Consider the following 54,732-nt stretch of genomic DNA (forward strand, 5'->3'; position numbering starts at 1 on the left):
GCGGGGCGCTGGCAACCGACAGCCCAGCCCTTGCCAGCCTCGTTTCAACTGGCGATTGCCGTGACGTTGGGGCGCTTGCAGCTACCCCTGACCCAGGTTCGCAGCCTGCGTGCCGGGGATGTGGTGATGCTGGAACAGGCCTTTTTCGATGTGCACGGCAATGGTCGGCTGGGGCTTGGAAGGCATCGCGTGCATGGGCGCATTGATGATGAATCGGGGCCTATGTGCCTGACACTTATATCTATCGAGGACACGTCTGTGGACGAGGATCTTTCAGCACAACATTACTCAGGGTATGACGAGCATGATCCTGATGAACCCGTGGTAGATGTTTTTGGCCATGAGCCTTTCGATGAGTTGAGCATGGCCTTGAATGTGCGCTGCGGGACTCTGAACCTGACCCTTGGGGAGCTGCGCAACCTGGCCCCCGGCGCGGTGCTGAGCATCGCGGGCTACGCCCCGGGCATGGCAGGGCTTTACTACGGCGACCGACCGATTGGCCAGGGCCAGTTGGTGGAGGTGGATGGGCGCCTGGGTTTGCAGTTGTCCCGTGTGATTTTCGCACGATGATGCTGCAGGGGATTGACCCCCTTATCCTGGCGCTGTTTCTCGGCGCATTGTCGTTGATGCCCATGTTGTTGGTGGTGTGCACGTCCTTTCTGAAAATCGTGATTGTGCTGATGATTACCCGTAACGCGATTGGCGTGCAGCAAGTACCGCCGAGTATGGCGTTGAACGGTATCGCGCTGGCGGCGACTCTGTTCATCATGGCGCCGGTGGGCTACGCCATTGCCGAGAACGTCAAGCAGTCCCCTGTAGACCTGAGCAATGTGCAGCGTCTGCAGGAAACGGGGCTTGTGGCCATCGAGCCGCTGCGCCTGTTCATGACCCGCAACACCGACCCCGACATCCTGACCCACCTGGTGGAAAACACCGCACGCATGTGGCCGCCGGAGATGGCGCAAAACGCCCACCGTGACGACTTCATATTGCTGATCCCGGCCTATGTGATCTCGCAATTGCAGGCGGGGTTTGAAATCGGCTTTTTGATCTATATCCCCTTCATCGTCATCGACCTGATTGTCTCCAACCTGCTGCTGGCTTTGGGCATGCAGATGGTCTCGCCGATGACTATTTCCCTACCCCTGAAATTGCTCCTGTTCGTATTGGTTTCCGGGTGGTCGCGGTTGCTCGACAGCCTGTTCCTTTCTTATCTGTGAGGGGCCTATGGAACCGATCGTACTGTTCAAGCAAGGCATGCTGCTGGTGGTGGTGCTCTCGGCACCACCGCTGATCGTCGCGGTGATCGTTGGGGTGATGACATCCCTGGTGCAGGCCCTGATGCAGATACAGGACCAGACGCTGCCCTTTGGGATCAAGCTGGTGGCCGTCGGCATCACCCTGATATTGACGGGGCGCTGGATTGGCGTGGAGTTGATTCAACTGATCAATATGACCTTTGACATGATTGCCCGCTCGGCACTGAACTGAGGAACAACCTTTGCTCCTTTACCTTGAGTTTTTGCCCAGCCTGTTGATCAGTATGGCGCGCATCTACCCGTGCATGTTCCTGGTGCCGGCGTTTTGTTTCCAGCATGTGCGGGGGATGACCCGGCACACGATTGTGATGGTGGTGGCCTTGTTCCCCGCGCCCGGCATTCACGCCGCGTTGATGGGCAAGGATTACTCTGCGCTGCTGCTTGCCGGGCTGGTTCTCAAGGAATCGGTCCTGGGCCTGTTGCTGGGCGTTTTGCTGTTCATGCCGTTCTGGATGGTCGAGTCGGTCGGTGCGTTGCTTGACAACCAGCGCGGCGCCCTGGCCGGCGGGCAGCTCAACCCCTCGCTGGGACCGGATGCGACACCGGTCGGGCATCTGTTCAAGCAGTTGGCGATTTTTCTGTTGATCACGACCCTCGGGCTGGGGGCGTTGACACAGGTGATCTGGGACAGCTATCTGATCTGGCCACCCACGGCCTGGGTGCCACTGCTCGCCGTCAACGGCTTCAGTGTGTTCCTGGGGCTGCTCGGCGATACCTTCGTGCACATGATGCTCTACGCGGCGCCGTTTATCGCGGTGCTGTTGCTGCTGGAGTTCGGCTTTGCCTTGCTGGGGCTCTACAGCCCGCAGCTGCAGGTATCGACCCTGGCCATGCCGGCCAAGAGCCTGGCAGGCTTGGCCTTTTTAATCCTGTACTTTCCCCTGTTATCGGATCTGATCGCCGGGCGCATGGGCTTGCTGTTAGACCTCAAGCACTCGCTGGGCCACATGTTTGGGGGCGGGCCATGAGCGATTCCGGCGAGAAAAAACACGCGGCAACCCCCAAGAAGCTCAAGGACCAACGCAAGAAAGGCCAGGTTGCACAAAGCCAGGATGTGCCCAAGTTGCTGGTGCTCACCGCGATCAGCGAGATTGCCTTGCTCACCGCCGAAACCAGCATGCAGCGCTTCCAGCAGTTGATGGCGTTGCCGTTTTCGCGCATGGGCCAACCGTTTGTTCGCGCCCTGGAAGAAGTGTTGATGGATGGCCTGGTGGTTTTTTTCTCGTTTGGCCTGTTGATGTGCGCGGTGGCGATCGCGACGAAACTGATCAGCAGTTGGATGCAGTTCGGCTTCCTGTTTGCCCCGGAAAGCCTGAAACCGGATTTCAATCGCCTCAATCCACTGAACCAGCTCAAGCAGATGTTTTCCGCCCAGTCGGTGATCAACCTGTTGATGGGGCTGGGCAAGGCATTGCTGCTCTCGGTGATCCTGTATGTGGTCATCACCCCCTCTTTGCAGGTGTTGATCAACCTGGCCACCAGCGATCTGCAGAGCTATATCGTGGCGCTGATTACCTTGTTCCGCCACTTGCTGCATGCCTGCCTGGGGCTGTTGCTGGTGCTCGCGCTGATCGACCTGGCCATGCAGAAATACTTCTTTGCCAAGCGCATGCGCATGACCCAGGTGGAGGTGGTCAAGGAGTACAAGGACATGGAGGGCGACCCCCACGTCAAGGGCCAGCGCCGCTCCCTGGCCTACCAACTCGCCCAGGAAGAACCCAAGGTCAAGCTGCCCAAGCTGGAAGAGTCCGACATGCTGGTGGTCAACCCTACGCACTTTGCCGTGGCGCTGTACTACCGGCCGGGTAAAACCCCGCTGCCGATGTTGGTGGATAAAGGTACGGACACCCGGGCCCGCCAGTTGATTGAGCGGGCCAAGGCCGCCGATGTGCCGGTGATCCAGTGCGTATGGTTGGCGCGCATGCTGTATGAGCGCAAGCTCGGTGCGCCCATTCCCCGGGAGACCTTGCAGGCGGTTGCGATCATCTATCGTACCTTGCGCACCCTGGATGATGAGGCCAAGCGCCAGACCCTGGAGTTACCGGAGCTTGCGCGCCGCTAGGGCGCGCGGTGTACATCCAGGGTTTCGAGCCGGGCCAGGGAAAGCAGGCGGCTGAGGATGTCATCGGGTGAGCGGCCATTGGGCGCCAAGGCATGCCAGATCACCAGGCTGCCGTTGGCATCGAGGAACACAAAGCACCCGTCGAACACCGTCGCGTGTTCAAAGCGCCGCTCCAGCACCCGCTCCAACTGGCCGGCCTGCAATGCCTCAGGCGCAATCTGCAGGGCCAGGCCGGGTTGCGGCCCGGCATTCAAACGGTACAGGCCAATGCCCGGGTGCAGCGAGTGGTAAGCGGCACGGCCGCTCACCAGGTCTTCCAGAAACCCCTGGCCACGCGAACCTGCGCTGTGTAACCCCATGGCCGTCATCGCTCCAGGGAAATCGTCTGGTAATCCGCGCGCTCCCCCGATGGGCCGGGTTCGACACGCATCTGCGGCGGCCACCACACCACCATTTTCCCGGCGCTCGATTGTGGCCGGGAGCACGAGTCACCCCGGCAGGTCGGTGTACACCCCACCATCAGCAGGGCCAGGCTGATAAGGGTGATGCAGGCGAGTCGCTGTTTCATGGCGCAGTCTTCCGGGTTGGAGTGAGCAGGGAGGGGCGGGAGACACCGATATGTTCATCCTTGAGCACCGGGCGCATGGCGATAAATACCTCCGCCTCTTCACCCGGCTTGAGCCAGGCCCGAGGCCAGACGCTGACGGCCAGGGTCTGGGAGTTGCTGCATTCGTTCTCATCGATACGCACATTGCGCTTGAACTGGTTGCGCATCACCACCACCGCCACGTTGAACTGCGGGCCGGCGTACCACTGGCTGCGTTCGGTATTGAGCGCCAGCAGGTCACGGGTGCTGCACAAGGTGTTCAGGCCCAGGGGCATGGGCTCGGCCTTGAACGCATTGGGCACTTGCCCGGTGACCAGGTGCGCAAGGGCGCTGGTGATATCGCTGCGCTTGATTACCGGCTGATGCTCGGCATAGCGCCTGGCCAAGGGCTTGAGGGCGGCCTGCAGTTCCACCTGGTCGTCCTGGGGCAAATAGCGCGACGGGTCGGCCTGGTCGCCGATCACGCGCGGGGTTAGGATAAACAGGCGTTCGCGGCGGTTGTTCTGGCGCTCGGTGGAAGAGAACAGCGTCTTGCCCAGTAGCGGGATATCGCCCAGCACTGGCACCTTGTTGCGTCTGTCGGCGCTTTCGCTGACATGGAAGCCGCCGACCACCAGCGAGCGTTTTTCCGCCATCACCGCCTGGGTGCTGACCTTGCCGCGGCGTACATCGGGGCCGATGCGTTCGGGGTTGCTCTCGTCGAAGTTGCCGTCTTCAATATCTACCGCCAGATGGACCTGATGGCTGCCGCGCGAAGTGATGACCCGTGGCACCACCTGGAAACTGGTGCCCACGGTGATGGGCAAGATGGTTGCGTTTTCGACGCCAGCGGTCAGGTACTGGGTGCGGTTGAAGTCAATCACCGCCGGCTGGTTTTCCAGGGTCAGCACCGAAGGGTTGGACACCATGGTCGCCAGGCCCTTGGCCTCCAGGGCACGGATATCGGCGTAGAAGCGGTCGCGGTTTTCAATCGACATCTGTGCGGAGGTGCCCGGCGCCATGTTCACCCCGCCACGAAAGCGGCTGTTCTGGAAACCCCAGTTGACCCCGAACTCACGCAGTTTCGTGCGCTCGATATCGAGAATGATCGCGTCGATCTCCACCAGCTTGCGTGCCACATCGAGCTGGGCGATCAGCTCGCGGTACATGGCCTGGCGCTCCGGCAGGTCATAGATCAATACGGCGTTGTTACGCACATCCGCTTCGACGCGGATCCGGCCTCTTGCAACCGGTGCCCTGGAGGTGAGCGGTATGCCTGGATTCATCTGCCCGAGGGGAGCCGCCGGGCCGAGCATCTGGTCCAGCATCGGGTTGCCCAGGCGGGGGAGGATGGGGGTGACAGGGGAGGGTTGCGATGACGAGGCGGGACGCGAGGTCATCGACGAAAGCACTGAGGTGTCCCGAGGCTCCAGCAACCCTCGCAGCATGCTGGCTACTCCGGGGATGGTCAATTTTTCGCCACGATAATCAATCGGGCGGTCTGCCGCGTTGGCGAACTTCAGGGGGAACGTCAGCACACTCTGTTTTTCATCGGGAGATTTACGCTGGCTGCTGAACTGTTTGATCTGGTCGATATAACGTTTGGGGCCCGACACCAGCACCACACCCTCGTCGGGTAATTCTCCCCAGCCGAAACGGCTATCGAGCAGGCCAATGTCGGTCAAGGCCTGCTTTAAGTCAGCCACGGTTTCGGAGGAGACCTCCAGGCGCGCGGACTCCTGTTGGTCCAGGGTGCTGATGTACAGCGTGTTGTTGTACATGTACCACTGGAAACGATGCTCTACCCCCAGTCGGTCGAGCAACGACTGCGGGGTATTAGCGCGGATCTTGCCATTGACGTTGCCCTCCAGCAGGCCGTCGATCTGCAACTGCGTGCCAAAGGTCTGGGCGAAGTCCTCCAGTACCTCTTGCACCGGCTTATGTTCGGCTTCATAGGCATACGCAGTGTTCTTCCATTCGGTGGGGATCGCGGCGAGCGTATTTTGTAGAGGCATAAGCAACCAGGGCAGTACCAGCAGGCAGCGCCAATTGGTTTTTTTGCGGGCATCAGCAGGCGAGACGGCGCGCAAGCGAATGCGCTTGTGGTGCTTGTTGTTCATGGGGCGTTCTCTGATTAGTGCGGCAGCAACCGTAGCGAGGTGGGAGTGAGTTTCTGAGGCGGCCTGGCCTGGCGCGCGACAATGGCGCGCCAGGTATCGCGTTGGTTCAGTAGGGACTCGATACCCTCCAGCAACTGTTTTTCAGCGCACCCGGTGTGCAGGCATTGAACCAGCCAGAGCATGCCAGTGCCTGGTGCCTGGCTGAGCGCACCCTGGAAGTGATTCAGGCTCACGCCTCCTAGCCGCATCCAGCCGGTCAGGAGTGATTTTTCAGGTCGGTTGTGGGTAAGTTGCACACTCAGTAGCAGCGTGTGCGCATGGCGTCGCAGGTTGATCTCATCGTCGCCTTCAAACACGATGAGTTGTTCTTGACGGCTACTGAACCAGTGAGAAATGAGATCGTTCAATTTATTGGAAGCTGTCAAAAGTTGTCTTGACCATCATATGGTTTGCACGACCCTGCTCATGAAAAGCCAAGTCGGTGAAAAATAGATGTTCTAATAATTTATAAAATTGTTCAGCGTCGCCCTCAAGTTCTATTGCGTCTTTAATACTTGCATCTAGGTCTCTTTGTACCTTGCTGCCTGTGTGTAAAAGTTGACGTGATAGGTCGCTAAAAAATTTCATAAGTTTTCCTCTTGTGTACGCTTGTTGTGGTGTTAATTCGCTATCTGGTTCCTTTATGTAATGAGTTGTGTGTAACAGTATGTTGCTTTCAGAGGCTGGCTCTTGTGGTTGAAATGGCTTCGCACATTGAATTCCAGCTGATGTGATAGTCGCCCTCGTCTGTTTTAAGTACGAGCGTTTGAGGCTTGACCGTTTCATCAGGCTGAAGATTCCAGGCCGTGGTGCTATGACTGGCAAGGCAGTGTTTTGCATCTTCAATTTCATGTGGGTTGCAGAATAGAGTCGCGTTGATCGCGGGGGGCAGGTTTGCCAGCAGTTGCTTGATCATGGCGGCCAGGCGTTTGGGGTCTGGCGTATCGTCAAGCAATAGGCGAATGGCTTGGGTGGTGATTGAGGTGGCGTGTTCTTCAAGGTTGTCATACATCTGCTGACGGTCATTATTCCAGCGGCTTAGCTGGGCATCGGCGCGCAGCCAGAACTCAAGAGTGAGCTTTTGCAAGTGTGCCTTGGATTGCTCTTTCGCCAGCTTCAGCATTTCATTTGCCTGGGCTCGAGCACGGCTCAGCACCTGGTGGGCCTGGGCATAATCGGTAAGGGTTTCGCGTGGGATCAGGGGGTGGGGTTGTCTTTGGGAGTCTGCGAGCAGGTTGATTTTGCGTCGAGCCAGCATTGTTATGCTCCTTGTTCGTGCGATCCGGGGGGGGGCGTGGGGCGTTGCGGTGGCGCGCCAGACAATGGCTTGCCACAGGGTGTTGAGTCGACTGTTGCCGTGTTCGAGGGAGAGGGTGTTTTTTTCCATTTCAAGTACCCGCTCACAGGGAAAGCGCAGTCGAAGACGCTGCCATGTATCGGGTTTCACCCAGCTACGCAGTAGTTGCAACGGATCATCTTTGTGTAAAAGCATGTCAGGAGGCAGCGCCTTGGAAAGCCCAATACACCACTGGTGATGACTTTTGCTTATCGGGGCTGCGTCTTCGGGGCGGCAGGTCGTGTGAAGCAGTGCGAGCATCAAGTTGAGTTGTTCGGTTGAGGCCAGTGCCAGCCGTACTTCCGTGGGCTGGGGCGCAGGGGGCAGGCACGGGGCAATGGCCGCAATGGTCTTTGGTAACCGGCTTGCTATACGCTCCAGCGCATCAATGGCAGGGAACCTTTCTGCGGATCTCCAGGATTGATGTGAGGGTTTCCAGGGGAACGCCCACCATTGTGCCCAAGCTAGATGATCACTGATCGGACGAGGGGCTCTACGTGTCATGAGCAGGCGCGACCGGTTCCTTAGGGGCTAGCGTTTGTTGCCGTTGTCGGCGCAGGCGCAAGAACAGCAGGGTGCCCACCGTCAGTATCAGGCCCAGTAACGAGAATGAAACGCTCAAGTGCCAAAACCTTAGATCCTCCCCAGGCACCAGAAACGGCCCAAAATAGACCAGGCGTTGTTGCTCTTGATACGCTGCGGCCGGTACAAATATCACGGTGAGTTTTTGCGGGTTTTCTTCCGCAGTGGTCATGCCAGGAATACTGCTCGCGACCAGTCGACGCACGCGTGTACGGATGTTGTCGGGATCGAGGCGCGGATCGTGCTTGATAAATACTGAGGCCGATGCGGGCTGGATGGGCTCTCCCGGCGCGATGCGCTCGGGCAATACAACGTGTACGCGCGCGACAATCACACCATCTATTTTAGACAGGGTGGCCTCAAGCTCCTGGGATAAGGCATAGATGTAGCGGGCACGTTCTTCTAATGGCGTTGAGATAACACCTTCTTTACGAAACGTCTCGCCTAGAGTGGTCCGGGCTGTTCGAGGCAGGCCGGCAGCGTCTAGCGTGCGTACGGCACGGCCAATATCGTTTGCATCGACAATAACGACAACGCCATCTTTTGCGGGCACTTTTTGCGCTCGAATACGTTTGTCTGCCAGCTCCGCAATAACTTCATTGGCCTCTTGCTCGGATAGTTGGCGATGGAGTTCGACGCGGTCGCTACAACCGTTCAGCATTAATACAAGCGATAGAAGTAATGCTATGGGCAAGAAGTGATTCATTATGGGCTACTGCAAATTACAGATTTTGTCGATGCATTGAGTAGTCTTGCCAAGGCTTTTTACCATAATTTGTGATAGGAATAATGAGCTGGAAAGCTGGTTCGGGAATTTGGCCAATTCATCTTTGTCGGCATTCCTGCTTATCGATCTCAAACTTCTGGAAATACGATCTGTTGCTTTGATAAGTTGGTTTGATGCTTCGATCAACACGCTTGGGCCGCTTGCCGTGGCCGTTACGTGTATCGGGGATTTTGAGTGTTCAAGGGTCGAGGTGAAAAAATCAATATCTGCTTTGGAGGTTGAAGAATCATGGGTTACGTTAGAAACGCTGAAACCTCTATGCATTGATGAAAAACTCTCCATTTCCTCTATTTGCATATAGAACCTATTTTTTAAGTTTGTGGGATTAGGAATAGTGGTGGGGGTGCTGTTTCACTCAGCGTAAGTAAACCTCTCCGATTGATAAATCGGAGAGGTAAGTTTTATTACTGACGAGCTTGAATGGACGATTTTTTGTACGTGTCTCGCTTGGAGTCGTTCAGATCTTTTGCACTTTGAAGGTGGTCTTCTTTTGCCTGGAGCTGTTCCGCTCTCATCGCGTCATCGAGTGCAGCTTTGCTCGCGTTAAAGCTGTTTGCATCTACGCCACTTACGCCACTGACCATAAGTAAATCTCCAGTTTTTGATTTTTAAAAATTGTGCAGCTGGCCAGAAAGCAAGGGTTTGACGCGTTAGCTGTTTCGTACCCCAACATTCTCTGGCTATAAAGTGTGTGGTTGCCGCTCTTGAAGTGGTTCCCTTTGTGTCTGTATAACGCATATCAAAATATTTCCATGTGTCGTACCCGGTTTAGGGTGTCAGGCCAGTGATATGGCCAGTTGCTTCATTCGGTAATAAAGCGTGCGCTTGGCAACACCTAAATCCAGGGCGGCGAAATCTACGTTACAGTCATGGCGGCGTAGTGACTCTTCAATCAGAAGTTTCTCAATTTGCTGCAGTCGTTCCTTAAGTCCCATTCCTGTCTCCGGGCACTCAACTAACGGCTCAGCGAGTGGTGGCAAATCCAACACAAAACGTTTGGCTGTCGAGCGCAGCTCACGGATATTGCCCAGCCACGGATGGCACAGCAGTTGTTGCAGCAACACATTGGGAGCTAGCGGCACCGGACGGTTAAAACTCTCTGCCTCCTGGCGGACCAGGTGCAAGAACAGCGGGATGATACGTTCGCGTTGATTTCGCAGGGCCGGGAGGCTGATATTGACAATATTCAAGCGGAAATACAGATCCCGCCTGAACGCACCTTGCTCCACTCTTTCACGCAGTGAATGCTGGGCAGAGGCGATAATGCGTATATCTAGCGGTATGAAGCGGGTAGAACCCAGGCGCTCAACGCCTCGTGACTCCAGCACACGGAGCAATTTGGCTTGCAGCGTGAGTGGCATGCTGTCTATTTCGTCCAAGTATAAAGTGCCCAGGTGGGCAGCTTCGATAAAGCCTGCTCGTGACTGTGTGGCTCCGGTATAGGCCCCACTGTTGACGCCGAACAGTTGGCTCTCTGCTAGCGTTTCCGGGATCGCGGCACAGTTGATGGGGACGAATTTTCCTTTTCGATTGGATAAGTGATGAACACGTTGCGCCAAGGTATCCTTTCCGGTGCCCGTCTCGCCTAGTAATAAAATGTCGACATTTTTTGTTGCCGTGTTATGAATAGTATTCTCGATAACCGGGCACTCAATAAGCCCTATGTCTGTTTCAAAGGCGCTCGACATATTGTTGTGGCTCCATTGTTACGCCGTTTCATTATTGTGAATCCAAGGTGTCGTTATCAGTAAGTAGATAGTAAATAGTAAGAGTTGTCATCGTGTATGGAAGTAAGAAATGGTGACTGTAAAGCGTGAAAAATATAAGTGTAGGCGGTCAAGTGGCAAGAGTGTATTTGATCGGGCAGATAGTCTTGTTGTTGATGGGAATAATCCTAAAGATAATGTTGTTTTTATTTTCTGGTTTTTTCTGGGGGGAACGGGTGGCCAATAGTGTTTGATGTTGTGCAACAGTTATATGAGTTTTTGTTTCATTGGGCTGCCTGTGCTTCGTCAATAATCATCGCCCACAAAAAAGCCGATGCAGAGCATCGGCTTTTTGTTCTACCGCTTGGGCCGTACAGCCAGCTTACACGTTGAAGCGGAAGTGCATCACATCGCCATCCTTGACGATATATTCCTTGCCTTCCAGGCGCCATTTACCGGCTTCCTTGGCCCCGGCTTCACCCTTGAACTGGATAAAGTCGTTGTAGGCGATGACTTCGGCACGGATAAAGCCTTTTTCAAAGTCGGTGTGGATCACGCCCGCGGCTTGTGGCGCGGTGGCGCCAACCTTGACGGTCCAGGCACGCACTTCTTCGACACCGGCGGTGAAGTAGGTCTGCAGGTGCAGCATTTCGTAGCCCGCACGGATCACGCGGTTCAGGCCAGGCTCTTCCAGGCCCAGGGCCTCGAGGAACATGTCTTTCTCTTCGCCGTCTTCGAGTTCGGCAATTTCCGCTTCGATCTTGTTGCACACCGGTACAACCATCGCGCCTTCTTCTTCGGCAATGGCCAGGACCACGTCGAGCAGCGGGTTGTTTTCAAAACCGTCTTCCGCCACGTTGGCGATGTACATCACAGGCTTGGTGGTCAGCAGGTGGAAGCCCTTGATCACGGCCTTTTCGTCGACGCTCATGTTCTTCATCAGGCTGCGTGCAGGCTTGCCCAGGGTGAAGTGGGCGATCAACTGCTCCAGCAGGGCCTTCTGCACCACTGCGTCCTTGTCGCCGCCTTTGGCGTTACGCGTAACCTTTTGCAGCTGCTTCTCGCAGCTGTCGAGGTCGGCGAAGATCAGTTCCAGGTCGATGATCTCGATATCGCGTTTCGGGTCGACGCTGTTGGAGACGTGAATCACGTTCTCGTCTTCAAAGCAGCGGACCACGTGGGCGATGGCATCGGTCTCGCGGATGTTGGCCAGGAACTTGTTGCCCAGGCCTTCACCTTTCGACGCGCCAGCCACCAGGCCTGCGATATCGACGAATTCCATGGTGGTCGGCAGGATGCGCTTGGGGTTGACGATGGCCGCCAGGGCCTCCAGGCGGGGATCGGGCATCGGCACGATACCGGTGTTGGGTTCGATGGTGCAGAAGGGGAAGTTCTCCGCCGCAATACCGGACTTGGTCAGGGCGTTGAACAGGGTGGACTTGCCGACGTTAGGTAGGCCGACGATGCCGCAATTGAATCCCATGGTGTTTCCCCTCGGATAAGAGTCAGGCCTTCTGGCTGTGCAGGTTTTTCATCGCACGGTTCCATTCACCGGCGAAGATATCCGGCAGCACGCCGAGGGCAAAATCGATGCTGGCATCGAGTTTTTCCTGTTCGGCGCGTGGCGCACGACCCAGGACGAAATTTGAAACCATACTGGCAACGCCTGGGTGGCCAATGCCGAGCCGCAGACGGTAGAACGTATTCTGATTGCCCAACTGCGCAATGATGTCGCGCAGGCCATTATGACCGCCGTGGCCGCCGCCTTGCTTGAGCTTGGCAACGCCGGGTGGCAGGTCCAGTTCGTCATGGGCCACCAGGATTTCCTCGGGTTTGATCCGAAAGAAGCCCGCAAGCGCCGCGACAGCCTGGCCGCTGCGGTTCATGTAGGTGGTGGGAATCAGCAGACGAACATCCTGACCCTGATGCGAGAAGCGTCCGGTCAGGCCAAAATATTTGCGATCGGCCACCAGGTTGATGCCTTGGGCGTGGGCGATCCGCTCAACAAAAAGGGCCCCTGCGTTATGCCGGGTCTGTTCGTATTCGGCGCCTGGATTTCCCAGGCCAACGATCAGTTTAATGGCAGTCACGACAGGGGCCCTTCCTTTGGAGTTGTGGATAACATCGCCGCAACCTCATTGCGGCGAAAGTGGACGACAGGAGCTCACTTATCCAGAGATAAACTTCGCGTTATCGCCCGCTTTCTCGCTACGTTTCGGTCCGCGATGTTTCCTCAAGCTCCGGCATTACAGAGTGAATTACTCTGCAGCGCCTTCTTCAGCTTCTGGTGCAACGCGCGGAGCGTGAACGTTTGCAACAGCTTTGTCATCACCGTGAGCCAGTGCGACGAACTCAACGCCTTTAGGGGCCTTGAGGTCGGACAGGTGGATGATGGCACCGATTTCAGCGGTCGACAGGTCGACTTCGATGAACTCAGGCAGGTCCTTTGGCAGGCAGGTCACTTCGATTTCGTTCACAACGTGAGAAATCTCGCCGCCTTTCTTGATCGGTGCTTCTTCACCGATGAAGTGGACAGGCACGATAGCGGTCAGCTTCTGGCCAGCAACAACGCGAACGAAGTCAGCGTGCATGATGAATTGCTTGGACGGGTGACGCTGCATGGCTTTAACGATTACGTTCTGCTTGGCGCCATCGACGTTCAGCTCGATAACGTGGCTGTAGGCCGCTTCGTTTTCAAACAGCTTGGCGATTTCCTTGGCCAGGATGGTCACGGATTCAGCAGGCTTGTTACCGCCGTAGACAACAGCAGGAATGTTGGCGGCGTGACGCAGGCGGCGGCTCGCACCTTTCCCCAGGTCAGTACGCGCTTGAGCGTTCAGAGTAAAGTTAGTCATGTTGTATCTCCAAAATAGCCATCATCGAGTGGCGTTTGCGACCAGCGCCAGGCTCGACATGGGCAAAAAAGCCCCGCCCCAACAGAATGTCGGGGCGGGGCGCTTTTCGTCAGGTTGATGCCGCCAAGGGTTGACCCTTAGCGGAACATCGCGCTGATCGATTCTTCATTGCTGATACGGCGAACCGCCTCAGCAACAACCGGTGCGATATCCAGTTGACGGATACGCGCACAGGCTTGAGCCGCTGCGGACAACGGGATGGTGTTGGTCACCACCAGTTCGTCCAGCACAGAGTTCTCGATGTTCTCGATCGCTCGGCCCGACAGCACAGGGTGTGTGCAGTAGGCGAAGACTTTAGCCGCACCGTGCTCTTTCAAGGCTTTTGCCGCGTGGCACAGGGTGCCGGCGGTATCGACCATGTCATCGACCAGAATACAGGTACGCCCTTCGACATCACCGATGATATGCATCACTTCAGAGTGATTGGCTTTCTCACGGCGTTTGTCGATGATCCCGAGATCCACGCCCAGGGATTTGGCAACAGCCCGTGCACGCACGACGCCGCCAATGTCCGGGGACACGATCATCAGGTTTTCAAAGCGCTGGTCTTCGATGTCATCCACCAGGACGGGGGAGCCGTAGATGTTATCTACCGGAATATCGAAGAACCCCTGGATTTGGTCAGCGTGCAGGTCAACCGTGAGAACACGGTCGATACCTACCACGGTCAGCATGTCAGCGACGACTTTCGCGCTGATCGCCACACGTGCAGAACGCGGACGGCGATCCTGACGGGCATAACCAAAGTAAGGGATTACAGCTGTGATTCGAGTCGCTGAGGAGCGGCGGAAGGCATCAGCCATCACGACGAGTTCCATCAGGTTGTCGTTGGTCGGAGCGCAAGTCGGCTGAATAATGAAAACATCTTTACCGCGGACATTTTCATTGATCTCGGCTGTAATTTCGCCGTCGGAGAACTTACCGACAGAGATGTCACCGAGAGGGATATGCAGCTGACGTACAACACGCCGAGCCAGATCGGGGTTAGCGTTCCCCGTAAAGACCATCATCTTGGACACGCGCAGTACCTAGAGGCTGAGGGTAACCTGGATGAGTATAGAAAATGGCAGGGGCGGCTGGATTCGAACCAACGCATGGCAGGATCAAAACCTGCTGCCTTACCGCTTGGCGACGCCCCTGTATCTGTTGCAACGAGTACCCAGTACTCGGTTCCTTTAGAGCAGACTTTGCAGCTTGCGATGCAACATCGAAACGTTGCTTCCCTTTGCTACAAACCCTGTAAGGGTCTCTGTAAGAAGGGCCGAGACTTTATCAGCTTCAGCTTTGTTTGGGAAGCCCCCAAACACACAACTTCCAGTTCCGGTGAGTTTTGCTTCGGTAAATTTACCTAACAAATTCAATGCGTTACATACATCTGGATAACGCCTTGCTACCACCGGTAAGCAGTCATTTCGACTGTTTCCCTTGGGAACGGGGCGCACTTTAATGGGAGAAGAGTTACGTGTCAACAACGGATCTGAAAAAATTTCTGCTGTACTTACAGATACTTGCGGGACAAGCACGACATACCACGGCTCTTCGGGGTCTACAGGGGTGAGTTTTTCCCCGACACCCTCAGCAAATGCGGCGTGTCCACGCACAAAAACCGGGACGTCGGCGCCCAGGGTCAGGCCCAGTGCGGCCAGGCGATCTTCATCCCAGCCCAGCTGCCACAAGTGATTGAGACCGAGCAGGGTGGTGGCGGCATTCGAGCTGCCACCACCGATACCGCCGCCCATGGGCAGGATTTTATCGATCCAGATATCGATGCCCAGGGTACAGCCGGATTGCTGCTGAAGTTTTTTGGCGGCCTTCACGATCAGGTTGCTGTCGTGGGGCACATCGGCAAATTCGGTGTGCAGCTGGATCACGCCATCGTCGCGCACGGCGAAGGTCATCTCGTCGCCGTAGTCGAGAAATTGAAACAGCGTCTGCAACTCGTGGTAGCCGTCTGCACGACGGCCGAGGATGTGCAGCATCAGATTGAGCTTGGCCGGGGAGGGCAGGGTCAGACGTTCGCGCATGTCATTGCCCCAGCTTGCGTGGTTGCCAGTCCTTGATCACCAGCGTGACATCAAGGTTGGAGCCGTGCAGCTTGATGCGCTCGGGCAGCCAGTAGCCGCTTTGTTCCACGTAGCTCAAGTATTCAACCTGCCAGCCATCCTGTTCCAGGGTGGCCAGGCGACTGTCGCCATTGAGGCTCAGGCGGCTCTTGCTGTCAGGCGCGGGCAGGCCGCGAACCCACCAGACCAGATGGGAGACTGGCAACTTCCAGCCGACCTGCTCTTCGAGCAAGGCCTCCGGCGAGGGCGCTTCATAGCGGCCCTGGTTGGCCACTTCGAGGCTCACTTGCCCCGGTCGGCCGGTCAGGCGTGCGGCGCCACGGCCCAGGGGCCCAGAGAGGCGGATATCGTAATAGTCCTGGCGTTGCAGCCAGAACAAGGTGCCGCTGCCCGAATCCTTCGGTGCGCGAACCCCGATCTTGCCCTCGATCTGCCAGCCATCAATGCTGCTGAGCTGATCCTTGTGCTGGCGCCACTGTGCCGGGTTGCCCTGGCCTTCGACGGATTCACGGGCACCGAAGCCCGCACAACCGGCGAGCAGGGCGATAAAACTGAAAACGATGGCGTGTCGCAAAAACATAGAATTAAAGAGTCTCGGATCCGGTCAGGCGCTTGATGGTGCTGCGCAGGATAGGGCTGTCGGGTTGTTCCTTGAGGAACTTGGCCCAGATTTGTCGGGCTTCGCGCTGGTTGCCTTTGGCCCAGAGCACTTCGCCCAGGTGCGCGGCCACTTCCTGGTCGGGGAACCGCTCCAGGGCCTGGCGCAGCAGGCGTTCGGCTTCATCGAGGTTGCCCAGGCGGTAATTCACCCAGCCCAGGCTGTCGAGCACCGCCGGGTCTTCCGGGTTGAGCTGGTGCGCCTGTTCGATCAGAGCCTTGGCCTCGGCATAGCGCGTCGTCCGGTCTGACAAGGTGTAGCCCAGGGCGTTCAGTGCCATGGCATTGTCCGGGTCGCGCTTGATGATCAGGCGCAGGTCCTTTTCCATCTGGGCCAGGTCATTGCGTTTTTCGGCCTGCATGGCGCGGGTGTACAGCAGGTTCAGGTCGTCGGGGTATTGCAGCAGGGCCTGGGCGAGGATTTTCCAGGCGCGCTCCCCCTGATTGTTGGCCGACAGGGTCTCGGCCTGGATCAGATACAGCTGGATGGCATAGTCCGGCTCGGCATCGCGGGCAGCGGCCAGGCGCTTTTCGGCTTCGTCGGTGCGGCCGTTGTTCATCAGGATATCGGCCTGGCGCAGTTGTGCCGGCAGATAGTCGTTGCCGGGGCCGACCTGGGCGTATTCGATCAGCGCGCCTTGCGGGTCATCCCGTTCCTCGGCGATGCGTCCCAGGTTCAGGTGGGCCGAATCGACATGGCTTTCCCGCGCGATCAGGTCTTCCAGGTAGCCCTTGGCCTCTTCCCAGGCCTTGGCTTCCAGGCAGACCAGCGCCAGGGAGTAACGCAATTCGTCATCGTCCGGGTATTGCTGGACCAGGCTGGCGAACTCTACCTTGGCGTCTTCCATGCGGTCCTGTTCCACCAGCATGCGGGCGTAGGTCAGGCGCAGGCGCTTGTCGTCCGGGTACTTCTTGATGCTTTTTTGCAGCAGTGGCAAGGCTTCCTTGCCCCGGTTGAGGCTTTGCAGCAGGCGCGCGCGCAGCAGCAGCGGGGCGACTTCACCCTCTTCCGGCGGGTTTTGCTCCAGCAGCTTGAGGGCGGCTTGCGGTTCGTCATCCTGTTGCAGCAGCAACGCCTTGCCAAATACCAACTGGCTATTGCTCGGGTGCTTTTGCAGCAGGCGGTCGAAGCTTTTCATCAGGCCATCGCGGGTGTCCTGGTCGGTGTCGGCGGCCGACAGGGCGAGGAAGTCGAAATGGGTGTCGCCCTTGCCCTGCAAGACTTTTTCCATGTAGACCATGGAGTCGTCGTAGCGCCCGGCACGGGCCAGCTGGATTGCCGCGGCGCGCTGGGCTTCCAGGTCTTGCGGGGCATTTTTGGCCCAGATCAGCGCGGTATCCAGGGCGGCCTGGTCGGCGCCCAGGTATTCGGCGATGCGAAACGCCCGCTCGGAAATCCCCGGGTCCTGGGTGTTGATGGCCTGGGTCACGTAGTTATCCAGGGCAATGTCGAAACGATTGCGCTGGCCGGCCAGCTCCGCGCTCAGCAGGCTGAACACCGTTTCTTCGCTGAACGAGGCATAAACCTTGGGTTTTTCAGGGGCGGGGGTGCTGTCTTCCACCGGCGCAGGGCTCTGCGGCGATACGGGGGCCATGGACTGGCAGCCGCCGAGGAAGGCAAGGGCAAGGAGCAACGCGGAAGATCTATTCATATAGGAAGAGGACGACTAACCTGCGGTCGGATCATCATGACACAAGCCCTCGGCCAAACATAACCGAGTCTCAATTGGTGCCTTTATAGACACAAGGCATTAGGACAATAGACGACGGTGGTTGTTCTGAATCAGTCGAAGTAGGACAATTGTCGGCTTCTCGACATCATCAGCGATATTGAATGGCCTTCCTTGCTCTGGGTATCAACCACAAGACTGCTTCTGTAGACGTCCGCGAGCGCGTGGCGTTTACCCCGGAGCAATTGGTTGAGGCTTTGCAGCAGCTGTGCCGGCTCACCGACAGCCGCGAAGCTGCGATCCTTTCCACCTGCAATCGCAGCGAGCTCTATATAGAGCAGGAACATCTTTCGTCGGATGGGGTACTGCGCTGGCTGGCTGAATACCATCATTTGAGCCTGGATGACCTGCGCGCCAGCGCTTATGTGCACGAAGAGGATGCGGCAGTTCGTCACATGATGCGTGTGGCATCCGGGCTCGACTCCCTGGTTTTGGGTGAGCCGCAGATCCTCGGCCAGATGAAATCGGCCTACGCCGTGGCCCGCGAAGCCGGGACCGTGGGGCCGTTGCTGGGGCGTCTGTTCCAGGCCACTTTCAATTCGGCCAAGCAGGTGCGTACCGATACGGCGATTGGCGAAAACCCGGTGTCCGTGGCGTTTGCCGCCGTCAGCCTGGCCAAGCAGATCTTCAGCGACCTGCAACGCAGCCAGGCCCTGCTGATCGGCGCGGGCGAGACCATTACCCTGGTCGCCCGGCACCTGCATGACCTGGGTGTCAAGCGCATCGTGGTGGCCAACCGGACCCTGGAGCGCGCGAGCATCCTGGCTGAAGAGTTCGGTGCCCACGCGGTGTTGCTGGCCGACATCCCGGCCGAGCTGGTGCGCAGCGATATCGTGATCAGCTCCACCGCCAGCCAGTTGCCGATCCTTGGCAAGGGCGCGGTGGAAAGCGCCCTGAAGCTGCGCAAGCACAAACCGATTTTCATGGTGGATATCGCCGTTCCCCGGGATATCGAGCCCGAAGTCGGCGAGTTGGACGACGTTTACCTGTATAGCGTCGACGACCTGCACGAAGTGGTCGCCGAAAACCTCAAGAGCCGCCAGGGCGCTGCCCAGGCCGCCGAAGAAATGGTCGCCATCGGCGCCGATGACTTTATGGTGCGCCTGCGCGAGCTGGCCGCCGTGGATGTGCTCAAGGCCTATCGCCAACAGGGCGAGCGCCTGCGCGATGAAGAATTGATCAAGGCCCAGCGCCTGCTGGCCAATGGCGGCAACGCTGAAGACATCTTGATGCAATTGGCCCGTGGCCTCACCAACAAGCTGTTGCATGCTCCCAGCGTACAGCTTAAAAAACTGACAGCCGAAGGCCGCCTCGATGCGCTGGCCATGGCCCAGGAACTCTTTGCCCTCGGTGAGGGCGCGTCAGACAGCTCTTCGGATAAAAAACCGCAATGAAAGCGTCACTGCTCAATAAACTGGACGTGCTCCAGGACCGTTTCGAAGAACTGACCGCCTTGCTCGGCGACGGCGAGGTTATTTCCGATCAGACCAAGTTCCGCGCCTATTCCAAGGAATACGCCGAAGTTGAGCCGATCGTGACCACCTATTCGCAACTGCTCAAGGTGCAGGCCGACCTCGAAGGCGCCCAGGCGCTGCTCAAGGACAGCGACCCGGACATGCGGGAAATGGCCGTGGAAGAAGTCCGCGAAGCCAAAGACAAGCTCATCGAGCTCGAAGGCGACCTGCAACGCATGCTGCTGCCCAAAGACCCTAACGATGGGCGCAACGTCTTCCTGGAAATCCGCGCCGGCACCGGTGGCGACGAGGCGGCGATCTTTTCCGGCGACCTGTTCCGCATGTACTCACGCTATGCCGAGCGTCGCGGCTGGCGCGTGGAAATCCTCTCGCAGAACGAGGGGGAACACGGCGGCTACAAGGAAATCATCGCCCGGGTCGAAGGCGAGAACGTCTACGGCAAGCTGAAATTCGAGTCCGGCGTGCACCGCGTACAGCGTGTACCCGCCACCGAGTCCCAGGGCCGTATCCACACCTCGGCGTGCACCGTGGCCGTGTTGCCCGAGCCCGACGAGCAGGAAGCCATCGAGATCAACCCGGCAGACTTGCGTGTCGACACTTATCGCTCGTCGGGCGCCGGTGGCCAGCACGTCAACAAGACCGACTCGGCGATCCGCATCACCCACTTGCCGTCCGGCATTGTGGTGGAGTGCCAGGAAGAACGTTCCCAGCACAAGAACCGGGCGCGGGCCATGTCCTGGCTGTCGGCCAAGCTCAACGACCAGCAGACCAGCGCTGCGGCCAACGCCATTGCCAGCGAGCGCAAGTTGCTGGTGGGCTCGGGTGACCGCTCCGAGCGCATTCGCACCTATAACTATGCCCAGGGCCGGGTCACCGACCATCGGGTCAACCTGACCCTGTATTCCCTGGACGAAATCCTTGCCGGTGGCGTGGACGCAGTGATCGAGCCGTTGCTCGCCGAATACCAGGCCGACCAACTGGCCGCAATAGGTGAATAAATGACCATTATTGCCAGCTTGTTGCGCGCCGCCGACCTGCCCGACTCGCCGACCGCACGCCTGGATGTGGAGTTGTTGCTGGCCGCAGCCCTGGGCAAGTCCCGCAGCTACCTGCACACCTGGCCGGAAAAAATCGTCAGCAGCGAAGACGCGCTGCGTTTTGCCGACTACCTGCAACGTCGCCGCGGTGGTGAGCCGGTGGCTTATATCCTCGGCCAGCAAGGCTTCTGGAAACTCGACCTGGAAGTCGCGCCCCACACCCTGATCCCGCGCCCGGACACCGAGCTGCTGGTGGAGGCGGCCCTGGAGTTGTTGCCCGCCACCCCGGCCACTGTGCTCGACCTGGGCACCGGCAGCGGCGCCATCGCCCTGGCCCTGGCCAGCGAGCGCCCGGCCTGGCGCGTGACGGCAGTGGATCGCGTGCTCGAAGCCGTGGCCCTGGCCGAACGTAATCGCCAGCGCCTGCACCTGGATAACGTCACGGTGCTCAACAGTCATTGGTTCAGCGCCCTCAAAGGTCACACCTATCACCTGATCATCAGCAACCCGCCCTATATTGCCGACAGCGATCCGCACCTGGTGGCGGGCGATGTGCGCTTCGAGCCGGCCAGCGCCTTGGTGGCCGGTCACGACGGCCTGGACGACCTGCGCCTGATCATCGCCCAGGCGCCGCAGCACCTGGAGGCCGGTGGCTGGTTGTTGCTCGAGCATGGTTACGACCAGGCCCCGGCCGTGCGTGACCTGCTGCTGACGCAAGGTTTTGAAGAGGTCCATAGCCGTATTGACCTCGGCGGCCATGAGCGCATCAGCCTGGGACGCCGGCCGTGCTGACCGACCAGGAGCTGTTGCGCTATAGCCGGCAGATCCTGTTGCAACAGGTCGACATTGATGGCCAGTTGCGCCTGAAAAACAGCCGCGTGCTGATCGTCGGCCTTGGTGGCCTCGGTGCGCCGGTGGCCCTGTACCTGGCGGCGGCCGGCGTGGGCCAGCTGCACCTGGCGGACTTTGATACCGTCGACCTGACCAACCTGCAACGCCAGATCATCCACGACACTGACAGCGTGGGCCTGAGCAAGGTCGATTCGGCCATCCGCCGCCTGAGTGCGATCAACCCTGAGGTACGGCTGGTGGCCCACCGCACGGCGCTGGACGCGGACTCGTTGGCCGCCGCCGTGGCCGATGTAGACCTGGTGCTCGACTGCTGTGACAACTTCGCCACCCGCGAAGCGGTGAACGCGGCGTGCGTGGCGGCGGGCAAGCCCCTGGTCAGCGGCGCGGCGATTCGCCTCGAAGGCCAGCTCTCGGTGTTCGACCCACGCCGCCCGGAAAGCCCGTGCTACCACTGTTTATATGGGCACGGCAGCGACACCGAACTGACCTGCAGCGAAGCCGGCGTTGTCGGCCCGCTGGTGGGCCTGGTCGGCAGCCTGCAAGCCCTGGAAGCCCTGAAACTGCTGGCCGGCTTTGGCACCCCCCTGGTCGGGCGCCTGCTGTTGATCGATGCCCTGGGCACGCGTTTTCGCGAACTGCGGGTCAAGCGCGATCCCGGTTGCAGCGTCTGCGGTAGCCAGTATGGTTAAGGATGCACCGATTGGTGTGTTCGACTCCGGTGTCGGCGGCCTGTCGGTGCTGGACGAAATTCATCGTTTATTGCCCCAGGAGTCGCTGCTGTACGTGGCCGATTGCGGGCATATCCCCTATGGCGAGAAAACCCCGGCCTTCATTCGCGAACGTTCGCGGGTGGTCGCAGAGTTTTTCCGCGAGCAGGGCGCCAAGGCCTTTGTGATTGCCTGCAACACGGCAACCGTGGCGGCGGTCGCGGATTTGCGCAGCGATTACCCGGATTGGCCGCTGGTGGGCATGGAGCCGGCGGTCAAACCGGCGGCTGCCGCGACCCGCAGTGGCGTGGTCGGCGTACTCGCCACCACGGGCACCCTGCAAAGCGCCAAGTTTGCCGCGTTGCTGGATCGCTTTGCCACCGATGTACGGGTGATTACCCAGCCATGCCCGGGGCTGGTCGAGCTGATCGAGGCCGGCGACCTGGGCAGCCCGGTGCTGCGCCAGTTGCTGCAAGGGTATGTCGCGCCGCTGGTCGAGGCCGGCTGCGACACGCTCATCCTTGGTTGCACCCACTATCCTTTCCTTAAGCCATTGCTGGCGACGATGCTGCCACCGTCGATCATCCTGATCGATACCGGCGCAGCAGTGGCGCGCCAGCTACAGCGTCTGCTGGGTGAGCGCCAACTGCTGGCCGATGGCACCCCCCGTACCGCGCAATTCTGGACCAGCGGCGAGCCGCAGCACCTAAGAAATATCCTACCCACACTCTGGAACTCCAGCGGCGTTGTGCGCAGTTTCGAGCGGTAAAAAATTCGTGAAACAGCGGGTTTTTTTAACTGAACTTCTGCTTACTCCGTGATTTCTATAGCTCCTGATTAGCGGTAAAAAATCATACAAATTCGTTTGGAAAGGATGTTTCTTATGAAGCGCTTGTTCTGTTTGGCTGCGATTGCAGCCGTTGTGGTGGGGCATTCGATTTCGGCCCAGGCAGCCGGCCTGGAGTTTGCGGTGGGGCATACCAGCGATTCGACCATGACGTATCGCCTGGGCCTGCAATCGGACTGGGACAAGAGCTGGTGGCAGAGCGATGTCGGCCGCCTGACCGGCTACTGGAGCGGCGCTTATACCTTCTGGGAGGGGGACGAACGTGCGAGTGTCAGCAGCCTGTCGTTTTCGCCGGTGTTTGTGTATGAGTTCGCCGGCGAGTCGGTGAAGCCCTACATCGAAGCGGGGATCGGCATGGCGCTGTTTTCACGCAGCCGGGTCGAAGACAACAATATCGGCGGGGCTTTCCAGTTTGAAGACCGCCTGGGCTTGGGCTTGCGTTTTGCCGGCGGGCATCAGGTGGGGATCCGGGCCACGCACTATTCCAACGCCGGTATCAGCAGCCGCAACGATGGTGTCGAGAGCTATTCGTTGAACTACACAATGCCGCTCTGATATTCCCCAGACACTGCAGAACCTATGTGTGTGGGCTGGTGTGGGAGCCGGGCTTGCCCGCGATGCAGGCGCTGTGGTGTATCAGTTACACCGTAGTGATGCTATCGCAGGCAAGCCAGCTCCCACACAAGCTTCCACATAAGCCCGCTTCCATATGGGATCTTCATTGGCCTTGGTTCAGCGGTAGACCGTCGCAATCCCCTGGCGCTCTTCAAGGCACTCCGGCGCGCCCATCTCGAACTCCCGGCAAATCAATGGTCGCTTCTCATAGATCGTGCACATCATCGTGTCGCGATCCAGCGCCGCGCACCAGCCGTCGTCCAGGCGCAGCATGACTTCGCCGCCCCAGTCGTCGGTGTCGATAAAGCGATCAGGCACGCCGGTGTCGGTGATCAGCATGACTTCCAATTGGCAGCAGCAGGCTGCACAGGTGGAACAGGTGACGGCGGGTTCGGCGATTTGGGTGTGGGGGATGGTGGTCATGGGGGGCAGCTTCAAGGTTCAAGCGTCAAGCTGCAAGTAAAAGCCGACCGGCTCCAGTTTTTTTCGGCGCGCTGCCGGCAGGCAAGCGCGTCGCTCCTGCATCACGGTTTACAGGGTTTGCCCAAACGCCTGGGCCACGCGCAGGGCACTGGCCACGCCGTCTTCAAATACGCTGATGTCATGGCGGCGGCTGAGCAGATAGGCGCAGGTCAGCCCGGAAATCCCGCTGCCGACAATGGCGATCTTCACAGGTTGTCCTTGTGCGGCGGCGGGCTGCGCAGCATGCGCTTGCCGATGATCAGTCGCGTGCGGTTCGGCAATGTCGACAGCGGCCACAGGGTGGCGATAAACAGCGCCGGGAAGGCAATCTCCAGGGGGCGCTCTTCCAGTTTGCCGACAATATGCCGCGCGGCCTTGTCGGCCGGCCAGCTCAAGGGCATTGGAAAGTCATTGTGTTCGGTCAGCGGCGTATCGACGAAACCGGGGCTGACAACCGTGACGTCAATGCCTTCGGGAGACAGGTCAAGGCGCTGGGCTTCAAACAGGGAACGCAGGCCGGCCTTGGACGCGCCATAGGCTTCTGCACGGGGCATCGGCAGGTACGTGACCGCACTGGCGACGCCCACCAGGTGCGGGGTTTGCCCGGCACGCAGCAGCGCCAAGGCGGCTTCGATGCAATAACTGCTGGCCAGCAGGTTGGTGCGCACCACATGTTCGATAATCGACGCATCGAACTGCTTGGCATCCACGTATTCGCAGGTGCCGGCATTCAGGAGCACGGTGTCCAGGGCCCCCCAGGTTTGCGCGATCTGCTCGCCGATTTCCCGTACGACCTGGCTGTTGGTCAAGTTGCCGGCGACCACCAGCACTTGCCCAGGATAGCGTTGGGCAAGTTGCTCCAGCGGTGCCTTGGCACGCGCACTCAGCGCCACCTGGGCGCCGCTGTCGAGCAACACCTCGGCCAGGGCGGCGCCAAGGCCACTGCTTGCCCCGGTCAGCCAATAACGGCGTGGCGATGTCAGGCTCATGCCATTCTCCCTTTCAACCAACGGACCGGCCGGCCAACTACCAGCAGATGTTCGTAACACCGCGCGCTGATACCGCGGACCTGATGCAGTGGATCGGTAAACGATATGTCCTGGCTGTACAGGTTGTCGAGCCGGTGCCGGTTGTGTGTGCCCAGTGGGGTGAAGGAATCGGCGAACTGTCGCAGGCCATCACGCATACCTGTCTCCCGCCGCCTGGCGTGAGGGCAGGGCGCGAAAGGCCGCCAACGCGCGTTCACGGGAATGCTTGAGGTCGACAATGGGCTGCGGGTAGTCGGCCACGCCAAACAGATCGCCGGCGGCGGCGGGATGGTGCACTTGCTGTTTGTTCAAGCCCGCCAGTTGCGGCAGCCACTGCTTGATGAAACGCCCTTCGCCGTCGAACTTCTCGGACTGGCTCAACGGGCTGAAAATACGGAAGTACGGTGCCGAATCGGTGCCGGTGGACGAGCTCCATTGCCAGCCGCCGTTGTTGGCCGCCAGATCGCCGTCGATCAAGTGGCGCATAAAAAAGCGCTCGCCTTCGCGCCAGTCGATCAACAGGTTTTTGGTCAAAAACATCGCCACCACCATGCGCAGGCGGTTATGCATCCAGCCGGTTGCCAAGAGTTGGCGCATCGCGGCATCGATGATCGGCAGGCCGGTGCGCGCTTCCTGCCAGGCGGCCAGGTCCGCGGGGGCGTGGCGCCAGGCCACGGCTTCGGTTTCCGGGCGAAACGCGCGATGACGCGACACCCGTGGGTAGCCCACCAGGATATGTTTGTAGAACTCGCGCCACAGCAGCTCGTTGATCCAGGTAATGGCGCCGGTATCGCCGCTTTCAAATTCACCCTGGTTGCTTTGCAGCGCCGCGTGCAGACATTGGCGCGGCGACACCACGCCAGCGGCGAGGTACGCCGACAGTTGGCTGGTGCCGGGCTTGGCCGGGAAGTCGCGTTCGTCCTTGTAATAGCTGATCTGTGCGTCGGCAAACTGTGCAAGGCGCCGCTGCGCCTCATCTTCACCGGCCGGCCAAAGGGCGCGCAGGGTGTCGCTGGGCGGGGCAAAGCCCTTGACCTGCCCGGGCACGGCATCGCTGGCCAAGGCCAAGGCGGCCTGGGCCTTGGGCGTCGCCACCCGGCGCGGCAGGGCCGTGTGCAGGCGGTTGTAGCAGACCTTGCGAAACTGGCTGAACACCTGGAAGTAGGTGCCCGTCTTGGTCAGCACACTGCCGGGTTGGAACAGCAACTGGTCCAGATAACGCTGAAAACTCACCCCTTGTGTTGCCAGGGCCCGGGCCACGGCGGCATCACGCCGGCTTTCGTGGATCCCGTATTCTTCGTTGGCGTGGACGCTCTCGACCGACAGGCTCTGGCACACCTCCACCAGCACCTGCGGCACCTGGTCCCAGGTGTCGGCATGGCGGATCAGCAGGGGAATATTCAGCTTTCCCAGGGCCAGGCTCAGGGCCTTGAGGTTGCGCAGCCAGAAGTCCACCTTGCACGGCGCATCGTCATGGGCCAGCCACTGCGCGGCGGTGATCAGGTACACCGCCGCCGTCGGCCCGCGCTGGCAGGCGGCGGCGAGGGCGGTGTTGTCATGCAGGCGCAGGTCGCTGCGCAGCCAGATCAGATGCATTAGAGAAGCCCATGCTGGATCAGGAGCTGATGGGCCGACAACGGGTCTTCGGCCAACAACAGCCCGGGGATGTCCTGGGTTAAGACGGACAACTCGGCCTGGTGGATGCAGACCGTGGGGCCGGCGATCAGAATTGGGCAACGGGCACCGCTCAATAGTTTCGGCAGGCCTGCCAAATGGAGGGCCTGGCTGGAGTACAGCAGCACGGCGCGTGGTTGCAGGTGTTCGACCGCCAGGGCCAGCTCGCCGGTGGGCAGCGGCCAGTCGAAGACTTCCACCGGGCAATCGGCGCTGCTGGCCAGCCAGGCGCTCAACCACAGGTGCGGCTCCAGTGGCCGGTTGGAATGATTGATCAGCAATAAAGGGGAGCCACTGAGCTGGCGATTGTTGTGATACAGCCGCGCGCCGAATTTGCTGCGCAGCCAGGAATAAAAAAACACCCGCTCCATCTGTGCGCCGAACTGGCCTTGCCAACGTTGGTCCAGCTCCTTGAGCAGCGGCAACAACAGGTGCTCGCAGAGGGTGCGCGGCGGGTAGAGGGCCATGGCCTGGTTGAACACCGCATCCACCCGGCGCTCGGCCAGTTGGCCGATGGCTTGCACCAGGGTCTGGCGCAGGCCCTGCCATTCGTTTTCAGCGCTGGCGTCCACCGGCTGGGCGTTGTCGATCAGTTGCTTGACCTGGCTGACCGGCACGCCACGGTTGAGCCAGGTCAGGATGGTCTGGATGCGCTGCACATGGTCGGCGCCGAACAGCCGGTGGCCCTTGGGCGTGCGTTGCGGCACGATCAGGCCGTAGCGCCGCTCCCAGGCACGCAGGGTCACCGCGTTGACCCCGGTCTGGCGGGACACCTCGCGAATCGGTAGCCAGCCTTGTTCCAGGGCCAGGTTGGCGACGGGGTGGGCGGGAGGTTGCAGGGACGCATTCATGGGTTAGATCGCATTACGCAGGCTGAGGTTTTCCGGGTGCGGTTGCAGGTAGGCCTGCTGCGCGATGTAGCGGTCCGGGTGGTGGCGAAAGTGATGCTTGAGCAAGGTCAGCGGCACCACCAACGGTACGATGCCGTGGCGGTATTGGCCGATCAGGGTCTGCATTTCCTGCTTGTCTGCGGCACTGAGGGCCTGCTTGAGGTAGCCGCTGATATGTTGCAGCACGTTGGAATGGGTGCCACGGGTGGCGCACCTTTGCAGCGCGGTCATCAACTCGCTGAAATACTCGGCGGCCAGGGCTGGCAGGTCGCAGTCCTTGCCCATGCTGCCCAACAGATGGCCGAGGCTTTTGTAGTGGGCCGGGCTGTGGGCCATCAGCAGGTATTTATAGCGCGAGTGGAAGGCCAGTAGGCGATGACGGGTCAGGCCCTCGGCCAGCCATTGCTGCCACGAGGCGTAGACAAATACCCGGGTCAGGAAATTTTCGCGCAGCACCGGGTCGTGCAGGCGGCCATCTTCCTCCACTGGCAGGTTAGGGTGGCGGGCACAGAAGGCCTGGGCATAGATACCACGCCCGCCGCCCTCGACCGGGGTGCCGTTGTCGCGGTAGACCTTGACCCGTTCCAGGCCACAGGACGGTGACTTCTGCATAAAAATGTAGCCGCACAGGTCAGTGTGCTCGGCGGCCATGTCCTGGCCGTAGGCGTGCAGCGCGGCGGTCACGTTCAGTTCACGATGCACCGTACCCACGGCTTGCGGCTGCTGCGGGTCGCCCACCAGGCGAATCGGCTCGCGGGGGATGCCCAGGCCGATGGCGACTTCCGGGCACAGTGGCACGAAGTCGAAGTAGGCGCTGAGTGTCTGGCGGCACAGGGAGGATTGCTTGTGCCCGCCATTGAAGCGCACGTTCTCGCCAAGCAGGCAGGCGCTGATGGCGATTTTCGGTTTGCCGATGGCGGACAGGGGACTGGACATGGCAAACCTCTGCAAGACTCCTGTACAGATTTTATTTTCTGTACAACTAATTTCATCATAGGTTTTGCGGTGTACAAGTCAAATATTTTGTATAGGTTTTATAGGCCGATTATTCCCTGCTGACGGGATAGCAGCGATTGCAGCGGCTTAGCGCAAATGTTCGACCAGGCGCCGCGCCGCTTCCTGGCCGCTGAGCCAGGCCCCTTCGACCCGTCCCGACAGGCACCAGTCGCCACAGGCATACAAGCCCAGGTCGGCATCCGCCAATACCCCCCATTCATGACCGCTTGCGGGGCGTGCATACAGCCAGCGATGGGCCAGGCTGAAGACGGGCGCCGGCATGCTGCAGTGCAGCAGTTCGGCAAAGGCGCCGTGCAGCAACTCGATAATGGCGTCCTTGGGCAGGTCCAGGTGCTGTTTGCTCCAGGCACTGGTGGCGTGCAGGATCCAGGTGTCCGGCGTGGCGTCCCGCCCTGGTTTGCTGCGGTTGCGGGCCAGCCAGTCGAGGGGGCTGTTTTGTACGAAACAGCCTTCCATCGGCGTATCCAGTGGCGTATCGAAGGCCAGGGCGATGGCCCAGGTCGGGTCCATTTTCACCCCGGCGGCGGTGCTCGCCAGCTTGGGCGCCGCCGCCAGCAGGGCGGTGGCCTGGTGCGCCGGGGTGGCAATGATCACGTGGCTGAAAGGGCCATGGTTGTCGCCGTCGGCGTCCAGCAGGTTCCAGTGTTGTTGGCCCTGGAACACTTCGGTGATACGGCAGCCAAACTCCACCGGCAGGTCATCGAGCAAGGCGCGGGTGATGGCGCTCATGCGCGGGGTGCCGACCCAGCGGGTCTGCTCATCGGGAGAGGGGCTCAGTTGCCCGGACTGGAAGTTGTAGAGTTGCGGCTCCCACTCGGCGGCCCAGCCATTGGCTTGCCAGCGTTGTACTTCATTGACGAAGCGCCGGTCGCGGGCCGTGAAATACTGCGCGCCCAGATCCAACGTGCCGGCCTCGCTGCGCTTGCTGGACATGCGCCCGCCACTGCCGTGGCTTTTATCGAAGAGTTGGACAACGTGCCCGGCATCTTTTAACGCGCGGGCGGCTGAAAGTCCGGCGATGCCGGTACCGATGATCGCGATGGGAACAGTCATGGGAGGCCTCGTTTTACCGTTGGGTACAGACTACGCCGACACCAATAGCTGTACAATATTGTTTTTTGGTATAAGTTTCGGCATGCCTTAACGTGTGGCGTGGCCTATGGTTAAACCCAGGTCGCGCCGATTAAAAAGATCCCTGCTTATAAAATAGACCAGCGATGCCCGGCCAACGTTACAGGAGGAAGATCTCATGCATATTTTGCTGACCGGCGGTACGGGTCTGATCGGCCGCCAGCTCTGCCAGCACTGGAGCACCCAGGGGCATCGGTTGACAGTGTGGAGCCGCCACCCCGCGCAGGTCGCCAGGTTGTGCGGTGCGCAGGTGCAGGGTGTGGCCCGTTTGCAGGACATCACGCAGCCGGTGGACGCGGTCATCAACCTGGCCGGCGCGCCGATTGCCGACCGCCTCTGGACCCACAAGCGCAAGGCCTTGCTGTGGAGCAGCCGCATCAGCCTCACGGAAACCCTGCTGGCCTGGCTTGAGGGCCTGGCGGTGAAACCTGCGGTATTGATTTCCGGTTCGGCGGTGGGCTGGTATGGCGATGGCGGTGAACGCGAGCTGACCGAAACCAGTGGCCCGGTGTTGGACGATTTTCCCAGCCAGTTGTGCATCGCCTGGGAAGAAACCGCCCAGCGCGCCGAAGCCTTAGGCCTGCGGGTAGTGTTGGTGCGTACTGGCCTGGTGCTAGCGGCCGAGGGCGGCTTTTTGTCGCGGTTGCTATTGCCCTTTAAACTGGCGCTGGGCGGGCCTATCGGCAACGGCCGGCAGTGGATGCCGTGGGTACATATCAAGGATCAAATCGCCCTGATTGATTTTCTTCTGCACAAACCTGACGCCAGCGGTCCTTATAATGCCTGCGCGCCCCAGCCGGTGCGTAACCGCGAGTTCGCCAAGACCCTGGGCCAGGTGCTGCACCGCCCGGCCTTCATGCCGATGCCGGCGTTTGCCTTGCGGGCCTTGTTGGGGGAGTTGTCCGGCCTGTTGCTGGGCGGGCAGAAGGCACTACCCGAGCGGTTGCTGGCCGCCGGTTTCACTTTTCAGTTCACTGAGTTGCACGCGGCCCTGGACGACTTGTCCCGCCGCCTCTGAGAGATAGGATGTTGCATGACGGATCACGCGTTGTTACTGGTCAACCTGGGTTCACCGGCGTCCACTTCGGTGGCCGATGTGCGCAGCTACCTCAATCAGTTCTTGATGGACCCGTATGTGATTGACCTGCCGTGGCCGGTGCGGCGTTTGCTGGTGTCGCTGATCCTGATCAAGCGTCCCGAGCAATCGGCCCATGCCTACGCCTCGATCTGGTGGGACGAAGGCTCACCGCTGGTGGTGCTCAGTCGCCGCTTGCAGCAGCAGATGACCGCCCAGTGGACCCAGGGCCCGGTGGAACTGGCGATGCGTTATGGCGAACCGTCGATTGAGAGCGTGCTGACCCGCCTGGCCGGCCAGGGCATCCACAAGGTCACGCTGGCGCCGTTGTACCCACAGTTTGCCGACAGCACCGTGACCACGGTGATTGAAGAGGCGCGGCGGGTGGTGCGGGATAAACAACTCGACCTGCAGTTCTCGATCCTGCAACCGTTCTACGACCAGCCGGAATACCTCGACGCCCTGGTGGCCAGTGCCAGGCCGCATTTGCAGCAGGATTACGATCACCTGTTGTTCAGCTTCCACGGCCTGCCGGAGCGGCATTTGAACAAGCTCAACCCCGGGCATGCCCTCGACGGCACGGGCGACTGCTGCGCCAATGCCTCGCCGCAGGTGCGCACCACCTGTTATCGCGGGCAGTGCTTTAGCGTCGCCCGCGACTTTGCCGCGCGCATGGGCCTGGCGGACGATAAATGGTCGGTGGCGTTCCAGTCCCGCCTGGGCCGGGCGAAGTGGATCGAACCCTACACCGAGGCCCACCTGGAGGCCTTGGCCCGGCAAGGGGTGAAGAAGCTGTTGGTGATGTGCCCGGCGTTTGTCGCCGATTGCATCGAGACCCTGGAAGAGATTGGTGATCGCGGCCTGGAACAGTTCCGCGAAGCCGGGGGCGAGGAGTTGGTGCTGGTGCCGTGCCTCAATGATGATCCGCAGTGGGCGGCGGCGCTTAATAGCTTATGCGAAAGAGCGCCTGTCAGCCTCTAATGTGGCCGCTGGCTAGTGTGGGGCTTGCCTGTGTGGGAGCTGGCTCCCACAGGGGTTCAGCGGTGTTTATTCGTGGTGCGGTTGGCCCAGGAAGGTCAGTGAACTGAACAGCGCACGGGTCTGAATCTCGCTATTACCCTTGACCGGTACTTGCGCCTGCGCCGCAATCACATTCAACGCCTCGTTGCGCACCAGTACCCGGGCCCGGCCATCCTGGTCGGTCTCGGTGCTCAAGGTATTCGGTGCGCTACGGTAGTCGCCAATCAGCTTGATCCCGGCGGCGGGCTTGCCGTCGATCAACACCCGTACCGGCAGCGATTGGCCGGGGCCGACGGTCAGTGGGTCGACCTCGGGCACGATCACCATCCTCAGCTGATCCAGCTTGGGCAGTTTCGCCCCGGCCTGATAGATCGCCAGGCTGTATTTCAAGGCCTGGGTGGTTTCGACGGCGCCCGGTACCTGGCTGCGGCCCTGGTTCACCCACTTCTTGTCCGGGGTTTGCGACCACAAGCCATTATCAAAGGCCACGGCCAGTACGGCGGGCGGCTTGAGCGGTTGCAGGCGCGCCTGGTCGACCAGGCGTTGTACGGTCACCGGGATCATCCGGCCACCGGCGTCATAGGCCCAGGCGCCGCTGACTTTTCTGGCCTTGAAGGCTTCGTCTTCGGCACCGTGGCCGTAGATCACTTCGAGATGGCCGCGGCGTTGTTCGGTCCACAGGCCATGGGCCGAGACCTGGGTGGCGAACAGCAGGCCGAGCACAGCCAATGATTTGAGCGCTTGCATGGTGAGGTCCTTTTACAGGTTGAGGGTCAGGCTGACGGTGAAGTTGCGCGGCTCTGCGGGGGTGACCCAGTAGTTGCTGTAGGAGCGCTCGTAGTACTTCTCGTCGAACAGGTTGTTGAGGTTCAGGCCCACGGTGACGTTATCGCTGGCCTTGTAATGGGCCAGCAGGTCCACCGTGTGGTAGGCCGGTAACTCGAAGCTTTTACCGGCCTCGCCTGAACGGTCGCCGACATAGGTAAACGCCGCGCCCAGGTCCGAGCCACGCAGGGCGCCATCCTGGAACTCATACACGCCCAACAGGCTGCCACTGCGTTTGGCCACGCCGAGAATGCGGCTACCGGTGGGGATCTCTTTGTCGCCCTTGGTCACTTCGGCGTCGATGTAGGCCAAGGCGCCAATCACTCGCACGGCATCCGTCAGTTGCCCGCTCACTTGCAGGTCCAAGCCCTGGCTGCGGGCCTTGCCGATGGCGCGTTTGGTGTCGGTGGCCGGGTCGGTGGCCAGGGTGTTTTCCTTTTCGATATGGAAGGCGGCCAGGGTCGCGCTCAGGCGGTCGTCGAACAGCTCGCTCTTGATGCCGACTTCATAACCAATGCCTTCCTCGGGCTTGAGGAAATTGCCGGCTGCGTCCAGCTCGCTTTGCGGTTTGAACGAGGTGGAGGCGTTGGCAAACAGGCCCACTTGCGGGGTCAGTTGATACAGCAGGCCAGCCCGCTGGGTCATGACATCGTGGGTTTTCTGGCTCTTGGCACCGTTGCGGGTGTAGTCCTGCGAGCTTTGCTCGACGTGCTCCAGGCGCACGCCCACCACCCCGCGCAGGCGGTCGGTAAAGATGATCTGGTCTTGCAGGTTCAGCGCCTGGCTTTTCACCTGGGTGAAAAAATCGCTGCCCGAGCGCAGGCCATTGGGCTTGGGCTGGCCGTAGACCGGCTTATAGATGTCGATGGGGTAGCTGCCGGCGATGGCGGTCACCCGTTCTTTCTTGCGGTAGTCCTCGTACTCGGTGCCGATCAGCACTTCATGCTGCCAACTGCCGATCTCGAACAGGCCACGCAGCTCCAACTGGGTGATGCTGTCGTGCCAGCCCATGGAGCGCTGGCGGTAGCGGCGGTTGATGGTATGGCCGTCGGCATTCAGCGCGCGGTTTTCCGAGGCTTCGCCCCACAGGCTGCCCTGTTTGTAGTGGCTGGCCAGGCGCAGTTTCCAGGCATCGTTCAAGTGATGTTCGAGGGTGGCTTGCAGGCGGTTGTTGTGGTTGTCGATATCGCCGTCGTTGGGCTCGCCAAGGAAGGTCGAGCGGGACATGCCGCTCCAGCGGTTGTTGGGGGCGACGAGGCCGCGGTCGAACGTGGAGCTGTGGCGCACGAACTCACTTTCCACCAGCAAGCGGGTGTCCGGGTCCAGTTGCCAGCTGAACGAAGGGGCGACAAATACCCGTTTGCTTTGCACATGATCGCGGAAACTGTGGTTGTCCTCTACCGCCAGATTGACCCGCGACAGCACCCGGCCTTCGCTGTCCAGCGGGGTGTTGATATCCACGGCGGTGCGGTAGCGGTCCCAACTGCCGGCGCTGGTCTGCACGGTGGTGAAGGCTTCGGCTTGGGGCTTCTTGGTGACGATATTCACGGTGCCGCCGGGGTCGCCACGGCCATACAGGCTGGCGGCGGGGCCCTTGAGCACTTCGATGCGTTCGATATTGGCCGTGTCCGGGGTGCTGGGGTAGCCACGGTTGGCGCTGAACCCGTCCTGGTAGAACTGCGAAGTGGTGAAGCCGCGAATGCTGTATTCGTAAAGAGTCAGGCCACCGAAGTTGTTCTGCTTGGACACGCCGCCGGCAAATTCCAGGGCGCGCTCGACATTGTGACTGCCCAGGTCCTTGAGCACCGTGGCGGGAATCACACTGATCGATTGTGGGATATCGCGCAGGGCGGTGTCGGTCTTGGTTGCGCTGGCCGAGCGGGTTGCGCGGTAGCCCTTGACCGGGCCGGTGGCGGATTCATAGGCCTCGCCGGTGATGCTGGTGGTGGCCAACTCAAGGGGGGTGGTGTCTTCTGCAAACACCGGGTCCACCAGCAATCCCAAGGCAAGACCGGCCAGGGGCGCAAACTTTCGAGACGTCATGGTCTAACATTCCAATATCAATATTGAAATAATATAACATGACTATTGAGAGTGTCTCTCTTTAAGGGTTGCCCTTTATTCCTGCTCTTTCACCGGTGCGGGCGGCGGGCGCAAGCCCACTTCGGCCAGCAGCTTGATCTCTTTGCCATTGCGCATGACCTGGATCGCGACCTTTTCCGTGGGCTTGATCCGCGCTACCTGGTTCATCGAACGCCGGCCATCGCCCGCCGGTTCGCCGTCGATGCTGAGGATCACATCGCCGACCTGCATCCCGGCCTTTTCTGCCGGGCCGCCGCGCAGGATGCCGGCGATGACGATGCCCGGGCGCCCGGTCAGGCCAAAGGATTCCGACAGCTCCTTGGTCAGCGGTTGCACTTCAATCCCCAGCCAGCCACGGATCACCTGGCCGTGCTCGATGATCGACTTCATCACTTCCATCGCCAGCTTCACCGGGATCGCGAAACCGATGCCCTGGGAGCCACCGGACTTGGAGAAGATCGCGGTGTTGATGCCGGTCAGGTTGCCATTGGCGTCCACCAGTGCGCCGCCGGAGTTGCCCGGGTTGATCGCCGCGTCGGTCTGGATAAAGTCTTCGTAGCTGTTGAGGCCCAACTGATTGCGCCCGGTGGCGCTGATGATGCCCATGGTCACGGTCTGGCCGACACCGAACGGGTTGCCGATCGCCAGCGCCACATCGCCGACGCGCAGGCCTTCGGAGCGGCCGATGGTGATGGACGGCAGGTGCTTGAGGTCGATTTTCAAAACGGCCAGGTCGGTTTCCGGGTCGCTGCCCACCACCCGCGCCAGGGTTTCGCGGCCATCACGCAGGGCCACCACAATCTGGTCGGCCCCGGTGCTGACATGGTTGTTGGTGAGGATGTAGCCTTCCGGGCTCATGATCACCCCGGAGCCCAGGCTCGACTCCATGCGGCGCTGCTTGGGCGAGTTGTCGCCGAAAAAGCGCCGGAACTGCGGGTCTTCAAACAACGGGTGCGCCGGTTTATTGATGACTTTGGTGGTGTACAGGTTGACCACCGCAGGCGCGGCCACCACCACGGCATCGGCGTAGGTCACCGGGCCCTGTTGCACTGCGCTGGTTTGCGGTGCCTGTTGCAGGTTGACGTCCAGGCTTGGCAGGCCGACCCATTGCGGATAACGCTGAATGATCAGCATCGCGATCAGCACGCCGGCCAACAATGGCCATCCAAAAAAACGCAGCACCTTGAGCATCAAGTAAGTCCTGACAGGTTGCAGGGGGCGTGGGAGCGCCCATAATGTCGCGCATTATACGAGGCCGCGAGCGCCTCTGAACGGGATATTTAGGAGTCTTTTATGGCCGTTGCCCTGAGCACCCTGGTTGAAGAAGCGGATCGCTACTTGAACAGCGCAAAAATTGCCGACTACTGCCCCAATGGCCTGCAGGTCGAAGGCCGGCCGCAGGTATTGCGCATTGTCAGTGGCGTGACCGCCAGCCAAGCGCTGCTCGACGCGGCGGTAGAGGCCAAGGCCGATCTGGTGCTGGTGCACCACGGCTATTTCTGGAAGGGCGAGAGCCCGTGCATCACCGGCATGAAGCAGCGCCGCCTCAAGACCCTGCTCAAGCACGACATCAGCCTCTTGGCCTACCACCTGCCGCTGGACCTGCACCCAGACGTGGGCAACAACGTGCAGTTGGCCCGCCAGTTGGACATCACCGTCGAGGGCCCGCTGGACCCGGACAACCTCAAGGTTGTGGGGCTGGTGGGCTCCCTGGCCGAGCCGTTGTCGGCGCGGGATTTCGCCCGCCGCGTGCAGGAAGCCATGGGCCGCGAACCGCTGCTGATCGAAGGCAGCGCGATGATCCGCCGCGTGGGCTGGTGCACGGGCGGTGGCCAGGGTTACATCGATCAGGCCGTGCTGGCCGGGGTCGATCTGTATCTCAGTGGCGAAGCGTCGGAGCAAACCTTCCACAGCGCCCGGGAAAACGACATCAGCTTTATCGCCGCCGGCCATCACGCCACCGAGCGTTATGGCGTGCAGGCCCTGGGCGATTACCTGGCCCGGCGCTTTGCCCTGGAGCACCTGTTTATCGACTGTCCCAACCCGATCTAAGCCTCCCCACAGGCCCGCCATTGCGGGCAAACCGAGAGGTATATCCATATACCGTTTCGATCTAGCAGGCTCCCTGAATAGAAGCAGGTGCTGTGCTAGCATGCCTCGCTCGAACACGGCCCGCAGGCCGTCCAAAAAGAATCGTTTTTCCGTGAGTAGCCATGGTCGATAAACTGACGCATCTCAAACAGCTGGAGGCGGAGAGCATCCACATCATCCGTGAGGTTGCCGCTGAGTTCGACAACCCGGTAATGCTCTACTCCATCGGCAAAGACTCCGCCGTGATGCTGCATCTGGCGCGCAAGGCATTCTTTCCGGGCAAGTTGCCGTTCCCGGTGATGCATGTGGACACCCAGTGGAAATTCCAGGAAATGTACAAGTTCCGCGACCGCATGGTCGAGGAACTGGGCCTGGAGCTGATCACCCACGTCAACCCGGACGGCGTAGCGCAGGGCATCAATCCGTTCACCCACGGCAGCGCCAAGCACACCGATATCATGAAGACCGAAGGCCTCAAACAGGCCTTGGACCAGCATGGTTTCGACGCCGCGTTCGGCGGTGCCCGTCGCGATGAAGAGAAATCCCGCGCCAAGGAGCGCGTGTACTCGTTCCGCGACAGCAAGCACCGCTGGGACCCGAAAAACCAGCGCCCGGAGTTGTGGAACGTCTACAACGGCAACGTCAACAAGGGCGAGTCGATCCGCGTGTTCCCGCTGTCCAACTGGACCGAGCTGGATATCTGGCAGTACATCTATCTGGAAGGCATCCCGATCGTGCCGCTGTATTTCGCCGCCGAACGTGAAGTGATCGAGAAGAACGGCACGCTGATCATGATCGATGACGAGCGCATTCTCGAACACCTGTCCGACGAAGACAAAGCCCGTATCGTCAAGAAGAAAGTCCGTTTCCGTACCCTTGGCTGCTACCCGCTGACGGGCGCGGTGGAGTCCGAAGCCGAGACGCTGACGGACATCATCCAGGAAATGCTCCTGACGCGAACTTCCGAGCGCCAGGGCCGGGTCATCGACCACGATGGCGCCGGCTCCATGGAAGATAAAAAACGTCAGGGTTATTTCTAAGGGGTTGTCATGTCGCACGTATCTGATTTGATCAGCGAGGACATCCTCGCCTACCTGGGCCAGCACGAACGCAAGGAAATGCTGCGCTTTCTGACCTGTGGCAACGTCGATGACGGCAAGAGCACCCTGATCGGGCGCCTGCTGCACGACTCGAAGATGATCTACGAAGACCATCTGGAAGCCATCACCCGCGACTCGAAGAAAGTCGGCACCACCGGCGACGATATCGACCTGGCCTTGCTGGTCGACGGTCTGCAGGCCGAGCGTGAGCAGGGCATCACCATTGATGTGGCCTACCGCTATTTCTCCACCGCCAAGCGCAAATTCATCATCGCCGACACCCCGGGCCATGAGCAGTACACCCGCAACATGGCCACCGGTGCGTCCACCTGTGACCTGGCGATCATCCTGGTGGATGCGCGCTACGGTGTGCAGACCCAGACCCGTCGCCACAGCTTTATCGCCTCGCTGTTGGGGATCAAGCACATCGTCATCGCCATCAACAAGATGGACCTCAACGGTTTCGACGAAAGCATTTTCGAGTCGATCAAGGCCGACTACCTGAAGTTTGCCGAGGGCATCGCGTTCAAGCCGAGCACCATGGCCTTTGTGCCGATGTCGGCGCTCAAGGGCGATAACGTGGTGAACAAGAGCGAGCGTTCGCCGTGGTACACCGGCCAGTCGCTGATGGAGATCCTCGAAACCGTCGAGATCGCCAACGACCGCAACTACACCGACCTGCGGTTCCCGGTGCAGTACGTCAACCGGCCGAACCTGAACTTCCGGGGGTTCGCCGGCACCCTGGCCAGCGGCATCGTGCACAAGGGCGACGAAGTCGTGGTGCTGCCGTCGGGCAAGAGCAGCCGCGTCAAATCCATCGTCACCTTCGACGGTGAGCTGGAGCACGCAGGCCCCGGCCAGGCGGTGACCCTGACCATGGAAGACGAGATCGACATCTCCCGTGGCGACCTGCTGGTGCATGCCGACAACGTGCCGCAAGTCACCGACGCCTTCGACGCCATGCTGGTGTGGATGGCCGAGGAGCCGATGCTGCCGGGCAAGAAATACGATATCAAGCGCGCCACCAGTTATGTGCCGGGTTCCATTGCCAGCATTGTGCATCGCGTGGATGTGAACACTCTGGAGGAAGGCCCGGCCAGTGCCTTGCAGTTGAACGAAATCGGCCGGGTCAAGGTCAGCCTCGACGCGGCCATTGCCCTGGACGGCTATGCCAGCAACCGCACCACCGGCGCCTTTATCGTGATCGACCGGTTGACCAACGGCACCGTGGCGGCGGGCATGATCATCGCGCCACCGGCCAGCCATGGCGGTGCTGCGCAGCACGGCAAACTGGCCCACGTGGCCACCGAGGAGCGCGCCCAGCGCTTTGGCCAGCAGCCGGCTACCGTGTTGTTCAGCGGCCTGTCGGGCGCGGGCAAGAGCACCCTGGCCTATGCCGTCGAGCGCAAGCTGTTCGACATGGGCCGTGCGGTGTTTGTGCTCGATGGGCAGAACCTGCGGCATGACCTCAATAAAGGCCTGCCACAGGACCGTGCCGGGCGCACCGAGAACTGGCGGCGTGCCGCCCACGTGGCGCGGCAGTTCAACGAAGCCGGCCTGCTGACCCTGGCCGCCTTCGTGGCGCCGGATGCCGAAGGTCGCGAACAGGCCAAGGCGCTGATCGGCAGTGATCGCCTGCTCACGGTCTACGTGCAGGCCTCGCCGCTGGTGTGTGCCGAACGTGACCCGCAAGGCTTGTACGCCGCCGGTGGGGATAACATCCCTGGCGAGTCGTTCCCGTACGACGTGCCGTTGAATGCCGACCTGGTGATTGATACGCAGGCGTTGTCGCTGGAGGACAGCGTCAAGCAGGTGCTGGAGTTGCTGCGGGTTAGCGGCAAGCTTTAAGCGGCAAGCTAAAAGCCCGCCATCGAGTGATCGATGGCGGGCTTTTTTATATCTAGGGATTAGGCCGATTTGCCATCAGACACTTCGACCCGGTTGAGTACGTCAGTGTCTTTGGTTCCGTAGATATCTGCTTGGGAGGTGGTATCGATTATGTTGTGGCCCTTGCCTATGTTGATTTCGCCAACGCCTTCGGTGGTGATGAAGGATGTTCCGGCACCACTGTTGATAGAAAATTTTCCAGAAAGCACGGTCATTGTGTCGTGATCCCCGCTGCCTGTGATAGAGGTTTTCTGGTCTAGGTTACCGACTTTTGCGCCTATCATGATGTTACTGCCGCTCCCCCCCAGCAGGTTGTTCCGCCAACCCCGACCTCCGGCCAGGAAGTCGTTACCGTTTTCGCCATGAAGCGTACCGCCTAGACCCAGGTAGGCCTGGTCATCCCCGTCACCCAAGTGGACGCTTGCAATACCGCCTCCGCCCTTGAAGAAATCGTTACCGTCTCCGGTATTGATCTCGAGGATACTTTTTACGTTGTCATCAACACTCACACGGTCGTCGCCGCCGTTGGTATTGATCGTGATTGTAGAGAGCGGTTGGTTGGGCATGTTTAGCGGATAGCTTTTGCCGTTGATATCGGCCGTCAACTTTTGGTCAGGGTCCAGGCGCAGGTGAATGCGGTCGTTGTGGTTGCCGGTGTTAATAGTGACGTTTCTATAGTTGTCCTGACTGTTCACGTCCGCGAGATCGAAGTCTGCGCTGATTGTCAGATTGCCGTCTTCATAGGTTCGTTTATAAGCCGGCTGTGTCTGGTTTTCTGCGGTTGGCTGTGGTGTTGCAGGAAGTATTGGGGATGAAGAGGTGATGGTCATAGAGTTGGCTCCCGTAATCATTTTTCAGGGCGCAGATGTGCGCGATCCAGATACCCGGTGTTTAAACCGGGCGTATGGTTGAGTGGGAGAGCCTGGAAAATCAGTTGCCGACAATACTGTTTCGGTACGTTTGCTGATCGTTCCCACGCTCCGCGTGGGAACGCCGCCTTGGACGCTCCGCGTCCGCTCTTGAGGTGGTGACGCGGAGTGTCAGGGGATGCATTCCCACGCAGAGCGTGGGAACGATCAGTTGCCTGAGTACTCGATGTGAAGCCGGCTCAGTAGGGCATCCTTGTCTTCCCACAGCTGGTTGATCCAGCCCTGGAACGCCAACCGATATTCCCCGTCCTGCTCATAGTTCTTGCCAATGAACTCGGCCGGGATCTGTACCTCTTCAAACTGCACCACCACCTCCCGCACATTGCCGCACAGCAGATCCCAATAGCCGGGACGCCCGCCAGGGTAGTGAATGGTCACGTTCACCAGCGATTTCAACTGCTCGCCCATGGCATCCAGTACAAACGCAATGCCACCGGCCTTGGGCTTGAGCAGATAGCGCAACGGCGATTGTTGCTGAGCATGTTTGCCAGGGGTAAACCGCGTGCCTTCGGCAAAGTTGAAAATACCCACAGGGTTGTCGCGAAACTTCGCACAGGTCTTGCGGGTGGTTTCCAGGTCCTTGCCTTTTTTCTCCGGGTGTTTCTCCAGGTAGGCCTTGGTGTAACGCTTCATGAAGGGGAAACCCAGGGCCCACCACGCCAGGCCGATCACCGGCACCCAGATCAGCTCCTGCTTGAGGAAAAACTTCAGCGGGCGGATCCGCCGATTGAGTACGTACTGCAGCACCATGATGTCGACCCAGCTCTGGTGGTTGCTGGTCACCAGGTACGAGTGCTGGTAGTCCAGGCCTTCCAGGCCCTTGAGGTGCCAGCGCGTGCGGCACACCAGGTTCATCCAGGCCTTGTTGTTGCTGATCCACGCCTCATGGGTGTGGTTCATCAACCATTCGCTGAAGCGCTTGGCGAACGGCAGCGCCTTGAACAACGCGACGATAAACAGAAATGAACACAGCAGGAGGGTGTTCAACGCCAGCAGTAACGAGGCAATCACCCCGCGCAGGGCGGCAGGCAGAAAATCCAGCATTTAGGCATCCATAGGTCGGTTGGCGGCTTGAATCGCAGTCAGGGCGATGGTGTAGACAATATCGTCCACCTGGGCCCCACGGGGCAGGTCGTTCACGGGTTTGCGCAGGCCCTGCAGCATCGGCCCGAGGCTGACGCAATCGGCGCTGCGCTGTACCGCCTTGTGGGTGGTGTTGCCGGTGTTGAGGTCGGGGAACACAAAGACTGTGGCCTTGCCCGCCACCAGGCTGTTGGGCGCCAGTTGCCGGGCGACGTTTTCGTTGGCGGCGGCATCGTACTGCAACGGGCCGTCGATCAGCAGCGAGCTCTGTTGTTCATGGGCCAGCAGGGTGGCCTCGCGGACCTTCTCCACTTCTTCGCCACTGGCCGAATCGCCGCTGGAATAGCTGATCATCGCCACGCGCGGGGTGATGCCGAAGGCGGCGGCCGAGTCGGCGCTTTGCAGGGCGATTTCCGCCAGTTCCGCGGCGCTGGGGTGCGGGTTCATCACGCAGTCGCCGTACACCAGCACCTGCTCGGGGAACAGCATGAAAAACACCGACGACACCAGGGTGCAGCCCGGCGCGGTCTTGATCAGTTGCAGGGCCGGGCGGATGGTATTGGCGGTGGAGTGGATGACCCCGGAGACCAGGCCGTCCACTTCATCCAGCGCCAGCATCATGGTGGCGATCACCACAGTGTCTTCCAGTTGCTGCTCGGCCATCGGTGCGTTGAGGCTTTTGCTCTTGCGCAGCGCCACCATTGGCTCGACATAGCGCTCGCGAATCAGGTCCGGGTCGAGAATCTCCAGGCCTTCGGGCAACTCGATGCCCTGGGCGCGGGCCACGGCCTCGACGTCGGCCGGCTTGGCCAGCAGCACGCAGCGGGCAATGCCCCGGGCCTGGCAGATGGCGGCGGCTTGCACGGTCAGCGGCTCGCTGCCTTCGGGCAGCACGATGCGCTTGTTGGCGGCCTGGGCGCGCTGGATCAACTGGTAGCGGAACACCGCCGGCGACAGGCGCATCTCCCGTGGCGTGCCGCAACGCTGGTGCAGCCAGCGCGCGTCCAGGTGGCTGGCGACGAAATCGGTGATGATCTCCGCGCGTTCGCGGTCATCAATCGGGATTTCCTTGTTCAGGCTGTTGAGCTGGTTGGCGGTGTCGTAGGAGCCGGTGCTCACCGACAACACCGGCAGCCCGGCCTGGAACGCGCCACGGCACAGGTCCATGATCCGTGGGTCGGGCAGGGTGTCGCTGGTCAGCAACAGGCCGGCCAGGGGCACGCCATTGATCGCCGCCAGGCTGACGGCGAGGATGATGTCGTCGCGATCCCCCGGCGTCACCACCAGCACGCCGGGCTTGAGCAGCTCCACGGTGTTGCGCATGGTGCGCGCGCAGATGATGATTTTGTTCATGCGCCGGGTTTCATAGTCGCCGGCGTTGAGCACTTGCGCGCCCATCAGGTCGGCCACATCGCGGGTACGTGGGGCATTGAGCTCCGGCTGGAACGGGATGCAGCCGAGCAGGCGGAAATCGCCACTGCGCAGCAACGGCGAGTGCTCCTTGAGGCGCGTGGCGAAGGCTTCCATGCTTTCGTCGGTCTGCACCTTGTTGAGAATCACGCCCAGCACTTTCGGGTCTTTCGGGCCGCCGAACAGTTGTGCCTGCAACTCCACACGGCCGGAGAGTTCGGTCAGCACTTCGTTTTCCGGGGCCGAGACCAGAATGACTTCGGCATCCAGGCTTTTGGCCAGGTGCAGGTTGACCCGTGCCGCATAGCTGGCGCTGCGGGTCGGCACCATGCCTTCGACGATCAGCACGTCCTTGCCCACGGCGGCCTGCTGGTACAGGGTGATGATTTCTTCGAGCAGCTCATCGAGCTGGCCATCGCCGAGCATCCGCTCGACATGGGCCAGGCCCAGGGGTTGGGGTGGTTTCAGGCCGTGGGTACGCGCCACCAGTTCGGTGGAACGTTCAGGCCCGGTGTCGCCGGGATGGGGCTGGGCAATGGGCTTGAAAAAGCCGACTTTCAGCCCGGCCCGCTCAAGGGTACGCACCAGCCCAAGGCTGATGGAGGTCAGACCCACACCAAAATCGGTGGGCGCGATAAAAAAAGTCTGCATGCGAATTCTCTGAAGGTGCATGGCTTGGGTGGTGCGCTATGGCTGCGCGCCGACCGGGAATCAGCTGCCAAGGGTATCGTTATCCGGGCGCTGCGCACACCAGCCACAGGCAAAGGGCTGGCCTATTTTTGCCAGGCGCTGCGCTGGGTCAACCACCCAGGCCCGGGATTGCCAGGGCGGCTGGTGGCGCAGGTGCTGCGTATGGCCGCAGGACAGCGCCGCGACCCAGTGGCCGTGCGCGTCCTGATGAAATCCGACGACTGTCGAGTCACTGGATTGCCCCCGTCTGTCCGGGTTCTGTTCGCTTTCGGGCAAATCCTTGTTTAGACTTGTCCGTTCTTCATTCTTATGCAAAAGGTCTCGCCCCATGCCGATCGCCGCCAACAAGGCTGTCTCCATTGACTATACCCTGACCAACGACGCTGGTGAGGTCATCGACAGCTCCGCCGGCGGCGCGCCGCTGGTCTACCTGCAAGGCGCAGGGAACATCATCCCGGGCCTGGAAAAGGCCCTGGAAGGCAAAGAGGTAGGTGATGAGCTGACCGTTGCCGTAGAACCCGAAGATGCCTACGGCGAGTACTCGGCCGAACTGGTCAGCACCCTGAGCCGCAGCATGTTTGAAGGCGTCGACGAACTGGAAGTGGGCATGCAGTTCCACGCCTCCGCACCGGACGGCCAGATGCAGATCGTGACCATTCGCGACCTGGACGGCGACGATGTCACCGTTGACGGCAACCACCCGCTGGCGGGCCAGCGCCTGAACTTCCAGGTCAAGATCGTGGCCATCCGCGACGCGTCCCAGGAAGAAGTGGCCCACGGCCACGTGCACGGCGAAGGTGGTCACCACCATTGATTGACAGGGTACGCCCGGTCAGTTGAAAAGAAAGGCGCCTTCGGGCGCCTTTTTTGATTGGCGGCTATTCTTGCCGGCTGGGCGGCTGTAATCTCGGATGGCCGTTACACAGAATATGGGAAATCTGGAGTTTGTCATGAGTGCTTTCCACGACCTTAAACTCAAAGCCCTGGATGGTCAGGAGCTGCCTCTGGCGCCCTACAAGGGGCAAGTCGTGCTGGTGGTCAATGTCGCCTCCAAATGTGGGCTGACCCCGCAATATGCCGCGCTGGAAAACCTCTACCAGCAATACAAGGGCCAGGGCTTCACTGTGCTGGGCCTGCCATGCAATCAGTTTGCAGGCCAGGAACCGGGGACCGAAGACGAGATCCAGGCGTTCTGCAGCCTCAACTATGGCGTGAGCTTTCCCCTGGGCAGCAAGCTTTCGGTGAACGGTCCTGAGCGCCACCAGTTGTACCGCCTGTTGGCGGGGGAGGGCGCGGAGTTTCCCGGGGATATCACCTGGAATTTCGAGAAATTCCTGCTGGGCAAGGATGGGCGGGTACTGGCGCGCTTTTCCCCGCGTACCGCGCCGGATGATCCGAGTGTCATCCAGGCCATCGAAAAGGCCCTTGGCTGACATAGCGGCAAGCAGGCGTCCGATCTGACACCTGCTTGGCTGTCGGCGCTCCCCCTAACTGTTCTTAGCCGGAAGTCTCCAGGTCATCCGGCCAGTTTTGGGTGGCTGCCTGGAAGGCTTTTGCTGCCTGCTCACGATTGTTTTGATAATTGATGCTGCCAGCGTTTGCAGAGTCTGAGGCACCAAAATTTATATTGGCGGTGTCGGCCGGTTGAACTTGGGAGCCGTGAGGCTCATTTCGTTGCTGCTCGAACTGCAGGGGCACTTGGGTGCTTCCCATCCCGTTTACAGACGACATTGATTATCTCCAAGCAGTTGGATAATTAAGGTGGTACAGCGTTTACCTCGAGCACGGTATTTCTACTTCGTGCACACGGGGTGGGTGGTTAAACGTAGGATATGGTTCCGCATCCCCGAATGATTGTTGCCTGTGGTCGAACTGGAAACGATCGTCGGTGCGTACATCGTCACTGAAGATTGCCCGTCGTGCTTTTACCCCTTAATCACCGCAATCAATAGTGCTATCCCACCCTGTCCGCACTCCATATTATCCGCATCATAAAATCCCTCTCGTGCGGAGTGCTCCCATGCCTGTCCAAGCCTTGTTCAAACCGTTCCAGCTCGGTGCGCTGCAATTGCCGTCCCGTGTGGTGATGGCGCCGATGACTCGTTCGTTTTCCCCGGGTGGCGTACCCAACTCCAAAGTGATCGAGTACTACCGCCGTCGCGCGGCGGCCGGCGTCGGCCTGATCATCACGGAGGGCACGGTGGTGGGCCACCCGGCTGCCAACGGTTATCCGAACGTGCCGCACTTCTACGGTGAAGCGGCATTGGCCGGCTGGAAGAAGGTGGTTGATGCGGTGCATGCCGAAGGGGGCAAGATCGTCCCGCAGCTGTGGCATGTCGGCAGTGTACGCCGCCTTGGCACCGAGCCGGATGCCAGCGTGCCGGCCTATGGCCCAGTGGAAAAGCTCAAGGACGGCAAGGTGGTGGTCCACGGCATGACGCCCCAGGACATCCAGGACGTGATCACCGCCTTCGCCCAGGCCGCCAAGGATGCCCAGGCCATCGGCATGGACGGCGTGGAGATCCACGGTGCCCACGGTTACCTGGTCGATCAGTTCTTCTGGGACGCCAGCAACCCGCGTACGGATGCATACGGCGGCAGCCAGGCCAAGCGTTCGCGGTTCGCCATCGAGTTGATTCAAGCTGTACGTGCGGCGGTCGGCCCCCAATTCCCGATCATTTTCCGCTTCTCCCAATGGAAGCAGCAGGATTACACCGCGCGCCTGGTGCAAACCCCCGAGGCATTGGGTGAGTTCCTCAAGCCGTTGTCTGACGCGGGCGTGGATATTTTCCATTGTTCCACCCGGCGTTTCTGGGAGCCGGAGTTCGAGGGTTCCGAGCTGAACCTGGCCGGTTGGACCCGCCAGCTCACCGGCAAGCCGACCATCACCGTGGGCAGTGTCGGCCTGGATGGCGAGTTCCTGCAGTTCATGGTCAACACCGACAAAATTGCCCAGCCGGCCAGCCTGGAAAAACTGCTGGAGCGCTTGAACAACGACGAGTTCGACCTGGTAGCCGTGGGCCGTGCGCTACTGGTGGATCCGGATTGGGCGCTGAAAGTGCGTGAAGGGCGTGAGGGCGATATCTTGCCGTTCAGCCGTGAGGCGTTGATGACCCTGGTGTAACCCGGCTCACCTGAGAGGGGCGCAGAGCATGTCAACTGCGCCCGACACCAGGGTTGTCCAGATCCTGAGGCATTGAGTCAGTTGTGGCGGCGTGCTATCGAATACCTCAAGGGGGTATGGCCTGGGCTCAGCTTTAACCGCGGTAGGGGTCGCCTGTGACGGGGAAAGGTCGTTGAAAGGGAGCCCTGGAAATGTCGACAAACGGGGTTGGAGGATTTTTTGACGATACCCCTAACTGCATCCGAAGATCATTACGACCCATCTTTGCTTTCAGGGCTTCTTCGGCCGGGCTGTCTGCGTCAAGGGTGAGGCGATTGAATCGGCCACTGTTAAATATTCTCTGCTCGGCGGCGGAATAGGGCTCCATATCCCGGCCATGTTTTTGCCATAGATGTTCATACTGCCCTGGATCCCGGCGGCTTTCGGGCAGCAGGGGGCCGGATAGGTTAGGCTGGAACGCTAACTGGTCGAGGCTTACCATGGTCATGACTCCATCAAATGATTGTCTGCGCAGGCGTGAACGCACTACACACCTTGTATGGCTGTTTATGCGCAGTTGGTTCCATGTCCAAGGTAACGCTATACATCACACCAGGCGCGAGCGGTCCGTCATCCCCCGTTCCTCATCGCATACGCTGCGTAACTGGTACTCGAACTGCTCGATAATGGCTGGCCATCCCTGACGGCTGGCATGCTGCCGGGCATTGAGGCGTACCCGTCGCAAGTTTTCCTGTTCATCCAACAGCCAGTTGGCCGCGTCGCAAAACGCCGCCTCATCCCCGGGCATCGCCAGTGCGCCGCTGTAGCCGTGGCGGATATGCTGGGTGGCGGCTGCCTGATCGTAGGCCACTACGCCAAGCCCCGAGGCCATAGCCTCCAGCACCACGTTGCCAAAGGTCTCGGTCAGGCTGGGGAACAGAAACAGATCGCCCGAGGCGTAGTGCCTGGCCAGGTCCTCACCGCGCCGGCTGCCGCAGAAAATCGCCTCGGGTAGCGCTTTCTCCAGGCTCGCCCGTTGCGGGCCATCGCCGACGATGACCAGCTTCAGGGGGCGCTGTGGATAAGTGGCTTGCAGTGAGTCGAAGCAGCGTTTGAGCAGCCCCAGGTTCTTTTCCTGGGCCAAACGCCCGACGTGCAGCACGGCGATAGCGTCATTGCCCAGGCCCCAGCCTTCACGCAAGGTGTTATCGCGCCTGACCGGATGGAACAGTTGGCTGTCCACCCCACGCGCCAGCATGCCCAGGCGCTCGAAGTGGCGGCGTTCCAGTTCCAGGCGCTGGCTGACGCTGGGCACCAGGGTCAGGGTGGAACGGTTGTGGAACCAGCGCAGGTAATGGGTCAGGACACGGCTGAGCATGCCCAGGCCATATTGGTTGGAATATTGCTGGAAATTGGTATGAAAACCGCTGACCACGCTGATGCCCAGGCGCCGTGCCGCACGCAGTGCCGACAGGCCCAGCGGGCCTTCGGTGGCGATATACAGCACGTCCGGGCGCTGGCGCTTCCAGCGCCGCAACAGCTTGTGCATCGACGATTGGCCCCATTGCAGGCCCGGATAGCCCGGCAGCGGCCAGCCACGGCACAGCAGCAGGCCGTCATCGCTGGGCCGGCTTTGATCGCTGTCTTGCCTGGGGCGGATCAGCTCTACCTGATGGCCGCGTGCTCGCAGTCCTTCGCACAGGCGGCCAAGGGTGTTGGCCACGCCGTTGATTTCCGGCGGGAAGGTTTCGGTAATCAGGGTGATATTCAGGAAAGCTGTCGTCATGCAGCCAGTGTCGGCGTGGGCCGTGTCGTCATTGTGTCATCGCCATGACGGATTTATGACGACACGGCCCGGTATTGGCTCAGTTGAACGGCGTGGGGCGCGGAGTCTTGGCCGAAGACGGCGGCAGGGCCGGCAACTTGAAGTCCGGCTGGTCGCCGGTCAGGGTGTCGAGGAACGCGACAATCTGGCCGACTTCATCGGTGCTCAACTTGCGCCCCAGTTGCAGGCGGGCCATGACGTCCACGGCTTCGCTCAGGTTCCAGTAGGCACCGTCGTGGAAGTAGGGGTAGGTCAGGGCGACGTTACGCAAGGTCGGCACCTTGAACATCATCCGGTCCTGATCCTTACCGGTCAGGCCCGCCACGCCCTGGGCCGGGTTCTGGGTGGCATAGGGTTCGACCATGCCCATTTTCTGGAAGGTGCTGCCACCGACCGCCTCGCCGTTGTGGCATGCCACGCAGCCGATGCTCTTGAACAACTGGTAGCCCTGCGCTGCGGTGGCGCTGATGGCTTTTTTATCGCCCAGTAACCAGCGGTCGAACGGGGCGTTGGGGGTGACCAGGGTTTCTTCAAAGGCCGCGATGGCGTTGGTCACATCGTCGAACTTGATGCCGCCATCGCCATACACTTTTTTGAACGAGGCCTGGTATTGCGGGATCGAGCGCAGTACATCCACGGCCAGGTCGTGGGTAAAGCCCATCTCGCCGGGGTTGGCGATCGGCCCACCGGCCTGCTCCTGCAGGGTGGCCGCGCGCCCATCCCAGAACTGCGCGACGCTCATGCTCGAGTTGAGCACCGTCGGCGAGTTGATCGGCCCCTGGTGCCAGTTGTGCCCGATGGAGGTGGGCAGATTGTCGCTGCCACCCATGCTCAGGTTGTGGCACGAGTTGCAGGAAATGAAGCCGGACTTGGACAAGCGCGGGTCGAAGAACAATTGCTTGCCCAACTCGACCTTGTCGGCATCGGTGATCTTCGCCGGTTGCACTGGCAGGATGGGCTCATTGGCGGCGGCGGCCCCCCAGGCCTCGCCGCCCAACATCAATCCGAACATCAGCATCAACGGTCTGTACATGGTGTGCTCCCCACAGGCTTATAGTGTTAATAACCATGTGCTCTGTATGGGCAAATCACCATGATCCAGGTCAATCCATTGGGTCAGGGCTTTTGCGCCAGCATCGTTTCGGCGCCGCGTTCACGCACCCAGAACAACGTCGCCCCGGCCACCGCCGCCGGCATCATCAACAGGTTGACCACCGGCACCAGCAGCACCAGGTAGACGATGCCGCCGAAGCTCATGCTCTGCCAGCGCTTCTGGCGCAGCCAGGCGAGCATTTCGTTCCAGCCCAGCTTGTGGTTGTCGGCCGGGTAGTCGATGTACTGGATCGCCATCATCCACACCCCGAACAGCAGCCACAGCGGTGCGGCAATCAGGTTGACCACCGGGATGAACGACAGGATAAACAGGCCGATGGCCCGGGGCAGGAAATAGCCCAGCTTGCGCATTTCCCGGGCCAGGGTGCGCGGGACCATGGCGAACAGCTCGGCCCAGCTGAAGGCGGGGAAGTCATCGGTACCGCGCACTACCACTTCGACTTTCTCCGCAAGAAAGCCGTTAAACGGCGCGGCGATGATATTGGCGAGCATGGTGAAGCTGAAAAACACCATAAACGCCACCAGCAGCACAAACAGCGGCCACAGGATGTAGCTGAGGAAGCTCAGCCAGCTGGGCAGCGTCGGCATCAGGGTATCGACCCACAGGCTGAACTGATGGCCAGCGAAATAGATCAACCCGACGAACAGTATCAGGTTGATCGCCAGGGGTAGCAGGACGAACAGGCGCAGGCCTGGGCTCAAGACCAGTTTCAGGCCTTCACGCAGGTATTGTGGGCCTGACAGAACGGGGGCGGGCATGGAAAAACTCCGGGCAAAAGGGCGAACGCGCCGACCTTACCGGCTTTGCCGGTAGGGTGAAAGCACGCTCAGCAAGCCGACATTAACGGTAACAAACATGTTGATTAATCGGTGTCACAGAATAGAGACCACCTATGAGCTGGATTGTTAATCCGTATTTCCTTAATCTTGCCCCCCTCTATACGCTGCACCCATTATTTTCAGGGCCTGCGAGTTCAAGCCTTCCCCAAGTGCTTCGCGGTCCTTTTTTATTCCAGCCGCTCTGTAGTCCGGGCGGTCGATAGGAGTGAGTCATGTCTGATACCCGTCATTCGCGAGTGATTATTCTCGGTTCCGGCCCTGCCGGTTACAGCGCTGCGGTCTACGCGGCCCGGGCCAACCTCAAGCCGTTGCTGATCACCGGCATGCAGGCGGGGGGTCAGTTGACCACCACCACTGAAGTCGACAACTGGCCGGGCGATGTCCACGGCCTGACCGGCCCGGTGCTGATGGAACGCATGAAAGAACACGCCGAGCGTTTCGAGACCGAAATCGTCTTCGACCATATCAATGCCGTGGACTTCTCGAAAAAGCCCTACAGCCTGACCGGCGACAGCGGCGTGTACACCTGTGACGCGCTGATCATCGCCACCGGCGCCAGCGCCCGTTACCTGGGCCTGCCATCGGAAGAAGCGTTCATGGGCAAGGGCGTTTCCGCCTGCGCGACCTGCGACGGTTTCTTCTACCGCAACAAGCCGGTGGCCGTGGTCGGGGGGGGTAACACCGCTGTAGAAGAGGCACTGTACCTGGCCAACATCGCCAGCACTGTGACCCTGGTGCACCGCCGCGAAACCTTCCGCGCCGAGAAGATCCTGATCGACAAGCTGCACGCGCGGGTTGCCGAAGGCAAGATCATCCTCAAGCTCAACGCCACCCTGGATGAAGTCCTGGGCGACACCATGGGCGTGACCGGTGCGCGCCTGAAAAACAACGATGGCAGCTTTGACGAGCTGAAAGTCGACGGCGTGTTCATCGCCATTGGCCACACCCCGAACACCTCGCTGTTTGAAGGCAAGCTGACCGCCAAAGACGGTTACCTGGTGGTGCAGGGCGGCCGTGAAGGCAATGCCACCGCGACCAACCTCGAAGGCATCTTTGCCGCCGGCGACGTGGCTGACCACGTCTACCGCCAGGCCATCACCTCGGCCGGCGCCGGCTGCATGGCGGCCCTGGATGCCGAGCGTTACCTCGATGGCTTGAAAGACGTTTCCTGCTAAACTGCGGCACTCAAAAAACCGGCTGCGAGGCCGGTTTTTTTATGGGCGGGATTTGATAAGTACCGCCATTCAAATGTGGGATCGGTGTTTGGCTCAGGATTTTCGAGTCAGGGGCTGGGCGCTGAACTTCACACCTGCCAACCCATGCTCGATCAACGCGCGGATATTGCCGTGATCCGTGCCCTCAGGCGTCGCCAACACCGAACGGTAATGCTCACCGAACGCCAGCAAAGCCTGCTGGTCGCTCAAGCCTTCCAGCAGCGTCAGGCCCAGGGTCTTGCATGAGCCTTCGTTCTGCCCGGCGGCGTTTTCTACGCCGCCGTTGCTGAAGGCCTGTGGCTGGTAGTCGTAACCGGCGGCAATAAAGGCCAGGGTGTCGGCAAACGCGTGTGCGCCGCTGTCGAGGCTGGCGCGCAGGGTGTTCAGGTCAGTCATGGGGTTTTCCTTTGGCAAACGCCGCTTGTTGTTCGGCGCTGGCTTCTTGCTGGTATTGGGCTTTCCACTCGGCATACGGCATGCCGTAGACCACTTGGCGGGCGTCATCGAGGCTGACCTCGATCTGGCGTTCGTCGGCTTCGGCCTTGTACCACTTGGACAGGCAGTTGCGGCAGAAGCCGGCGAGGTTCATCAGGTCGATATTCTGCACGTCCTTGCGGCTGTCCAGGTGGGCGACCAGCCGGCGAAAGGCGGCGGCTTCAAGTTCCAGGCGTTGTTGATCGGTCATGGGATTCACACAGATTCAGGGGATTAGCGGCTGGCCGCCAGGGTAATCGACACCGACTCGGCAAAGCGCAGCGCATGGGGCTTGTCGACTTCGACCTCGGCATACAGCACCGACTCATTGCCCATCACCAGGTCCAGCAGTTCCTGGGTCAGGCGTTCGAGCAGGGCAAAGCGGTTGCCTTCGACGTGGGCGATGATGGCCTTGGTGATGGTGCGGTAGTTCAAGGCGTGGTCGATGTCATTGTCGCGCACGGCGTCTTGTGCGGCATACAGGATGGTCAGGTTGATCAACACATCCTGCTTGTTGAGGATCTCATCCTCGTTGATGCCAATGAAGGTACGCAGACACAGGTCCTTGACCCGGATGCGCGCCATACCTGGTTGAAGTTGTGGCATTGCTACTTGCTCCATCCAATCAGTTGCAGGAACCCCAGCGGCTGGTGTTCGGGTTTACTTGACATGTCGCCCGCCGTTGACGGTCAGGGTGGTGCCGGTCACATAAGGGTTGTCCAGCAGGTAACGCACACTCTGGTAAATCACCTCGGGCCCGGGTTCGATGCCCAGTGCCGACTTGGCCAGGACCTTGGCGCGATAGGTCGCGTCGTCGCCGTCGTTGAACATCACCATGGCCGGCGAGATGCCATTGACCTTGACCCGGGGCGCGTAGTGGGCGGCGAAGGACAGGGTCAGGCTGTCGAGCCCGGCCTTGCTGGCACAGTAGGCAATATGCTGGCGGCTGCCCTTGCGGGTCACGTCGTCGCTGATGTGCACAATGTCGGCCGGCATCGAGCGGTGCAACAAGTCTGCACAATGCAGGTTGATCAGGTACGGCGCAAGCATGTGCACACTGAACATATCGATAAAGGCATGGGCTTCGTCACCGGGTGTTTCGGCGGCCCAGGTCGAGGCATTGTGGATGATTGCCCGCAGGCGGTCGGTATGGGTCTTGAGTTCGCTGATGAAGGCCAGGATGCCGGCCTCGCAGGAAAAGTCGGCAAACACGCCAATTGCGCCACGCTCGCGCAGGGCCTGTACGCCGGGGCGTTCACTGCGATAGCTGAAGATCACCGGCTGGTTGTCGTCCAGCAGGCGCAGGGCGCAGTGCAGGCCGACACGTTGGCCGGCACCGGTAATCAGGATCGGGGCGGGAGAGGTCATGGGAGGCTCGGGTCGCTGGCAGGCTAAAACTATACCAGCGCCCGGCCTGTTGCGGCTCGGCTCAAACGGTGGCTTCGGCAGGTTTTACCCGCTGCGGGGCAGGATTGAGCCAGCCTGCCAGCAAATGGGTGGACAGCGGAATGAACAGATAGACCATCAACGGCGTCAGGGCCAGGGTGCTGACCAGCACACGGCTGAACAGGCCCAGCTCGGCCAACAGTGGCTCAAGGCCAAAATTGAACAGCAACGACACCGGAAAAAACGCCAGCCAGATCGCCACGGCCTGTTTCCAGCGCGGTGGGCGCTGGCCCACGGCACCAAACCAGCCTTCCATGCCGCTGACGCGATGCTCCATGGGGTCGGCAAACAATTCGCTGCCACGGCCCAGCCAGGCGCTGCGCGAGGCCGAGAACTCCCAGGCGTGCAGGGTCTGCTCGTCGGCGAAGCGGAAGATGATCTGGAATTCGCCACCGTCGGCGGGCGGTGCAAGCACGCCGGAACCCAGGTAGCCGGGGAAGTCAGTGGCCAGTTGCTCGCCTTCGCGCAGCCAGCTCATCATGTCCTGATAGCGGCCTTGGGCAGCGCGGCGCGCAACCATCAAGGTGACGGGGAGGGTAGACATTGTGTATCTCCGAATGTGTGGGCGCGCAGCACCGGGTAGGTGGCGTCCCTGGCGAAGCCGCAGGGGTAGGGCGGCGACGCAAAAAAACAGGCAAGGATTATTCCTGATTTGACGAAATACGCCAGCGACATTGGACCGCTGGCCGGGTCCCTTGAAAAAGACAGGTATAAAAGCGTTAAATGGGATCCAAGTTCGTATAAGTTTTGGTCCCGCGATGCCTGTAACCACAGCACCCTTCCAAGGTATTGAGCCAGGCGCTCTATGCGCGGCAGATGAGTTGTTCCCGATTCGCGAAGTCGCGAGATTGACAGGAATCAACCCGGTCACCCTGCGGGCCTGGGAGC

The 54,732-nt window shown here is 60.3% G+C and carries 59 protein-coding genes, 1 tRNA gene and 1 pseudogene (2 of these 61 running past the window's edge); 21 read left to right on the forward strand and 40 right to left on the reverse strand.

The genetic code is table 11. The annotated features are described in order from the left end of the window. The 5 genes in view from AC07W7_RS16330 to sctU are tightly spaced (at most 10 nt apart) and all read left to right on the forward strand, a layout consistent with a single transcriptional unit that may run on beyond the window. A protein-coding gene (locus AC07W7_RS16330; RefSeq protein ID WP_076965164.1) for a FliM/FliN family flagellar motor switch protein crosses the window boundary here: on the forward strand, positions 1-570 show its 3' portion. It extends 453 nt beyond the left edge of the window; the window shows 570 of its 1,023 coding nt (coding positions 454-1,023); its start codon lies off the left edge, out of view; its stop codon occupies positions 568-570. Beyond that, positions 567-1,220, forward strand: a complete 654-nt coding sequence (gene sctR, locus AC07W7_RS16335) for a type III secretion system export apparatus subunit SctR (protein ID WP_076965165.1) — start codon at positions 567-569, stop codon at positions 1,218-1,220. The genes AC07W7_RS16330 and sctR overlap by 4 nt, the downstream gene beginning before the upstream one ends. Before the next feature lie 7 nt (positions 1,221-1,227). After that, positions 1,228-1,491 (forward strand): type III secretion system export apparatus subunit SctS, encoded by a 264-nt coding sequence (gene sctS, locus AC07W7_RS16340; protein ID WP_032857802.1) that lies wholly within the window; start codon positions 1,228-1,230, stop codon positions 1,489-1,491. 10 nt (positions 1,492-1,501) lie between these two features. Continuing rightward, the gene (gene sctT, locus AC07W7_RS16345) at positions 1,502-2,287 is read left to right on the forward strand and encodes a type III secretion system export apparatus subunit SctT (RefSeq protein ID WP_076965166.1); all 786 of its coding nucleotides are present in this window, start codon (positions 1,502-1,504) and stop codon (positions 2,285-2,287) included. Continuing rightward, positions 2,284-3,381, forward strand: coding sequence for a type III secretion system export apparatus subunit SctU (gene sctU, locus AC07W7_RS16350; protein ID WP_495039703.1), 1,098 nt, complete (start codon positions 2,284-2,286; stop codon positions 3,379-3,381). The genes sctT and sctU overlap by 4 nt, the downstream gene beginning before the upstream one ends. Here sctU and AC07W7_RS16355 read toward each other — a convergent pair. The 16 genes from AC07W7_RS16355 to AC07W7_RS16430 form a co-directional block, all read right to left on the reverse strand. Next, the gene (locus AC07W7_RS16355; protein ID WP_169899000.1) at positions 3,378-3,740 is read right to left on the reverse strand and encodes a transcriptional regulator; all 363 of its coding nucleotides are present in this window, start codon (positions 3,738-3,740) and stop codon (positions 3,378-3,380) included. The genes sctU and AC07W7_RS16355 overlap by 4 nt on opposite strands. Before the next feature lie 5 nt (positions 3,741-3,745). Beyond that, positions 3,746-3,949 carry an HrpT family type III secretion system protein gene (hrpT, locus tag AC07W7_RS16360; RefSeq protein WP_076965169.1) on the reverse strand — a complete coding sequence of 68 codons (204 nt, stop codon included), beginning with the start codon at positions 3,947-3,949 and terminating at the stop codon, positions 3,746-3,748. Further along, positions 3,946-6,087 carry a type III secretion system outer membrane ring subunit SctC gene (gene sctC / locus AC07W7_RS16365; RefSeq protein WP_495039704.1) on the reverse strand — a complete coding sequence of 714 codons (2,142 nt, stop codon included), beginning with the start codon at positions 6,085-6,087 and terminating at the stop codon, positions 3,946-3,948. Before sctC ends, hrpT begins: the two co-directional genes overlap by 4 nt. Positions 6,088-6,101: 14 nt before the next feature. Beyond that, the gene (locus AC07W7_RS16370) at positions 6,102-6,512 is read right to left on the reverse strand and encodes a type III secretion protein (protein WP_232243957.1); all 411 of its coding nucleotides are present in this window, start codon (positions 6,510-6,512) and stop codon (positions 6,102-6,104) included. Next, entirely contained in the window at positions 6,496-6,714 is a 219-nt protein-coding gene (locus AC07W7_RS16375) for a hypothetical protein (protein WP_076965172.1), read from the reverse strand. The genes AC07W7_RS16370 and AC07W7_RS16375 overlap by 17 nt, the downstream gene beginning before the upstream one ends. 88 nt (positions 6,715-6,802) lie before the next feature. Continuing rightward, complete coding sequence (gene sctL / locus AC07W7_RS16380; protein WP_495039725.1) at positions 6,803-7,723, reverse strand: type III secretion system stator protein SctL; 921 nt, start codon at positions 7,721-7,723, stop codon at positions 6,803-6,805. Positions 7,724-7,955: 232 nt separating this feature from the next. Continuing rightward, positions 7,956-8,750: a type III secretion system inner membrane ring lipoprotein SctJ gene (gene sctJ, locus AC07W7_RS16385; RefSeq protein ID WP_099167954.1), complete on the reverse strand. Its 795-nt coding sequence runs from the start codon at positions 8,748-8,750 to the stop codon at positions 7,956-7,958. 857 nt (positions 8,751-9,607) lie between these two features. Beyond that, the gene (locus AC07W7_RS16390; protein ID WP_076962862.1) at positions 9,608-10,519 is read right to left on the reverse strand and encodes a sigma 54-interacting transcriptional regulator; all 912 of its coding nucleotides are present in this window, start codon (positions 10,517-10,519) and stop codon (positions 9,608-9,610) included. Between the two features lie 400 nt (positions 10,520-10,919). Continuing rightward, on the reverse strand, positions 10,920-12,020 hold the full coding sequence (gene ychF / locus AC07W7_RS16395) for a redox-regulated ATPase YchF (protein WP_029295691.1): 1,101 nt from the start codon (positions 12,018-12,020) through the stop codon (positions 10,920-10,922). 22 nt (positions 12,021-12,042) lie between these two features. Then, complete coding sequence (gene pth / locus AC07W7_RS16400) at positions 12,043-12,627, reverse strand: aminoacyl-tRNA hydrolase (RefSeq protein ID WP_032857782.1); 585 nt, start codon at positions 12,625-12,627, stop codon at positions 12,043-12,045. Between the two features lie 168 nt (positions 12,628-12,795). After that, positions 12,796-13,392 (reverse strand): 50S ribosomal protein L25/general stress protein Ctc, encoded by a 597-nt coding sequence (locus AC07W7_RS16405; RefSeq protein ID WP_169897870.1) that lies wholly within the window; start codon positions 13,390-13,392, stop codon positions 12,796-12,798. Positions 13,393-13,529: 137 nt separating this feature from the next. Beyond that, positions 13,530-14,471: a ribose-phosphate pyrophosphokinase gene (locus AC07W7_RS16410; protein ID WP_003171603.1), complete on the reverse strand. Its 942-nt coding sequence runs from the start codon at positions 14,469-14,471 to the stop codon at positions 13,530-13,532. A 45-nt stretch (positions 14,472-14,516) separates the two neighbouring features. Then, positions 14,517-14,591: transfer RNA gene (locus tag AC07W7_RS16415), tRNA-Gln, on the reverse strand. Between the two features lie 36 nt (positions 14,592-14,627). After that, the gene (gene ispE / locus AC07W7_RS16420; protein ID WP_495039705.1) at positions 14,628-15,476 is read right to left on the reverse strand and encodes a 4-(cytidine 5'-diphospho)-2-C-methyl-D-erythritol kinase; all 849 of its coding nucleotides are present in this window, start codon (positions 15,474-15,476) and stop codon (positions 14,628-14,630) included. A gap of 1 nt (position 15,477) precedes the next feature. Then, positions 15,478-16,095 carry a lipoprotein insertase outer membrane protein LolB gene (lolB, locus tag AC07W7_RS16425; protein WP_070996768.1) on the reverse strand — a complete coding sequence of 206 codons (618 nt, stop codon included), beginning with the start codon at positions 16,093-16,095 and terminating at the stop codon, positions 15,478-15,480. 4 nt (positions 16,096-16,099) lie between these two features. After that, entirely contained in the window at positions 16,100-17,824 is a 1,725-nt protein-coding gene (locus tag AC07W7_RS16430) for a tetratricopeptide repeat protein (RefSeq protein ID WP_169897868.1), read from the reverse strand. Positions 17,825-18,006: 182 nt separating this feature from the next. On the opposite strand from AC07W7_RS16430, the gene hemA reads away from it, so the two are divergent. The 6 genes from hemA (at position 18,007) to AC07W7_RS16460 (ending at position 23,375) form a co-directional block, all read left to right on the forward strand. After that, the gene (gene hemA, locus AC07W7_RS16435; protein WP_197883651.1) at positions 18,007-19,296 is read left to right on the forward strand and encodes a glutamyl-tRNA reductase; all 1,290 of its coding nucleotides are present in this window, start codon (positions 18,007-18,009) and stop codon (positions 19,294-19,296) included. Beyond that, the gene (gene prfA, locus AC07W7_RS16440) at positions 19,293-20,375 is read left to right on the forward strand and encodes a peptide chain release factor 1 (protein WP_076962856.1); all 1,083 of its coding nucleotides are present in this window, start codon (positions 19,293-19,295) and stop codon (positions 20,373-20,375) included. Before hemA ends, prfA begins: the two co-directional genes overlap by 4 nt. After that, entirely contained in the window at positions 20,376-21,206 is an 831-nt protein-coding gene (gene prmC / locus AC07W7_RS16445; RefSeq protein WP_076962855.1) for a peptide chain release factor N(5)-glutamine methyltransferase, read from the forward strand. Next, positions 21,200-21,955, forward strand: a complete 756-nt coding sequence (locus AC07W7_RS16450; protein WP_495039706.1) for a molybdopterin-synthase adenylyltransferase MoeB — start codon at positions 21,200-21,202, stop codon at positions 21,953-21,955. Before prmC ends, AC07W7_RS16450 begins: the two co-directional genes overlap by 7 nt. Further along, positions 21,948-22,742 carry a glutamate racemase gene (gene murI, locus AC07W7_RS16455; RefSeq protein ID WP_099167960.1) on the forward strand — a complete coding sequence of 265 codons (795 nt, stop codon included), beginning with the start codon at positions 21,948-21,950 and terminating at the stop codon, positions 22,740-22,742. Before AC07W7_RS16450 ends, murI begins: the two co-directional genes overlap by 8 nt. A 114-nt stretch (positions 22,743-22,856) precedes the next feature. Continuing rightward, positions 22,857-23,375, forward strand: coding sequence for an acyloxyacyl hydrolase (locus AC07W7_RS16460; protein ID WP_076962852.1), 519 nt, complete (start codon positions 22,857-22,859; stop codon positions 23,373-23,375). Between the two features lie 177 nt (positions 23,376-23,552). Here AC07W7_RS16460 and AC07W7_RS16465 read toward each other — a convergent pair whose 3' ends face one another. The 7 genes and pseudogenes from AC07W7_RS16465 to AC07W7_RS16495 all read right to left on the reverse strand — a co-directional run bounded on the left by AC07W7_RS16465 (position 23,553) and on the right by AC07W7_RS16495 (position 29,559). Continuing rightward, the gene (locus tag AC07W7_RS16465) at positions 23,553-23,858 is read right to left on the reverse strand and encodes a YkgJ family cysteine cluster protein (RefSeq protein WP_076962851.1); all 306 of its coding nucleotides are present in this window, start codon (positions 23,856-23,858) and stop codon (positions 23,553-23,555) included. A gap of 162 nt (positions 23,859-24,020) precedes the next feature. Beyond that, positions 24,021-24,107: pseudogene (locus AC07W7_RS16470) on the reverse strand (NAD(P)-binding protein); the annotation flags it as partial. Then, positions 24,104-24,886 carry an SDR family NAD(P)-dependent oxidoreductase gene (locus tag AC07W7_RS16475; protein ID WP_495039707.1) on the reverse strand — a complete coding sequence of 261 codons (783 nt, stop codon included), beginning with the start codon at positions 24,884-24,886 and terminating at the stop codon, positions 24,104-24,106. The pseudogene AC07W7_RS16470 and the gene AC07W7_RS16475, both read right to left, overlap by 4 nt. Positions 24,887-25,075: 189 nt before the next feature. Next, positions 25,076-26,521, reverse strand: a complete 1,446-nt coding sequence (phrB, locus tag AC07W7_RS16480; RefSeq protein ID WP_495039708.1) for a deoxyribodipyrimidine photo-lyase — start codon at positions 26,519-26,521, stop codon at positions 25,076-25,078. After that, positions 26,521-27,450: a MerR family transcriptional regulator gene (locus AC07W7_RS16485; RefSeq protein WP_495039709.1), complete on the reverse strand. Its 930-nt coding sequence runs from the start codon at positions 27,448-27,450 to the stop codon at positions 26,521-26,523. Before AC07W7_RS16485 ends, phrB begins: the two co-directional genes overlap by 1 nt. Positions 27,451-27,453: 3 nt before the next feature. Continuing rightward, a complete protein-coding gene (locus tag AC07W7_RS16490) occupies positions 27,454-28,425 on the reverse strand; it encodes a YbgA family protein (RefSeq protein ID WP_495039710.1) in 972 nt (323 codons plus the stop codon). A gap of 147 nt (positions 28,426-28,572) precedes the next feature. After that, positions 28,573-29,559, reverse strand: coding sequence for an NAD(P)/FAD-dependent oxidoreductase (locus tag AC07W7_RS16495; protein WP_495039711.1), 987 nt, complete (start codon positions 29,557-29,559; stop codon positions 28,573-28,575). Positions 29,560-29,755: 196 nt separating this feature from the next. Here AC07W7_RS16495 and AC07W7_RS16500 point away from each other — a divergent pair, with 196 nt between their 5' ends. Beyond that, the gene (locus AC07W7_RS16500; protein ID WP_495039712.1) at positions 29,756-30,655 is read left to right on the forward strand and encodes a TIGR01777 family oxidoreductase; all 900 of its coding nucleotides are present in this window, start codon (positions 29,756-29,758) and stop codon (positions 30,653-30,655) included. Positions 30,656-30,670: 15 nt separating this feature from the next. Further along, entirely contained in the window at positions 30,671-31,693 is a 1,023-nt protein-coding gene (gene hemH, locus AC07W7_RS16505) for a ferrochelatase (RefSeq protein WP_076962844.1), read from the forward strand. Positions 31,694-31,759: 66 nt separating this feature from the next. On the opposite strand, the gene AC07W7_RS16510 is transcribed toward hemH, so the two are convergent. The 3 genes from AC07W7_RS16510 to algW all read right to left on the reverse strand — a co-directional run bounded on the left by AC07W7_RS16510 (position 31,760) and on the right by algW (position 35,830). Further along, complete coding sequence (locus AC07W7_RS16510) at positions 31,760-32,479, reverse strand: DUF4198 domain-containing protein (RefSeq protein WP_495039713.1); 720 nt, start codon at positions 32,477-32,479, stop codon at positions 31,760-31,762. A 12-nt stretch (positions 32,480-32,491) separates the two neighbouring features. Next, on the reverse strand, positions 32,492-34,600 hold the full coding sequence (locus AC07W7_RS16515; protein WP_495039714.1) for a TonB-dependent siderophore receptor: 2,109 nt from the start codon (positions 34,598-34,600) through the stop codon (positions 32,492-32,494). Between the two features lie 75 nt (positions 34,601-34,675). Next, entirely contained in the window at positions 34,676-35,830 is a 1,155-nt protein-coding gene (algW, locus tag AC07W7_RS16520; RefSeq protein WP_169897850.1) for a Do family serine endopeptidase AlgW, read from the reverse strand. A 102-nt stretch (positions 35,831-35,932) separates the two neighbouring features. On the opposite strand from algW, the gene AC07W7_RS16525 reads away from it, so the two are divergent. From AC07W7_RS16525 to cysN, 3 genes are all read left to right on the forward strand, one after another. Beyond that, a complete protein-coding gene (locus AC07W7_RS16525; protein WP_057958314.1) occupies positions 35,933-36,691 on the forward strand; it encodes a Nif3-like dinuclear metal center hexameric protein in 759 nt (252 codons plus the stop codon). A 161-nt stretch (positions 36,692-36,852) separates the two neighbouring features. Continuing rightward, positions 36,853-37,770, forward strand: a complete 918-nt coding sequence (cysD, locus tag AC07W7_RS16530; protein ID WP_057437780.1) for a sulfate adenylyltransferase subunit CysD — start codon at positions 36,853-36,855, stop codon at positions 37,768-37,770. A gap of 9 nt (positions 37,771-37,779) precedes the next feature. Then, a complete protein-coding gene (gene cysN / locus AC07W7_RS16535) occupies positions 37,780-39,678 on the forward strand; it encodes a sulfate adenylyltransferase subunit CysN (RefSeq protein ID WP_076962840.1) in 1,899 nt (632 codons plus the stop codon). A 59-nt stretch (positions 39,679-39,737) separates the two neighbouring features. Here cysN and AC07W7_RS16540 read toward each other — a convergent pair whose 3' ends face one another. The 4 genes from AC07W7_RS16540 to AC07W7_RS16555 form a co-directional block, all read right to left on the reverse strand. After that, entirely contained in the window at positions 39,738-40,547 is an 810-nt protein-coding gene (locus AC07W7_RS16540) for a hypothetical protein (protein ID WP_495039715.1), read from the reverse strand. Positions 40,548-40,793: 246 nt separating this feature from the next. Beyond that, on the reverse strand, positions 40,794-41,690 hold the full coding sequence (gene yihG, locus AC07W7_RS16545; protein ID WP_169902012.1) for a 1-acylglycerol-3-phosphate O-acyltransferase, YihG family: 897 nt from the start codon (positions 41,688-41,690) through the stop codon (positions 40,794-40,796). Continuing rightward, entirely contained in the window at positions 41,691-43,790 is a 2,100-nt protein-coding gene (gene pta / locus AC07W7_RS16550; RefSeq protein ID WP_076962837.1) for a phosphate acetyltransferase, read from the reverse strand. 60 nt (positions 43,791-43,850) lie between these two features. Next, entirely contained in the window at positions 43,851-44,189 is a 339-nt protein-coding gene (locus tag AC07W7_RS16555; protein ID WP_076962865.1) for a DUF3565 domain-containing protein, read from the reverse strand. Between AC07W7_RS16555 and AC07W7_RS16560 the strand changes: the two genes are divergently transcribed. After that, on the forward strand, positions 44,158-44,643 hold the full coding sequence (locus AC07W7_RS16560) for an FKBP-type peptidyl-prolyl cis-trans isomerase (protein WP_017476012.1): 486 nt from the start codon (positions 44,158-44,160) through the stop codon (positions 44,641-44,643). The genes AC07W7_RS16555 and AC07W7_RS16560 overlap by 32 nt on opposite strands. Before the next feature lie 136 nt (positions 44,644-44,779). Further along, positions 44,780-45,262 (forward strand): glutathione peroxidase, encoded by a 483-nt coding sequence (locus AC07W7_RS16565; protein ID WP_495039716.1) that lies wholly within the window; start codon positions 44,780-44,782, stop codon positions 45,260-45,262. A gap of 64 nt (positions 45,263-45,326) precedes the next feature. On the opposite strand, the gene AC07W7_RS16570 is transcribed toward AC07W7_RS16565, so the two are convergent. Further along, entirely contained in the window at positions 45,327-45,560 is a 234-nt protein-coding gene (locus tag AC07W7_RS16570) for a hypothetical protein (protein WP_130898219.1), read from the reverse strand. A gap of 289 nt (positions 45,561-45,849) precedes the next feature. Here AC07W7_RS16570 and AC07W7_RS16575 point away from each other — a divergent pair, with 289 nt between their 5' ends. Further along, positions 45,850-46,953: an NADH:flavin oxidoreductase gene (locus tag AC07W7_RS16575; protein ID WP_495039717.1), complete on the forward strand. Its 1,104-nt coding sequence runs from the start codon at positions 45,850-45,852 to the stop codon at positions 46,951-46,953. Between the two features lie 133 nt (positions 46,954-47,086). On the opposite strand, the gene AC07W7_RS16580 is transcribed toward AC07W7_RS16575, so the two are convergent. The 4 genes from AC07W7_RS16580 to cysZ form a co-directional block, all read right to left on the reverse strand. After that, positions 47,087-47,434, reverse strand: a complete 348-nt coding sequence (locus AC07W7_RS16580) for a hypothetical protein (protein ID WP_076962833.1) — start codon at positions 47,432-47,434, stop codon at positions 47,087-47,089. Between the two features lie 105 nt (positions 47,435-47,539). After that, a complete protein-coding gene (locus AC07W7_RS16585) occupies positions 47,540-48,718 on the reverse strand; it encodes a glycosyltransferase family 4 protein (protein WP_099167973.1) in 1,179 nt (392 codons plus the stop codon). A gap of 79 nt (positions 48,719-48,797) precedes the next feature. Then, positions 48,798-49,790 (reverse strand): cytochrome-c peroxidase, encoded by a 993-nt coding sequence (locus AC07W7_RS16590; protein WP_099167974.1) that lies wholly within the window; start codon positions 49,788-49,790, stop codon positions 48,798-48,800. A gap of 83 nt (positions 49,791-49,873) precedes the next feature. Continuing rightward, entirely contained in the window at positions 49,874-50,629 is a 756-nt protein-coding gene (gene cysZ / locus AC07W7_RS16595) for a sulfate transporter CysZ (RefSeq protein ID WP_029295586.1), read from the reverse strand. Between the two features lie 293 nt (positions 50,630-50,922). Here cysZ and trxB point away from each other — a divergent pair, with 293 nt between their 5' ends. Next, positions 50,923-51,885, forward strand: coding sequence for a thioredoxin-disulfide reductase (trxB, locus tag AC07W7_RS16600; protein ID WP_076962830.1), 963 nt, complete (start codon positions 50,923-50,925; stop codon positions 51,883-51,885). A gap of 93 nt (positions 51,886-51,978) precedes the next feature. Here the strand turns inward: trxB and AC07W7_RS16605 are convergent, their stop codons facing one another. The 5 genes from AC07W7_RS16605 to AC07W7_RS16625 all read right to left on the reverse strand — a co-directional run bounded on the left by AC07W7_RS16605 (position 51,979) and on the right by AC07W7_RS16625 (position 54,388). Next, a complete protein-coding gene (locus AC07W7_RS16605; RefSeq protein WP_495039718.1) occupies positions 51,979-52,320 on the reverse strand; it encodes a HopJ type III effector protein in 342 nt (113 codons plus the stop codon). Continuing rightward, positions 52,313-52,609, reverse strand: a complete 297-nt coding sequence (locus tag AC07W7_RS16610; RefSeq protein ID WP_076962828.1) for a DUF1244 domain-containing protein — start codon at positions 52,607-52,609, stop codon at positions 52,313-52,315. The genes AC07W7_RS16605 and AC07W7_RS16610 overlap by 8 nt, the downstream gene beginning before the upstream one ends. Positions 52,610-52,632: 23 nt before the next feature. Beyond that, positions 52,633-53,004: a dihydroneopterin triphosphate 2'-epimerase gene (gene folX, locus AC07W7_RS16615; RefSeq protein WP_076962827.1), complete on the reverse strand. Its 372-nt coding sequence runs from the start codon at positions 53,002-53,004 to the stop codon at positions 52,633-52,635. Between the two features lie 54 nt (positions 53,005-53,058). Beyond that, the gene (gene folM, locus AC07W7_RS16620; RefSeq protein WP_495039719.1) at positions 53,059-53,766 is read right to left on the reverse strand and encodes a dihydromonapterin reductase; all 708 of its coding nucleotides are present in this window, start codon (positions 53,764-53,766) and stop codon (positions 53,059-53,061) included. Between the two features lie 61 nt (positions 53,767-53,827). Next, positions 53,828-54,388, reverse strand: a complete 561-nt coding sequence (locus tag AC07W7_RS16625; protein ID WP_076962825.1) for a putative antibiotic biosynthesis monooxygenase — start codon at positions 54,386-54,388, stop codon at positions 53,828-53,830. A gap of 214 nt (positions 54,389-54,602) precedes the next feature. On the opposite strand from AC07W7_RS16625, the gene AC07W7_RS16630 reads away from it, so the two are divergent. Beyond that, a protein-coding gene (locus tag AC07W7_RS16630; RefSeq protein ID WP_495039720.1) for a MerR family transcriptional regulator crosses the window boundary here: on the forward strand, positions 54,603-54,732 show its 5' end (the start). It continues 830 nt past the right edge of the window; 130 of the gene's 960 nt are visible here — the first part of the coding sequence; it begins with the start codon at positions 54,603-54,605; its stop codon lies off the right edge, out of view.

This window comes from Pseudomonas sp. GW821-FHT01D09 (assembly GCF_059422465.1).

Bases quoted from the DNA above. Each gene is read 5' to 3' on its own strand.
- sctR (WP_076965165.1), top strand. From the start codon at position 567: ATGATGCTGCAGGGGATTGACCCCCTTATCCTGGCGCTGTTTCTCGGC.
- sctS (WP_032857802.1), top strand. From the start codon at position 1,228: ATGGAACCGATCGTACTGTTCAAGCAAGGCATGCTGCTGGTGGTGGTG.
- sctU (WP_495039703.1), top strand. From the start codon at position 2,284: ATGAGCGATTCCGGCGAGAAAAAACACGCGGCAACCCCCAAGAAGCTC.
- AC07W7_RS16355 (WP_169899000.1), bottom strand. From the start codon at position 3,740: ATGGGGTTACACAGCGCAGGTTCGCGTGGCCAGGGGTTTCTGGAAGAC.
- hrpT (WP_076965169.1), bottom strand. From the start codon at position 3,949: ATGAAACAGCGACTCGCCTGCATCACCCTTATCAGCCTGGCCCTGCTG.
- sctC (WP_495039704.1), bottom strand. From the start codon at position 6,087: ATGAACAACAAGCACCACAAGCGCATTCGCTTGCGCGCCGTCTCGCCT.
- AC07W7_RS16375 (WP_076965172.1), bottom strand. From the start codon at position 6,714: ATGAAATTTTTTAGCGACCTATCACGTCAACTTTTACACACAGGCAGC.
- sctL (WP_495039725.1), bottom strand. From the start codon at position 7,723: ATGCTCGCACTGCTTCACACGACCTGCCGCCCCGAAGACGCAGCCCCG.
- sctJ (WP_099167954.1), bottom strand. From the start codon at position 8,750: ATGAATCACTTCTTGCCCATAGCATTACTTCTATCGCTTGTATTAATG.
- AC07W7_RS16390 (WP_076962862.1), bottom strand. From the start codon at position 10,519: ATGTCGAGCGCCTTTGAAACAGACATAGGGCTTATTGAGTGCCCGGTT.
- ychF (WP_029295691.1), bottom strand. From the start codon at position 12,020: ATGGGATTCAATTGCGGCATCGTCGGCCTACCTAACGTCGGCAAGTCC.
- AC07W7_RS16405 (WP_169897870.1), bottom strand. From the start codon at position 13,392: ATGACTAACTTTACTCTGAACGCTCAAGCGCGTACTGACCTGGGGAAA.
- ispE (WP_495039705.1), bottom strand. From the start codon at position 15,476: ATGCGCGAACGTCTGACCCTGCCCTCCCCGGCCAAGCTCAATCTGATG.
- lolB (WP_070996768.1), bottom strand. From the start codon at position 16,095: ATGTTTTTGCGACACGCCATCGTTTTCAGTTTTATCGCCCTGCTCGCC.
- AC07W7_RS16430 (WP_169897868.1), bottom strand. From the start codon at position 17,824: ATGAATAGATCTTCCGCGTTGCTCCTTGCCCTTGCCTTCCTCGGCGGC.
- hemA (WP_197883651.1), top strand. From the start codon at position 18,007: ATGGCCTTCCTTGCTCTGGGTATCAACCACAAGACTGCTTCTGTAGAC.
- prfA (WP_076962856.1), top strand. From the start codon at position 19,293: ATGAAAGCGTCACTGCTCAATAAACTGGACGTGCTCCAGGACCGTTTC.
- prmC (WP_076962855.1), top strand. From the start codon at position 20,376: ATGACCATTATTGCCAGCTTGTTGCGCGCCGCCGACCTGCCCGACTCG.
- murI (WP_099167960.1), top strand. From the start codon at position 21,948: ATGGTTAAGGATGCACCGATTGGTGTGTTCGACTCCGGTGTCGGCGGC.
- AC07W7_RS16460 (WP_076962852.1), top strand. From the start codon at position 22,857: ATGAAGCGCTTGTTCTGTTTGGCTGCGATTGCAGCCGTTGTGGTGGGG.
- AC07W7_RS16465 (WP_076962851.1), bottom strand. From the start codon at position 23,858: ATGACCACCATCCCCCACACCCAAATCGCCGAACCCGCCGTCACCTGT.
- AC07W7_RS16475 (WP_495039707.1), bottom strand. From the start codon at position 24,886: ATGAGCCTGACATCGCCACGCCGTTATTGGCTGACCGGGGCAAGCAGT.
- phrB (WP_495039708.1), bottom strand. From the start codon at position 26,521: ATGCATCTGATCTGGCTGCGCAGCGACCTGCGCCTGCATGACAACACC.
- AC07W7_RS16485 (WP_495039709.1), bottom strand. From the start codon at position 27,450: ATGAATGCGTCCCTGCAACCTCCCGCCCACCCCGTCGCCAACCTGGCC.
- AC07W7_RS16490 (WP_495039710.1), bottom strand. From the start codon at position 28,425: ATGTCCAGTCCCCTGTCCGCCATCGGCAAACCGAAAATCGCCATCAGC.
- AC07W7_RS16495 (WP_495039711.1), bottom strand. From the start codon at position 29,559: ATGACTGTTCCCATCGCGATCATCGGTACCGGCATCGCCGGACTTTCA.
- AC07W7_RS16500 (WP_495039712.1), top strand. From the start codon at position 29,756: ATGCATATTTTGCTGACCGGCGGTACGGGTCTGATCGGCCGCCAGCTC.
- hemH (WP_076962844.1), top strand. From the start codon at position 30,671: ATGACGGATCACGCGTTGTTACTGGTCAACCTGGGTTCACCGGCGTCC.
- AC07W7_RS16510 (WP_495039713.1), bottom strand. From the start codon at position 32,479: ATGCAAGCGCTCAAATCATTGGCTGTGCTCGGCCTGCTGTTCGCCACC.
- AC07W7_RS16515 (WP_495039714.1), bottom strand. From the start codon at position 34,600: ATGACGTCTCGAAAGTTTGCGCCCCTGGCCGGTCTTGCCTTGGGATTG.
- algW (WP_169897850.1), bottom strand. From the start codon at position 35,830: ATGCTCAAGGTGCTGCGTTTTTTTGGATGGCCATTGTTGGCCGGCGTG.
- AC07W7_RS16525 (WP_057958314.1), top strand. From the start codon at position 35,933: ATGGCCGTTGCCCTGAGCACCCTGGTTGAAGAAGCGGATCGCTACTTG.
- cysD (WP_057437780.1), top strand. From the start codon at position 36,853: ATGGTCGATAAACTGACGCATCTCAAACAGCTGGAGGCGGAGAGCATC.
- cysN (WP_076962840.1), top strand. From the start codon at position 37,780: ATGTCGCACGTATCTGATTTGATCAGCGAGGACATCCTCGCCTACCTG.
- AC07W7_RS16540 (WP_495039715.1), bottom strand. From the start codon at position 40,547: ATGACCATCACCTCTTCATCCCCAATACTTCCTGCAACACCACAGCCA.
- yihG (WP_169902012.1), bottom strand. From the start codon at position 41,690: ATGCTGGATTTTCTGCCTGCCGCCCTGCGCGGGGTGATTGCCTCGTTA.
- pta (WP_076962837.1), bottom strand. From the start codon at position 43,790: ATGCAGACTTTTTTTATCGCGCCCACCGATTTTGGTGTGGGTCTGACC.
- AC07W7_RS16560 (WP_017476012.1), top strand. From the start codon at position 44,158: ATGCCGATCGCCGCCAACAAGGCTGTCTCCATTGACTATACCCTGACC.
- AC07W7_RS16555 (WP_076962865.1), bottom strand. From the start codon at position 44,189: ATGGAGACAGCCTTGTTGGCGGCGATCGGCATGGGGCGAGACCTTTTG.
- AC07W7_RS16565 (WP_495039716.1), top strand. From the start codon at position 44,780: ATGAGTGCTTTCCACGACCTTAAACTCAAAGCCCTGGATGGTCAGGAG.
- AC07W7_RS16570 (WP_130898219.1), bottom strand. From the start codon at position 45,560: ATGTCGTCTGTAAACGGGATGGGAAGCACCCAAGTGCCCCTGCAGTTC.
- AC07W7_RS16575 (WP_495039717.1), top strand. From the start codon at position 45,850: ATGCCTGTCCAAGCCTTGTTCAAACCGTTCCAGCTCGGTGCGCTGCAA.
- AC07W7_RS16580 (WP_076962833.1), bottom strand. From the start codon at position 47,434: ATGGTAAGCCTCGACCAGTTAGCGTTCCAGCCTAACCTATCCGGCCCC.
- AC07W7_RS16585 (WP_099167973.1), bottom strand. From the start codon at position 48,718: ATGACGACAGCTTTCCTGAATATCACCCTGATTACCGAAACCTTCCCG.
- AC07W7_RS16590 (WP_099167974.1), bottom strand. From the start codon at position 49,790: ATGTACAGACCGTTGATGCTGATGTTCGGATTGATGTTGGGCGGCGAG.
- cysZ (WP_029295586.1), bottom strand. From the start codon at position 50,629: ATGCCCGCCCCCGTTCTGTCAGGCCCACAATACCTGCGTGAAGGCCTG.
- trxB (WP_076962830.1), top strand. From the start codon at position 50,923: ATGTCTGATACCCGTCATTCGCGAGTGATTATTCTCGGTTCCGGCCCT.
- AC07W7_RS16605 (WP_495039718.1), bottom strand. From the start codon at position 52,320: ATGACTGACCTGAACACCCTGCGCGCCAGCCTCGACAGCGGCGCACAC.
- AC07W7_RS16610 (WP_076962828.1), bottom strand. From the start codon at position 52,609: ATGACCGATCAACAACGCCTGGAACTTGAAGCCGCCGCCTTTCGCCGG.
- folX (WP_076962827.1), bottom strand. From the start codon at position 53,004: ATGCCACAACTTCAACCAGGTATGGCGCGCATCCGGGTCAAGGACCTG.
- folM (WP_495039719.1), bottom strand. From the start codon at position 53,766: ATGACCTCTCCCGCCCCGATCCTGATTACCGGTGCCGGCCAACGTGTC.
- AC07W7_RS16625 (WP_076962825.1), bottom strand. From the start codon at position 54,388: ATGTCTACCCTCCCCGTCACCTTGATGGTTGCGCGCCGCGCTGCCCAA.